The organism is Pseudomonas sp. FW215-R2 (genome assembly GCF_058789255.1).
Genome location: NZ_JBYTBO010000024.1, coordinates 1 through 57,671 on the forward strand (window position 1 = coordinate 1; position 57,671 = coordinate 57,671).

At 58.8% G+C, this 57,671-nt stretch carries 47 protein-coding genes and 1 pseudogene (1 of these 48 running past the window's edge); 18 read left to right on the forward strand and 30 right to left on the reverse strand.

Features of this window, described 5'->3' with window-relative positions:
• Positions 1–157 precede the first annotated feature (157 nt).
• The 3 genes from AC3WRD_RS25550 to AC3WRD_RS25560 all read left to right on the forward strand — a co-directional run bounded on the left by AC3WRD_RS25550 (position 158) and on the right by AC3WRD_RS25560 (position 2,369).
• Positions 158–817, forward strand: coding sequence for a gluzincin family metallopeptidase (locus AC3WRD_RS25550; RefSeq protein WP_102622323.1), 660 nt, complete (start codon positions 158–160; stop codon positions 815–817).
• A gap of 126 nt (positions 818–943) precedes the next feature.
• Positions 944–1,873: a hypothetical protein gene (locus AC3WRD_RS25555; protein WP_102622324.1), complete on the forward strand. Its 930-nt coding sequence runs from the start codon at positions 944–946 to the stop codon at positions 1,871–1,873.
• A 1-nt stretch (position 1,874) separates the two neighbouring features.
• Positions 1,875–2,369, forward strand: a complete 495-nt coding sequence (locus tag AC3WRD_RS25560) for a hypothetical protein (protein WP_102622325.1) — start codon at positions 1,875–1,877, stop codon at positions 2,367–2,369.
• 565 nt (positions 2,370–2,934) lie between these two features.
• Here AC3WRD_RS25560 and AC3WRD_RS25565 read toward each other — a convergent pair.
• The 5 genes from AC3WRD_RS25565 to AC3WRD_RS25585 form a co-directional block, all read right to left on the reverse strand.
• On the reverse strand, positions 2,935–4,395 hold the full coding sequence (locus AC3WRD_RS25565) for a DUF2971 domain-containing protein (protein ID WP_102622326.1): 1,461 nt from the start codon (positions 4,393–4,395) through the stop codon (positions 2,935–2,937).
• A 131-nt stretch (positions 4,396–4,526) separates the two neighbouring features.
• Complete coding sequence (locus AC3WRD_RS25570; RefSeq protein WP_102622327.1) at positions 4,527–5,246, reverse strand: putative periplasmic lipoprotein; 720 nt, start codon at positions 5,244–5,246, stop codon at positions 4,527–4,529.
• 108 nt (positions 5,247–5,354) lie between these two features.
• Complete coding sequence (locus tag AC3WRD_RS25575) at positions 5,355–5,723, reverse strand: DUF7079 family protein (RefSeq protein WP_173861411.1); 369 nt, start codon at positions 5,721–5,723, stop codon at positions 5,355–5,357.
• Entirely contained in the window at positions 5,708–6,490 is a 783-nt protein-coding gene (locus AC3WRD_RS25580) for a hypothetical protein (protein WP_102622328.1), read from the reverse strand. The genes AC3WRD_RS25575 and AC3WRD_RS25580 overlap by 16 nt, the downstream gene beginning before the upstream one ends.
• Before the next feature lie 10 nt (positions 6,491–6,500).
• On the reverse strand, positions 6,501–7,046 hold the full coding sequence (locus tag AC3WRD_RS25585; RefSeq protein WP_102622329.1) for a PAAR domain-containing protein: 546 nt from the start codon (positions 7,044–7,046) through the stop codon (positions 6,501–6,503).
• Between the two features lie 465 nt (positions 7,047–7,511).
• On the opposite strand from AC3WRD_RS25585, the gene AC3WRD_RS25590 reads away from it, so the two are divergent.
• A complete protein-coding gene (locus tag AC3WRD_RS25590; RefSeq protein WP_102622330.1) occupies positions 7,512–7,874 on the forward strand; it encodes a DUF6124 family protein in 363 nt (120 codons plus the stop codon).
• 211 nt (positions 7,875–8,085) lie between these two features.
• The gene (locus tag AC3WRD_RS25595) at positions 8,086–8,301 is read left to right on the forward strand and encodes a hypothetical protein (RefSeq protein ID WP_096822039.1); all 216 of its coding nucleotides are present in this window, start codon (positions 8,086–8,088) and stop codon (positions 8,299–8,301) included.
• 42 nt (positions 8,302–8,343) lie between these two features.
• Here the strand turns inward: AC3WRD_RS25595 and pseH are convergent, their stop codons facing one another.
• From pseH to AC3WRD_RS25630, 7 genes are all read right to left on the reverse strand, one after another.
• On the reverse strand, positions 8,344–8,895 hold the full coding sequence (gene pseH / locus AC3WRD_RS25600; RefSeq protein ID WP_102622331.1) for a UDP-4-amino-4,6-dideoxy-N-acetyl-beta-L-altrosamine N-acetyltransferase: 552 nt from the start codon (positions 8,893–8,895) through the stop codon (positions 8,344–8,346).
• A 246-nt stretch (positions 8,896–9,141) separates the two neighbouring features.
• Positions 9,142–9,927 carry a transporter substrate-binding domain-containing protein gene (locus AC3WRD_RS25605; RefSeq protein WP_173861401.1) on the reverse strand — a complete coding sequence of 262 codons (786 nt, stop codon included), beginning with the start codon at positions 9,925–9,927 and terminating at the stop codon, positions 9,142–9,144.
• Between the two features lie 59 nt (positions 9,928–9,986).
• Entirely contained in the window at positions 9,987–10,850 is an 864-nt protein-coding gene (copD, locus tag AC3WRD_RS25610; protein ID WP_102622333.1) for a copper homeostasis membrane protein CopD, read from the reverse strand.
• Positions 10,851–10,853: 3 nt separating this feature from the next.
• Complete coding sequence (gene copC, locus AC3WRD_RS25615) at positions 10,854–11,228, reverse strand: copper homeostasis periplasmic binding protein CopC (protein ID WP_102622334.1); 375 nt, start codon at positions 11,226–11,228, stop codon at positions 10,854–10,856.
• Between the two features lie 54 nt (positions 11,229–11,282).
• Positions 11,283–12,140: a copper resistance protein B gene (locus tag AC3WRD_RS25620; protein WP_102622335.1), complete on the reverse strand. Its 858-nt coding sequence runs from the start codon at positions 12,138–12,140 to the stop codon at positions 11,283–11,285.
• Positions 12,141–12,151: 11 nt separating this feature from the next.
• Positions 12,152–13,861 carry a copper resistance system multicopper oxidase gene (locus AC3WRD_RS25625; protein WP_102622336.1) on the reverse strand — a complete coding sequence of 570 codons (1,710 nt, stop codon included), beginning with the start codon at positions 13,859–13,861 and terminating at the stop codon, positions 12,152–12,154.
• Between the two features lie 84 nt (positions 13,862–13,945).
• Positions 13,946–14,593 carry an FMN-dependent NADH-azoreductase gene (locus AC3WRD_RS25630; protein WP_102622337.1) on the reverse strand — a complete coding sequence of 216 codons (648 nt, stop codon included), beginning with the start codon at positions 14,591–14,593 and terminating at the stop codon, positions 13,946–13,948.
• 101 nt (positions 14,594–14,694) lie between these two features.
• On the opposite strand from AC3WRD_RS25630, the gene AC3WRD_RS25635 reads away from it, so the two are divergent.
• Positions 14,695–15,549 (forward strand): LysR family transcriptional regulator, encoded by an 855-nt coding sequence (locus AC3WRD_RS25635; RefSeq protein ID WP_102622338.1) that lies wholly within the window; start codon positions 14,695–14,697, stop codon positions 15,547–15,549.
• Positions 15,550–15,555: 6 nt separating this feature from the next.
• On the opposite strand, the gene AC3WRD_RS25640 is transcribed toward AC3WRD_RS25635, so the two are convergent.
• Entirely contained in the window at positions 15,556–16,038 is a 483-nt protein-coding gene (locus AC3WRD_RS25640; protein WP_102622339.1) for a hypothetical protein, read from the reverse strand.
• A 169-nt stretch (positions 16,039–16,207) separates the two neighbouring features.
• On the opposite strand from AC3WRD_RS25640, the gene AC3WRD_RS25645 reads away from it, so the two are divergent.
• Together AC3WRD_RS25645 and AC3WRD_RS25650 are read left to right on the forward strand one after the other, a co-directional pair.
• Complete coding sequence (locus AC3WRD_RS25645) at positions 16,208–16,873, forward strand: ribonuclease T2 (RefSeq protein WP_096822029.1); 666 nt, start codon at positions 16,208–16,210, stop codon at positions 16,871–16,873.
• A gap of 152 nt (positions 16,874–17,025) precedes the next feature.
• Positions 17,026–17,487 carry a hypothetical protein gene (locus AC3WRD_RS25650; RefSeq protein ID WP_102622340.1) on the forward strand — a complete coding sequence of 154 codons (462 nt, stop codon included), beginning with the start codon at positions 17,026–17,028 and terminating at the stop codon, positions 17,485–17,487.
• A 123-nt stretch (positions 17,488–17,610) separates the two neighbouring features.
• Here the strand turns inward: AC3WRD_RS25650 and AC3WRD_RS25655 are convergent, their stop codons facing one another.
• Positions 17,611–17,901, reverse strand: coding sequence for a hypothetical protein (locus tag AC3WRD_RS25655; RefSeq protein WP_102622341.1), 291 nt, complete (start codon positions 17,899–17,901; stop codon positions 17,611–17,613).
• Between the two features lie 17 nt (positions 17,902–17,918).
• A pseudogene (locus tag AC3WRD_RS25660) lies at positions 17,919–18,071 on the reverse strand (PAAR domain-containing protein); the annotation flags it as partial.
• 213 nt (positions 18,072–18,284) lie between these two features.
• Here AC3WRD_RS25660 and AC3WRD_RS25665 point away from each other — a divergent pair.
• The gene (locus tag AC3WRD_RS25665) at positions 18,285–19,856 is read left to right on the forward strand and encodes a sensor domain-containing diguanylate cyclase (RefSeq protein WP_096822027.1); all 1,572 of its coding nucleotides are present in this window, start codon (positions 18,285–18,287) and stop codon (positions 19,854–19,856) included.
• A gap of 70 nt (positions 19,857–19,926) precedes the next feature.
• On the opposite strand, the gene AC3WRD_RS25670 is transcribed toward AC3WRD_RS25665, so the two are convergent.
• The 3 genes from AC3WRD_RS25670 to AC3WRD_RS25680 form a co-directional block, all read right to left on the reverse strand.
• Positions 19,927–22,356: a TonB-dependent receptor gene (locus AC3WRD_RS25670; RefSeq protein WP_102622342.1), complete on the reverse strand. Its 2,430-nt coding sequence runs from the start codon at positions 22,354–22,356 to the stop codon at positions 19,927–19,929.
• 99 nt (positions 22,357–22,455) lie between these two features.
• Entirely contained in the window at positions 22,456–23,415 is a 960-nt protein-coding gene (locus tag AC3WRD_RS25675; protein ID WP_102622343.1) for a FecR domain-containing protein, read from the reverse strand.
• A complete protein-coding gene (locus tag AC3WRD_RS25680) occupies positions 23,415–23,921 on the reverse strand; it encodes a sigma-70 family RNA polymerase sigma factor (protein ID WP_102622344.1) in 507 nt (168 codons plus the stop codon). The genes AC3WRD_RS25675 and AC3WRD_RS25680 overlap by 1 nt, the downstream gene beginning before the upstream one ends.
• 252 nt (positions 23,922–24,173) lie before the next feature.
• Between AC3WRD_RS25680 and AC3WRD_RS25685 the strand changes: the two genes are divergently transcribed.
• Positions 24,174–24,614: a carboxymuconolactone decarboxylase family protein gene (locus AC3WRD_RS25685; RefSeq protein ID WP_096822023.1), complete on the forward strand. Its 441-nt coding sequence runs from the start codon at positions 24,174–24,176 to the stop codon at positions 24,612–24,614.
• A 4-nt stretch (positions 24,615–24,618) separates the two neighbouring features.
• Here the strand turns inward: AC3WRD_RS25685 and AC3WRD_RS25690 are convergent, their stop codons facing one another.
• The 3 genes from AC3WRD_RS25690 to AC3WRD_RS25700 all read right to left on the reverse strand — a co-directional run bounded on the left by AC3WRD_RS25690 (position 24,619) and on the right by AC3WRD_RS25700 (position 28,203).
• A complete protein-coding gene (locus AC3WRD_RS25690) occupies positions 24,619–26,211 on the reverse strand; it encodes a DHA2 family efflux MFS transporter permease subunit (RefSeq protein ID WP_096822022.1) in 1,593 nt (530 codons plus the stop codon).
• Positions 26,208–27,329, reverse strand: coding sequence for an HlyD family secretion protein (locus tag AC3WRD_RS25695; protein ID WP_096822021.1), 1,122 nt, complete (start codon positions 27,327–27,329; stop codon positions 26,208–26,210). Before AC3WRD_RS25695 ends, AC3WRD_RS25690 begins: the two co-directional genes overlap by 4 nt.
• Positions 27,330–27,438: 109 nt before the next feature.
• Positions 27,439–28,203, reverse strand: coding sequence for an AraC family transcriptional regulator (locus AC3WRD_RS25700; protein ID WP_102622345.1), 765 nt, complete (start codon positions 28,201–28,203; stop codon positions 27,439–27,441).
• A gap of 97 nt (positions 28,204–28,300) precedes the next feature.
• On the opposite strand from AC3WRD_RS25700, the gene AC3WRD_RS25705 reads away from it, so the two are divergent.
• From AC3WRD_RS25705 to AC3WRD_RS25715, 3 genes are all read left to right on the forward strand, one after another.
• Positions 28,301–29,434 (forward strand): MFS transporter, encoded by a 1,134-nt coding sequence (locus AC3WRD_RS25705; protein ID WP_102622346.1) that lies wholly within the window; start codon positions 28,301–28,303, stop codon positions 29,432–29,434.
• A gap of 105 nt (positions 29,435–29,539) precedes the next feature.
• Positions 29,540–31,267: a ShlB/FhaC/HecB family hemolysin secretion/activation protein gene (locus AC3WRD_RS25710; RefSeq protein WP_102622347.1), complete on the forward strand. Its 1,728-nt coding sequence runs from the start codon at positions 29,540–29,542 to the stop codon at positions 31,265–31,267.
• A 94-nt stretch (positions 31,268–31,361) separates the two neighbouring features.
• Positions 31,362–35,831, forward strand: coding sequence for a hemagglutinin repeat-containing protein (locus tag AC3WRD_RS25715; protein WP_102622348.1), 4,470 nt, complete (start codon positions 31,362–31,364; stop codon positions 35,829–35,831).
• 60 nt (positions 35,832–35,891) lie between these two features.
• Here the strand turns inward: AC3WRD_RS25715 and AC3WRD_RS25720 are convergent, their stop codons facing one another.
• A complete protein-coding gene (locus AC3WRD_RS25720) occupies positions 35,892–39,770 on the reverse strand; it encodes a non-ribosomal peptide synthetase (protein WP_102622349.1) in 3,879 nt (1,292 codons plus the stop codon).
• 377 nt (positions 39,771–40,147) lie between these two features.
• Between AC3WRD_RS25720 and AC3WRD_RS25725 the strand changes: the two genes are divergently transcribed.
• Positions 40,148–40,876, forward strand: a complete 729-nt coding sequence (locus tag AC3WRD_RS25725) for a class II aldolase and adducin N-terminal domain-containing protein (protein WP_102622350.1) — start codon at positions 40,148–40,150, stop codon at positions 40,874–40,876.
• Between the two features lies 1 nt (position 40,877).
• Here AC3WRD_RS25725 and AC3WRD_RS25730 read toward each other — a convergent pair whose 3' ends face one another.
• From AC3WRD_RS25730 to AC3WRD_RS25740, 3 genes are read right to left on the reverse strand one after another with little or no spacing between them, the layout of a single operon-like run.
• A complete protein-coding gene (locus tag AC3WRD_RS25730; RefSeq protein WP_102622367.1) occupies positions 40,878–41,912 on the reverse strand; it encodes a GlxA family transcriptional regulator in 1,035 nt (344 codons plus the stop codon).
• Positions 41,913–41,925: 13 nt separating this feature from the next.
• The gene (locus AC3WRD_RS25735) at positions 41,926–43,587 is read right to left on the reverse strand and encodes a choline dehydrogenase (RefSeq protein ID WP_102622351.1); all 1,662 of its coding nucleotides are present in this window, start codon (positions 43,585–43,587) and stop codon (positions 41,926–41,928) included.
• A 39-nt stretch (positions 43,588–43,626) separates the two neighbouring features.
• A complete protein-coding gene (locus AC3WRD_RS25740; protein ID WP_102622352.1) occupies positions 43,627–44,796 on the reverse strand; it encodes an aromatic ring-hydroxylating oxygenase subunit alpha in 1,170 nt (389 codons plus the stop codon).
• Between the two features lie 200 nt (positions 44,797–44,996).
• On the opposite strand from AC3WRD_RS25740, the gene AC3WRD_RS25745 reads away from it, so the two are divergent.
• Positions 44,997–45,752, forward strand: coding sequence for a class I SAM-dependent methyltransferase (locus AC3WRD_RS25745; RefSeq protein ID WP_102622353.1), 756 nt, complete (start codon positions 44,997–44,999; stop codon positions 45,750–45,752).
• Here the strand turns inward: AC3WRD_RS25745 and AC3WRD_RS25750 are convergent.
• A complete protein-coding gene (locus tag AC3WRD_RS25750; protein ID WP_256580661.1) occupies positions 45,707–47,584 on the reverse strand; it encodes a putative bifunctional diguanylate cyclase/phosphodiesterase in 1,878 nt (625 codons plus the stop codon). The two genes, AC3WRD_RS25745 and AC3WRD_RS25750, sit on opposite strands and share 46 nt — an antisense overlap.
• 66 nt (positions 47,585–47,650) lie before the next feature.
• Positions 47,651–48,499, reverse strand: coding sequence for a Tar ligand binding domain-containing protein (locus AC3WRD_RS25755; protein WP_256580662.1), 849 nt, complete (start codon positions 48,497–48,499; stop codon positions 47,651–47,653).
• Positions 48,500–49,110: 611 nt separating this feature from the next.
• Here AC3WRD_RS25755 and AC3WRD_RS25760 point away from each other — a divergent pair.
• The 3 genes from AC3WRD_RS25760 to AC3WRD_RS25770 all read left to right on the forward strand — a co-directional run bounded on the left by AC3WRD_RS25760 (position 49,111) and on the right by AC3WRD_RS25770 (position 53,157).
• Positions 49,111–49,611 (forward strand): sigma-70 family RNA polymerase sigma factor, encoded by a 501-nt coding sequence (locus tag AC3WRD_RS25760; RefSeq protein WP_045121794.1) that lies wholly within the window; start codon positions 49,111–49,113, stop codon positions 49,609–49,611.
• Between the two features lie 40 nt (positions 49,612–49,651).
• Positions 49,652–50,635: a FecR family protein gene (locus AC3WRD_RS25765; protein WP_102622354.1), complete on the forward strand. Its 984-nt coding sequence runs from the start codon at positions 49,652–49,654 to the stop codon at positions 50,633–50,635.
• Positions 50,636–50,733: 98 nt separating this feature from the next.
• Positions 50,734–53,157: a TonB-dependent siderophore receptor gene (locus AC3WRD_RS25770; protein ID WP_102622355.1), complete on the forward strand. Its 2,424-nt coding sequence runs from the start codon at positions 50,734–50,736 to the stop codon at positions 53,155–53,157.
• A 42-nt stretch (positions 53,158–53,199) separates the two neighbouring features.
• On the opposite strand, the gene AC3WRD_RS25775 is transcribed toward AC3WRD_RS25770, so the two are convergent.
• The 3 genes from AC3WRD_RS25775 to AC3WRD_RS25785 form a co-directional block, all read right to left on the reverse strand.
• Entirely contained in the window at positions 53,200–54,351 is a 1,152-nt protein-coding gene (locus AC3WRD_RS25775) for an MFS transporter (protein WP_102622356.1), read from the reverse strand.
• Positions 54,352–54,493: 142 nt separating this feature from the next.
• Positions 54,494–55,825, reverse strand: a complete 1,332-nt coding sequence (locus AC3WRD_RS25780; RefSeq protein WP_102622357.1) for a T6SS immunity protein Tli4 family protein — start codon at positions 55,823–55,825, stop codon at positions 54,494–54,496.
• Positions 55,825–57,671: the 3' portion of a hypothetical protein gene (locus AC3WRD_RS25785; protein ID WP_102622358.1), read on the reverse strand. Its footprint extends 1,555 nt past the window's final position; only the last 1,847 of its 3,402 coding nucleotides appear in the window; the start codon falls outside the window, past its right edge; it ends in the stop codon at positions 55,825–55,827. Before AC3WRD_RS25785 ends, AC3WRD_RS25780 begins: the two co-directional genes overlap by 1 nt.

A 57,671-nucleotide genomic window follows, 5' to 3' on the forward strand; every position in this document is an offset into this window, starting at 1 on the left:
CGGTGTGGCTGGGAGGTGGGGGAGTTTATCAGGAATGACCGCTTGGGCTCAGTGATATCCGGCGGAAATACAACCTCATCAAGTGTGGGATTAGGCGAGACAGCCACGAAATGGGCTGATAGCATCGGGCTATCAATAAGAGTGAGGAAGGGATCCCATGCTGAAGAAAATCGCGTCATCCATTCTCGTCGCCGGCGCCCTGCTTGCCTCCGCCCAAGGGGCTTTCGCCGAAGAAAAGCTGTTCAAGAACTACGTCTACCAAACCCCACTCGCAAATTTCACCGAAGCTGCCGGTTACTACGACTGCTCCGAAGATGTCGGCGGAACCGCAAGGTGTATCGACGGTGTGGATTTCCTGGAAGAGAAATTCACCGTCGCGCTGATCTTTTCCGGTGACAAGCTGATGATGGTTTCACTCATCAGCCCGTTTGATCAGAACCTGTACGTCAAAGCCATCGCGGGGCTTTCCAAATCATTCACGCTGGTTTCCATGAGCGATGAAAAGTCCATCCTGGATATGTTCGATACCGCGAGAAAGTCGAGAAGCACTGAAGAGCTGACGACGAAGATTTCCAATTTTGAACAGGTTGGTCTGGCGTCTGGGAATCTGACTTACACGTTTCTCGAAGGGCTGAATGCTAAAGGGCAAACCAATGCTGTGAGTGCGTTGGCTGCTGCGCCGGAGAACATTCGGTCCGCTGAGTTGGTGATGGCGGGGCAGGGTGCTGATTCGGGGATGATTATTCGGTTTACGTTTCCGCGGTTAGAGGCGAATAAGATTTTGGCTGAGGCTAAGAAACCTGTTGAGTCGTTCTAATAAGTTGGTTGATTGTTTCGTAGCATGCTGAGTGATAAGAAAGAGCGGATTGATCTATTTGTGAGGGTAAAAGGTAAATAAATCCGCCTAATTTTTCGAAGTTTAAACGTCATGGAGGATCGTGTTGTGAAAGGTATTAAGCCATTTTTGGTGTTGAGATACTCGCTTATCGAAAATAAGCAGGGTGCTCTTGTACCATCGCCCTTACCTAAACCCAAGGGATCTGTTGTGGTGGCAGCCCTACAGGACGATGGTCGTGAGTTCGTAAAAAACAAAGTTCGTTATAGTTTTGTGGGATTTGCATATGCTGAGCCCATTGCTAGCGAGTTTCCTAAAAACAGATTTCTAGTAGGAAAAACGGCAAAACATAAGTTAACTAAGGTTGGTGATAAGGTTCCTGGTGATATAGTTGCGCACGACGCTGATGATTGGGTTCCAGTTATTACCGTGGTTGATACTGTGGATCAGTATATTTTTGTTCAGCATGATTGGCGATTTGGTACGGATGAGCAAATTGCAAACGCCATTCAAGCGGGGCTTAAAGACCCAGTTTTGAATGAATTTAATTACTCAATATTTATTGAGCCTAAAACCGTTCGGGGTGAATTTTGGAACGTGATTGGGTCTCATAGGAAGATTTTCGAGATTGAGCTTGAGCTAATTTCTCCAAATATATTAGAGACTAATATAAAAGCCCGTGATGCACTCAAAGCGATGAAGGAACTTTTTGGTCAGGATGAGGTAAAGATTTCGCTGAGCAACGAGTTTGGAGATCTCAAGGTTCCGGCTTCCCCTGTAGAGGACTACATAGACTATATTGAGGAGGGGGAAGGTAAATGGAGTGTCACAACTGAGGGTGATCATAATGGCAGGAAAATCCATAGGAGCACATCTGCCATTGTGAAAATTGATCTGAATGTTCCTTCTGATGATGTGGTAATGCAAGAGGGTCAACTAGAACTTGAGACTGGACAGCCTGCGCCGGGTCGCTCTGTTCACGATGCTCGAATGGTGGCTGACGTGTATTCTGCTATAGGTGATTTGTTGAGGCGTTAACATGGTTCGCCTACTGTTCGTTTTTATTACATCGTTCAGTCTCTGTTACCTGTCGTTGTGGGGGACGAAGGGGGAGGCGAGCCCATTATTTAGCAATGTAAATCCAGTGCTATTCGTTTTGGGTGCGCTATTTGGAGCTCTTTCGTTGGCATTTTTTAACTATGTCGAAGGCGTTTTAAAGGATATACCTAAAAAGCTGAAACAGCAAAAACCAAAGGCTTTTATAATGGTTGTTGAAGCGTTAACAGATTTAAAACACGAAGTTATCATCAATGTTGTTTTGGTTGTTGTTTTTTTGATGGTTGCTTTTGTAGTTGGTGCAGTAAGTGAAATGCCTTTTATGCAGAGCGTAGAGCCTTTGAACTATTTGATGTGGGCAGCATTGTCGGTTCGTGGCGCCTGTCTTATTAGCGTTCTTGTGGTGATGTGCGTACAGTTGGCGGGTTTTGTGACGGCAAATAAGTTGCGGGCGGAAGTTTCTATGAGTGGTGAGTAGTTTTATGCGATTTTTCGGTCTCATGAAAAGCTAGACTTGTATTCTGCTTTGCTCGTGTTGATGTTGTATCGCTCTTTTAATTCATTTGGTCGGTGAAACCATTAAATTATATTTCAAGCGCTTTTTGAATGTCGGACCAGGGAGGAAGGAGGGGCGATCTTTATGATTTCTAGGCGGTGAATCGATCTGGGTCTTTATTTCGATCTATGAATTTTTATCTAGAAAGGGTACGGGTTTATTTTTATTGTGATTTATTCACCATTTTGGGCGATAAATAAATTTGTCCCCATTATTACGCAAGACAACGGTGGGTGGTGACATGCAGGAACGCATTAAAGGTTTACGCCAAAGTGTGGCGAGAGTCAGTCAGCGTATGCTGGCATCCAAGACCTGGAGGGTCAACGTGCTGCAGGTGGTATGCGATCTGCTAGATCTGGTGGAGCAGATGATTGGCCAACTGGCCAGACATATTCATAGTCCAACTCTGTCCACTACTAACGCTGAAGCATTCACCGCAACGGAATCTTCAGCCTCTATACTAGCGGCGAGGCTGAAGTCGATAACATTACTCTGATTTTATTGACAAGGATTTGGATGTGTCTGCTTCCCGCTTGATGCCAACTTTTATTAGGTTTAGTTGGTCGTAGGTAATTGCTTTGGACGTTTCGTCGTATCTTGCTTGGTAAAAGTTGAATTCTGATCTGTCGAGCTCTTTACATAGTTCATGAACTCTCAGAATTATTTTTGTCTTGTCGTTCAGTGTTGTTTTTATTCCGAATATTATGCCTTCAAGACAATTGAATTCGTATTTGAATTTTCGGCGTTCCATGTTTGAAAGATCTGTTGCGTTCGGCGCCATTACTATTCGCCATTCTTGCTCCCTATCCCAAGCTTTTAGTTTAACCGTTACAGAGTGATAGAAGTTTTCCCAGTAATCTTTACGCCACTTCTCTTCATCTTCTAAAACGTTTTCCGCGCAAATACTGGTCTCCCCTGTCGTAGAGTAATACCAGTCGTTAAGCTGGGGAGCGGTAAGTCTTCCAAGCGACCTAAAAAAGTCAACACGCACGAAATTTTTGTCGTAAGAAACCTTATGGAGTTTGTGCTTTATAAAGCTCATTTCCACTCCGTTTGCGCCGTAACCTACTGGTGTATTCAGCTTTATAGAAGGATTTTCATCGTTATTGTCAACTTTGAATTTCAAGCAAACGTCTTGATGGTTTCCACCATAAGTGCCCCATATCGATGAGTCAGCACACCCCTCCATGAAACAAGCTGTATACCAGTTAGGGTAAACCAGTTTCTCAAGCTCTTTACAGAAAGCTTCGGGATACTCATATCTTATAAATGTCCATGCGGGATTTTCCGAAGATTTGCTTGCATTACATTTTCTTAATATTTGGATTTCATTTGAGATTTCCCGGATGGCTTTAAATAGAGCGCTTAAGATCTCGTCTTGTGCGCCCAAGGTTGGAATCTTCTCTAACATGCTTTCTATGTAACCAAGATGATCTTGGCGTTCTTTAATAAGAGGAGCAGGATTGCCATCGAAGAGCTTCAACTCATGGAAGATCTCAAATACTGTTGCGAGAGCAGATGAATGGATGAGATTCAAGTGGCTCACAAGTTCATGCTGGTGAATGTCTCTGTCCGAACTAAAGAAGTCTATATATTTGGAGATGGCCGGCTCCGATACTAGGCGCTCATAGACTTTTCTATTTATTTCGTTAGCTTTGGAGGAAAGGTCTCGCTGGCTGGTAAAAATCTCTATGGAGTTATCTAGTTGCTCTTCAATAGGGCTAGCAGAATGCCGCAGGCAATTATCAACTAAGCAACTAACGTAGTGTCTAATAAGGGAGCCCCATACGACTCTATCTCCGGAGAAAATAAGATCCTTGTAACCTTCTAGCGGATCATTGAGCTGAACGGGGTCAGCAAAATAAATATATTGGCTATCCAGTTCCCCCGATTGCCCATCTTCGTTAAGAAGTCTTGACACGGGACGAAAGCGATATATTGTATCCAATCCATTTTCCTCGACGACTGTTTAACTAATAACGCACTGTGTGAATAAGGAAAAAAGAGGAAGAAAGGGGACAAATTTATTTGTTTTCGACCTCCTGTATTCAATTCGTCCCTGCTCTCATTCTCTCAGCTTCAGTTTGGCATTGTTTGTTTTTTGCCATTGATGAAAATGTAAGTGTCTGGTACCCATTCAAATTTCATTTTTTTTGTATCGGAAGCAGCCAGCTTCTTATCGGCAGCCTGAAATTGGTTGTAATCCATTGTCCCGCTATAGATGTACGTTTGACCTGGGTCGATTTGGATGTCGTTGGTGAGGCCAATTCTTTTTATAGGGTCGCCGAACATGTCGCTCAGTACGACTGTTCCCTTTACGCCAGATAGGGCCTCAGTTGTATTGTTGTGTAGAGCAATTTCAATTGAAAAATATTCACTGTATTGCTTGTTTTTATAGTCGGCGGGATTCAGTTTAAGTTTAAGAAGAGACGCTGTAAGCGTTCCGTTCATTTCTTTCAGTGCCACAAGCTGTTGCTGTTTTACTTGCTCGGCCAAGGCTTTTTGTTTTTCCACTTCGGCAGCTTTGGCTTCGATCCAGGCCTGTTGTGTTTTCAGAGCATCACCCAGTGTTGAGTCTGCAACAACTTTGCTACCGCCAAATGTGCTGGCCACCACTTGCCGGGCAGCATAGCCACCAAACAGTTTTCTATCGTTTTCATCGAGTTTGCCGACAGCTTCCATTAGCCCTTTGTCCTCTGACCATTTACTGATATCTGCAGGCAGTTTGGTTTGCTTTGGGTCAGAACAACCGGCGAGTAGCAAGCATGCAAGAAAAGTTGCGATGATTTTTCCCTTCATGTATCAGTCCTTAAGATAATTATGTTTTTACTTGGTTGTGTGTTCGCTTACGAGTATAGCTCAAGAAAAAAAGGGTGATGCAATCGGTGCAGTCGCGACGCTTTGTTATTAGCTTATGTTTTGATACTGTTTTTCTATTTCTGTCCAGATGTATTTGTATCTGCTCTTCAGCCATTCCACCAATAAGGCGTTGGCTTTTCTTTTGAACCAGCTGTTCTCTTTTGCTCCCAGCATTTTTTCAATGTCATCTTCCAATTCCTGCCTGTTGAAACAAAGCCATATGGTTGGAAGTGTGCTTTCAAGGTTTGAGTGGCAAACAGGTGCCACCTCCTCAAAGAGTATGCGCTTCACTTCATCTCGATCGAGTTCTCTTGTCCTTCGTGCAATCGCAGCATAGTCGACCTCGTTATCAACAAAAGCATCGGACAATGCCCAGCGCACATCCGCTCTTTGCTGCTTTGTCACAGAACTTCCCATTTGGAAAATTCCTCCAGTTCTTCATCAAAGGTGTCGGCTACTGCGCTGCCAGCAATTCCTCCCACAATACTTCCCGCCAGAACGATTGCCACAGCGCAAGCTAGGGCGCCAGGGCCGCAAAATGCAGAGACGCCCAAGCCAGCCAATCCCCCGCCAGCGGCGCCGCCACCGATAATAATGCCTTGTCGGGCCGTTTCCTTCACTTTGTTGTCTGCGTTCATGATTTCATATACGGCGAAAGTCGCAGTTACCAACAGGCCGACCTTTCCCATTATTCTTAATTTTTGAGTTCCCTTGCTTACCGGGGCGTTATCACGGCCTGCTGAATCCAGAATCTCGTAATAGACTTTGCTCTTTTGTTCAGGGGTCAGTTTGCTGTATTCGACGTTTGCCGTTTTTAATGCGTATTTGTCCAGTGTGTCTTGTAATGTCGGAGGCAGTCGTTTCTTGCGCTCAGCGAAAGCCACACCTTGTGCGGAGGTGAATTTTCGATGCTCAACCAAGATCCTGTTTCGCATTTCTTGGCAAAACGCTGCTCCTTCTTGGGCGCTGAGCCTTCCTGCGGCGACTTCGGCTTTTGTTTCCAATGACATGCGCTTGATGTTGCTCATGTAGTTGCTGCGTACTTTTGCATCCGATATGGCATCTAAAGAAAATCTTGTGGCGGCCCCTTCCATACCTGCAATCGCCATATCCAAAGGCGAGTTTTCGAGTTCGTGTGCTTTCTGAACAACGTAGCTTCCTGTTACGAGCAATGGTTCAGTCATGAAACAATCCTTATTTCAATGATGCATTGAATAACGTATCGAAGATTGAGCCGGCCGTTGATTCTTCTTGAGGGCCGAACTCTAGTTTTTGGCAGACCTTTCCACGGATGTTGGAAAATTTCACAGTGTTGGTGATATCAAAACTTCCGGATTGGGTAGAACCATCTTCGAAATGTGCAATGCAGTTCATGCCCAGATAAGACTCAGAACCGGGAATGGTGAAGCTGATCCATCCTGGATGAATGGTCATCGGGGTAGGCGGCGTAAACGGCGCAGGTGTATGTGAGTCGCCGATAATCACCGTTCCCGATCCACCGATCACAACATCTCCATGTGAACCCACGGTGCCGACCAACGCGGCATTTTTGCCGTTGATGAATACGGTGCCGGATACGGCGGAGGCCAGTGCGCTGCCGCAGGTGCAGGTGTCGCCCATTCGGGCGGCGGCAAGTCCGTCGAAGAACACGTCGGGGGATCCGGAGGCAATGGCTTTGGGGCCGTGTCCGGGCATGGGGCAACTGGTGGGATCGGTGAGGCGTGCGGCGGGCTTTGCCATGTGTGACTCCCTGTCATCGGATTAGCTGGGACCGACTGTATCAGACTTGCTTTTGTGGGTGTCTGACGGCGACGTGCTCAGGGTCGGTCATCAATCTAAACAGCAAAATCTGCGTGTGTTTAAACGAAGCTCTCTGACACGACTTTGGCCCTACACAACCTTGCGCCACCCCCTACACCTAAGACAGAATCCGCCGGCTTGTGCGTCTAGGCCGTGGCTTTTATCGTTCTCGGGTCACTGAAAACCAGTGGCCGGGTTTGGTAGCCCGCTTCGTGTCTAGATTCATGGCGTCACCGTGTTCAGCCCTTTTTCGGGGCTCGGATTTCATGGTGGTCATGCGTGGGGCCCATTCGTGGGCGCCGGGTTCTAGTGCGACCGGTCTACCAACCCGCGTATGGCCGCCACCCAACGTTTGGTAGCGAAGGGTGATGGCTCCTTTTGGTAATCGCGCTAGAGGATTTATCCATGATCAAACCAACACCCAACCCACCAGAAACCGATCCGGTTTCACCTTATCAATTCCCAGATTCCAGAACCCTCAACGAAGCCGCCGAACGCGCCCTCGACCATTACCTCACCCCGCAACAACGCATCATGGGCAGTCACCACAAGCACGACCCCATGTTCCTGGCCAACTCGGCTTACGACAGTGAATCGCTATTGGCCAACGCCAGCGAGTCCCTCAGCTCCATCGCCGAAATGCTCAACAACTTTGCCGCCATCCTGGAACCCGGCCACCGCAAAACCGCGCTGGGTATCGCGCAAGTGGTGATGGTCGCGGGGCTGGCTGTGAATCAGGCGTTGGATAACGTCGAAATCAAGACGTAATCGACAGCCCTTCCGTGGCGAAAACGTTGGTTGTTGTCACGGAAGGGCAGTCAGAGCTCCCGGGTAAGGGGCCGGTCTGGTCATCCCACGGACGGCCCGCCTGAACCCAAGCTGTCAAACACGAAAGTTTCATCTTCCCACCCCACGCAAGCGCCTACGATGCAGGCATAAGGTCGTGCTATTTCGCGTTTGATCCCAGGGGAGCCCCACCATGCGTGCCAATGTCGTCAAAGTGCTGTTGATCGCTGCAGCTGTCTCGGTATTGAGTGCCTGTTCGGGCTCCGGTGGGTTGACCACCACCAGTTGTTTTTCTTCGGATTGCCAATCGCCGGAAGGGCGCGCCAGCGCCAATACGCTGAAGTTCGGCGGCACCGGTATTGGTGCCAGTCTCAACCAGTACAGCTCCGGCATGTTGCATGACGATTGAATAGAAAAGGGCGCCCATCGCGGGCGCCCTTTTTCGTATGGCCTAGATCGCGCCGATGCGCTCGACAACCCGCTGCAATGCCGGTCGTTTGGAAAGCCACTCATCTTTGGTAATCCCCAGCAGCACCACGTCAATCCGCTCACCATCCTTGAGGATGTTCTGCCGTCTGACGCCCTCCAGCTCAAATCCGAACTTCTGATGCATTTTCACCACCGCCGGATTGCTCGCCAGCACTTCGCAATTGAGCTTTTCCAGCCCCGCTTCGGCAAATGCGTAATCCAGCATCCAGAACTCGACCACGCTGCCCAGGCCTTTGCCTTGTAGTTGAACGTCGAGGTAAAACGCCCAATCAGCCGTCTTCTGTACGGTGTTGATTGCATTGAGTGAAACAACGCCAACCGCGCGCTCATCCTTGAGCACGACAAACACTTGCTGGCGCGAATTGCCTTTGAGGGACGTCAGCCAGTTTGCATGTTCCTGGTCGCTGATTTCGTGGGAGGTGTACATGTATTTGCGCACGTCTTCCTGGTTTCGAAGGGTGCGCACGTGGGCCTGGATGGCGGGGTTGGCCTCGGTGAGGGGGACGAACTGCATGGTGCTTTCCTTGTCTCGCGGGCGCCTGAGCTGAACCCGCGGGGTCGATCGTTGATGTTTCAGGTTGTGTTCCCGGGCAGGCGCGCGGGAGGGGTGGGATTTGGGGGTATCGTTTTTTCCAGAGCAATCGCGAAATAAACACCAAATGTTTCAAGGCGTTATTGAACGGCGTCAGTGTTTTGCTCATAAAAAAGGGCGCCTATGGAGGCGCCCTTTTTTCGTTTTACGTATTTCGTCCTGAAAGACTCACTGCGGCCCTGCCAGCCATTCGCCAATAACCTTCTGATACTTCCCGGTCACCTTGCTCAGGTGCAGCCACTGATCGACATACAGCTTCCAGCTCATGTCATCACGTGGCAGCAAATAGGCCTTTTCCCCGTACTGCATGAACTGCTCCGGGTTGACCGCGCAGAGACCGGGTTTCTGTTTCTGTTGATACCGCGCTTCGGAGGCGTCGGTGATCATCACGTCAGCCTTGTTGTCGAGCAGTTGTTCGAAGATCGTCACGTTGTCGTGCAAGGCCAGTTGGGCCTTGGGCAGGAAGGCGTGGACGAAGGCTTCGTTGGTGCCGCCAGCGGGTTCGACCAGGCGCACGTTCGGCTGGTTGATCTGGTCGATGGTCTGGTACTTGGACTGGTCGGCGCAACGCACCAGCGGGATCTTGCCGTCGACGTCGAGGGTGTTGCTGAAGTAGGCCTTTTTCTGCCGCTCCAGCGTTACCGAAATGCCGCCCATGCCGATGTCGCACTTGCCGGCCTGCATGTCCGGCATCAGGGTTTTCCACGTGGTCTGCACCCATTCGATCTTCACGCCGAGACTGTCGGCCAAGGATTGCGCCATGGCGATGTCGATGCCTTCGAAACCGCCGTCTGCGCGCTTGAAGGTGTAGGGTTTGTAGTCGCCGGTGGTGCAGACGCGCAACTGGCCTTGTTGCTGGATGGTGTCCAGGTGTGAGACTGGCTCTTGCGCATGGGCGGTGCTGGCCAGCGCCAGCAAACCGCAGAGGATCGTCGTGTTTTTTCGAATTGTCATGGAGATCGGGCTTGTGCAGTGGGAGTGCGGGCCAGTGTAGTGAAAGGGTTTGCCGGGTGTCATCCCGCGTCCGGCCCGAGCGTTCCCAGCCATGCCACCAACCCTACAATCAACAGCGCAATAACCAGCTCAAATAACACGCTGCGGCGTAGAGCATTGGCCGCCACCTGATGCTGCCCCGCGCGCAGCGATTGCTCCAGCAACGGGCCGAGGTGAAAGCGGTTCAGCGCCGCTAAAACCAGCATGCCGGCAAACAGCACAACCTTGATCGCCAGCAGCATCCCGTAGGTGCGGAGCAAGACATCGTCCAGTGTCGGGCCGACGATGAACAGGTAATTCAGTACGCCGCTCACGGAAAGGATGAGCACAATCGCCGCGCCCACGCCTTCGAAACGTTTGACGGCATCGGCCAGCGAACGAATTCGCGCTTCGCTGAACAGAGCGTCGAGCCGTGACATCAAGATCAACGCCAGCATGGCGCCCATCCATGCACCCGCCGCGAGCAGGTGCTGGATGTCGCTGAGCAGATGCCAGGCGTTATCCATCGCGCCGTGCCCGCTCCAGGCCAGAGAGGCGAGGGCGAGGGCGCCGGCTATCGACGCCAGCCACACACCCGGCCAGATCATCACGACGATCAGCGCAATCATCCGCACCGCCCACGCCAGCCCGACATCGGTTTCAAACAGCATCATTTGCAGATGCGGCCACAGCGCCGCGAATTCCGTTTCGCCGCTCATGGCGCGGGTCATCAGCACCAGTCCGGCGACCGACAGCAATGCCCCGATCAACGCCATCCCGCGCAGCATCGGCCGACACCGCAGCATCGCGTCAACGTTGTAAAACCCAAACAACGCCACCCCGAACAACAGCAGCAAATCCACGTACAACGCCATCCGCAGGAGGATGTTGATCAGGTCGGCCATCGGTCACTTCACTTTGAACGTGACGTTGCCGGTGATCGGGTGAGTGTCCGACGACACCGCGCGCCATTCGACCTTGTAGGTGCCGGCCGGCAAAGGCGAGAGCGGGGTGACAAGCATGGTTTTCGGATCGCTGCCGGCGCTGACTTTGGCCTTCATCGGCATCGGCGAGTGGGCCATGCCGGGCATTTCGGTCATCACCAGTTTGGCGCCAGAGAACTGGGTCATCAGGTTCTCCGAGAAGCGCAGTTCGATTTTCTCCGGTGGTGCGCCGTCCGCGCCTTCGGCCGGGGTCGACGACAGCAGTTTCGGGTGGGCCTGAGCCAGGGAGCTCAAGAGCAATCCGGTGGCGAGGATGAAGGTTGTTTTGATCATGCGCATGCGAGGCCTCTTACCGCTCTTCGGCGGTGGTTTTCAGGGGTGGATGAAACGGATTCAGAACCACAGCCGTACGCCGAGGACGAGTCGCGCTTCGCTGCGATCCTCGCCTTCTTCCCGTGCGTAATCGGCGGTGTTGCCGTAGGTGCGGTTCCAGGTCACGCCGATGTATGGCGCGAATTCGCGGCGGATTTCATAGCGCAAGCGCAACCCGGCTTCGGTGTTCGAGAGACCGGAGCCGAGGCCGCGTTGCGGGTCGTTTTTGCCATAGACGTTGAGTTCGGCGGTCGGCTGCAGGATCAGGCGATTGGTCAGCAGGATGTCGTAGTCGCCCTCCAGCCGTACGGCGCTCTGGCCGTTTTCGCCGATGAACGCCGTGGCTTCGGCTTCGAAGTTGTACAGCGCCATGCCTTGCAGACCGAACGCGGCCCAGGTTTGCGGGGCGCCGGGTTTGAAGTCCTGGCGCACGCCGCTGACCACGTCCCACCACGGCGAAATCGCGTGGCCCCACAGCGCCTGGATCTCCGCGTCTTCGGTCTTGCCGTTGCTGCGTTCGCCCTCGGAGCGCAGCCAGAGGCGATCGATGTCGCCGCCGATCCAGCCGGACAAATCCCAGGCCAGGGTGCTGGCGTCGTCGCCGTTCTGCCATTCGAGTTTGTCGGCGAGGAAGTAAGTGTTGATCGCGCTGTCGTGCACCTGGTGGCCACCGTGACTGGTGAACACGGCGGCGCGGTCGGCGTCGGTCAGCGTCGGGATCGGCGTGCGGCTTTCAGTTGGCGCGGCGGGCTGCATCATGCCGTCGTCCATGCTTTGCATATCGCCCATCTGGCTGTGGTCCATGCCCTGCATGTCGCTGGCGGCAAACGCCGAGGCCATCGACAGGAGTGACAACGAAAACACGGCAAATCGAGTCATGGTCGGCGTCCTCATTCTTCCACCCGCACTTCACGAAACATACCCATTTCCATGTGATAAAGCAGATGACAGTGAAAGGCCCAGCGGCCCAGCGCATCGGCGGTCACGCGATAGCTGCGGCGCGTGCCGGGGGGCATGTCGATGGTGTGTTTGCGCACCTGGAAGTCGCCGTTTTCGTCTTCCAGATCGCTCCACATGCCGTGCAGGTGGATGGGGTGGGTCATCATCGTGTCGTTGACCAGCACCAGGCGGATGCGCTCGCCGTACTTCAAACGCAGGGGCTCGGCGTCGGAGAACTTGATGCCGTTGAACGACCAGGCGAATTTCTCCATGTGGCCGGTGAGGTGCAGTTCGATCGTGCGGGCAGGTTCGCGGCCGTCGGGGTCTTCGAAGGTGCTGCGCAGGTCGGCGTAGGTCAGTACGCGGCGCCCGTTGTTGCGCAGGCCGAGGCCGGGGTCGTCGAGTTTCGGGGCGGTGGTCATGGCTTGCATGTCCACCAATGGGTTGTCTTTTTCGCTGTCGGGGTGCGACTGCATCGGGCCCATGTTCATGCTGGCGTGGTCCATGCCGCTCATGTCCATCGAGCCGTGATCCATGCCGCCCATGCCCATGCCCATGTCGTCCATGGTCACCAGCGGGCGCGGGTCCAGCGCCGGCACCGGGGTCGACAACCCGGCGCGGGCGGCGAGGGTGCCACGGGCGTAGCCGGTGCGGTCCATGGCCTGGGCGAACAGGGTGTAGGCGTCGGCAGCGGGCTCGACGATCACGTCATAGGTTTCGGCCACGGCGATGCGCAACTCGTCGACGGTCACCGGTTTGACGTGCAAGCCATCGGCGGCGACCACGGTCATTTTCAAGCCGGGAATGCGCACGTCGAAGTAAGTCATGGCCGAACCGTTGATCAGCCGCAGACGCAGCTTTTCACCGGGGCGGAACAGCCCCGTCCAGTTGGAGTCGGGCGCGTGGCCGTTCATCAGGAAGGTGTACGTGGCGCCGCTGACATCGGCGATGTCGGTGGGATTCATCTTCATCTGCGCCCACATCGTGCGATCAGCGACGGTGGCGCCCCAGCCTTTTTCGCCGACGTCATGGATGAAATCGCCGACGGTGCGCTTGTGGAAGTTGTAGTAGTCGGACTGCTTTTTCAGGGTTTTCATCAGGCCGGCCGGGTCTTCGTCGGTCCAGTCGCTGAGCATCACCACATGCTCGCGATCGTAGTGGAACGGCTCCGGCTCCCGGGCGTCGATCACCAGCGGCCCATAGACGCCGGCCTGCTCCTGCAACCCGGAATGGCTGTGATACCAGTAGGTGCCGTGCTGGCGAACCGTGAATTGATAGACGTACACGCCACCCGGTTCGATGCCGTGAAAACTCAGGCCCGGCACGCCGTCCATGTTGGCCGGCAGCAGAATCCCGTGCCAGTGGATCGACGTGGTGTCCTTGAGCCGGTTGCGCACCCGCAGGGTCACGGTGTCGCCTTCGCGCCAGCGCAGCAGCGGGCCGGGCACGCCACCGTTGATGGTCATCGCGGTGCGCGGCTGGCCGGTGAAGTTGACCGGGGTTTCGCCGATGAACAGTTCGAAGTCTGTACCGCTGAGCTCATTTACCTGGCCGGGGCTGTTCAACGCCCAGACCGGCGTACGCCACAGACCGAGGCCGCCGAGCAGACCGCCGGCGGCCAGGCCTTTGACAAAGGTGCGTCTTGAGGTGGTGGAAGGCATGCGCTGGAAGTCCCCGTTTGACGAATGACGGGGAGGCTAACCAGCGCCGGCTTTCAGTTGGCTGAGGCGCGGATTACAGTTGTGTCAGGTTCGGCGGGCGAGGTTGTCCGCCAGGTCTCGTGCCTGTTGCGATGCGGCGAACCGTGAATCGCGATCCACCTCATCACCGAAGATCGTTTTCTCGACGATCAGCGCATGCACATCGCTGACGCCGATGAACTCCAGCCACGCTTCCATGTACGGTTTCTGAAAGTCGAAACGCTCGGCCGGCGTGATCGACTGCGCGGAAAAATCCATCCCCCGCGCATAGGCCACGACGGCTTTCTTGCCTTGCAGCAAACCTCGCAACCCGCGCTCCGGATCGAAGCTGAAGAGGATGTCTTTCTGCGACACCAGGTCGATGAAGTGCTTGAGCTTGTAGGGAATGCTGAAATTCCACAGCGGCACCGAGAACACCAGCACATCGGCCCCGCGCAGGTGGGCGGCGAGGTCTTCGAGGGTCTGCCAGGCCGATTGTTGCGACGGCGTCAGCGGCGTTCCACTCAGGCCTGCGTATTTGGCGTTCATCGCGTCCTCGTCGAACTCCGGCAGGTGCAGGCTCCATAAATCGAGCGTGCGAACCTGGGTCTGCGGATCATTTTGCAGATAGCGCTCAATGAAACGGTGCGCCACTTCAATGGACGCGGAGCGCTGTTTGCGGGGTGAGCATTCGATGTGCAGGAGGGTGGTCACGGTGAGCCTCGACATTCGGGTAGGGAAGGCGAGGCATTGCAACATAGCTGGCTTCTCACTATAAATCGTAAATAAATCGGCCATTGATCACGTATTCAACTATGTTCGACGCCCTGTTGTTGAAGACCTTTGTCACCGTTGTCGACGAGGACGGCTTCAGCCGTGCCGCCGAAAAACTGCACCTGACCCAATCGGCGGTCAGCGGTCATCTGAGACGGCTGGAAGAGCAGATCGGCAAACCGTTGCTCAAACGCACGACCCGCTCCCAGCAATTGACGGCGGATGGCGAGCGCTTGATCGCCTATGCGCGCACGATTCTGGCGCTGAATCGTGACGCCTGGGCACAGCTCACGCGCACGCCGTTTCAGGGAAGGGTGCGGATTGGCGTGTCGGAGGATTTTGTCGAGCCAAGGTTGTTGCGGGCACTGCAGGACTGCGCGGCGCAGCATCCGGGCATGGAGATCGATGTGCAGGTCAACATTCCCGGTACGTTGTTGAACCAGATGAAGCAGGGCAATCTGGAGTTGGTCATCGGGTCGCTGTGCGAGACCCGAGAGCCGGGGTTGTTGCTGTGGCAGGAACCGCTGGTGTGGGCGTGGTCGGCGCAACCGGTCACCCAATTGCCGACGCCGTTGCCGCTGGCGCTGTTCCCCGAGCCCTGTCCATATCGCGAAGCCGCGTTGACCCGCCTGGCCCAGGCCGGCATTGCCCAGCGCACCGCGATGCTCTGCACCAGCACCGCTGGCTTGCGTGCCGCGGCGTTGGCCGGGTTCGCGGTGGCGCCGATGGCCGCCAGCCAGTTGGGGCAGGGCCTGGCGGCGCTCGGTGTGGAGCTGGGTTTGCCGACGCTGCCGGACGCGGAGTTTCGCCTGTTCACGGCGAGTCATGCCGATCCACAGATGATCGAAGCGGTTTCCCGGGTGATCGTCGACTATTGCTCGGCGCGACGGGAGTGAAGCGTCCTACAACCCGAGACCTTCCTGAACCACCTGCAGCAGGTTGTTTTCCGTCAGGGCAATCGCATCCAGTTGTTGCCCGGTCTCGATCGTCTGCAACCACCAATGACTCTCGCCGTGTTCGTCGACGGTCCGCAGCAGGGAAGTGTCCCTGCCCGGCAGGACGATCTGCACGCGACCGGCACCGTCCTCGGTGAAACGCGCGATGGGATCAAAGGTCAGGCTGTGATGGTTGGCCTCGATGATCAATTGGTCGATGGCGTAGTCGTGCGTCTCGCCTTCCGGCGAACTTTCGCAAACATGGGTAGGATTTCGCCGAATCTTCAGTCCCACCTCGGTGACCGGTTGCAACCAGCCCTCGATGCGGTGATACAGGTCGTAGACCACCGCCGGCCAGCAATCGATTTCCAGTTCGGCGCAGGTGATGTCGTCCGCGTGGGTGTGCCGGGTTTGCTTGAGCTTCGCGGCGAGTTCGTCTGCTTTACTCATTTCGGGATCCCTGTTTTTGGTGTCTGCTTATTAATCGTAGACCTTTCAACGTAGTACAGCTTTGCCTTGCGTCATGCGCTTGCAATACTGGCATGACTCAATCAGCCCCTGACCACTTGACGGTCAGATCACAAAAACCATGGACGCCAGCGTCCCAAGGAACGGGAAGATGAAAAAGCTTTTTACAATTATGGCGCTGATTGCGCTGACGGTCGGTAGCATTGGCCTGAGTTCGGCGCGTCAGTCGCATGCCAACAAGGCACCCACGGAATCAGTGGCGGGGGTGTTCGATTACTACCTGCTGACGCTGTCCTGGTCGCCGACGTTCTGTCTGACTCACAAGGACGATCCTCAGTGCACCGGCAAGGGCTACGGTTTTGTCCTGCATGGCCTGTGGCCGCAATACGCCAAGGGCGGCTGGCCGGAATCCTGCCCGCCGCTGACCAACCTGTCGGCCGCCGAAACCGCCAAGGGCCTGACGCTGTTCCCGACGAAGAAACTCCTCGATCACGAATGGAGCAAGCACGGTACCTGCAGCGGTCTCGGGGCAATGGGCTATTTCGACGAAGCGGATAAAGCCGTGGCGGCGGTGACAATCCCGCAAGAGCTGCAACCGTTCAGCAACTCTTATTACTTCGAAGCGCAAGAAATCGCCGACCTGTTCCGCAAGAGCAATCCGGGCATCCCGGCAGACGGCATTGCCGTGATCTGCAGCGGCCCGGAACTCTCGGAAGTGCGGGTGTGCATGGGCAAGGACCTGCAATTCGGTGCCTGCGGCAAGGGCGTGAAAACCCAGTGCCGGGCAGGGGATATCCGGGTTCCGCCGTCGCGCTGACCTGAGCGGTAACCGACCACAAAAACAGGCGCCTTTTCAGGCGCCTGTTTTTTTATGTTTACACGACAGGGCTTATGTCATCCGAGGATACGCCGATACCGTACAGCGGCACGGAAGCACCACTGACTCCATAGAAGGCAAGAAACTGAACAATGTTTGAATATATCTGGCGCAGCATCAATTCCCCAGGCTACTTCCCCAACGTACTGGATTGGATGATCCATATTCTCCTCAACCCGCTCATGGTGATGATGTGCCTGATGGCCGGAGCGCTGACCGGCAAATGGTGGAGAGCCATCCCCTACGGCAGCCTCACGTGTTATGTGGTGTTTCTGAGCCGGTCGTCATTTTATCGGTGGGGAAGCATTTTTCCCTCAGCCGGTCTGCCTGCGCTGTTCATTGATGGCGCACTGTTGGCCCTTCTCGGCTTTTATTTGAACGGTGTACTCAGAACTCGCTCGGAAGCTAAACCCGAAGGCCATTGGTTGCGCTGGCTTTATAAAAACCTGAAGGTCGTCATGCAGATACTCGTGGTGATGTTCTGGGCACTCGTGGTGCTGTTTGTCGTGGCCTTTACCGTCTCGGTTGCTACCCAACCGTCACTGGTGAACTGACTCACCTCCTGCTAGCCAGCGGCTGTACGAAAAATCGCCGAGTGTCGATCAGGCAGTTTTCGTACATAGCCCAGGCCGGTCGCCGGCGAGCCTCTGCATTAACACAGACAGGCCTTCCCTGTTTCAACGACGTTTACATTCTTCAAGCTCTTGCTGGCTGGCTAACTGAGTAGAGATACCAAGTCGATACCAGCAGTAGTCCATGACTTGAGTTCTCTCTTCATCATTGAGTTCGGACAGTTTTTTATCGTCTGACTCGTACGCGAAGATGTTCACGAATCTCAACTTGAGCGTCGGGTGCTTTTTGATGAAAAAAACTTTCTCTGGATACGCATCTTCCAATTTTTTGTAGTAACCCACAAAAAAGAGTGCTGAGGTCAATGCTGCTAGTGCGAGGACGATCAGTAATCTCATGAGGCCGGTGGCCGTAGCAGTGCAATGCCACTGGAACAGGTATCACCTTGGCGTGCAGCCGCCAAGCCATCGAAAAATACGTCCGGAGAGCCAGTCGCTATCGCATTGGTCCCGTGTCCGGGGAGTGGGCATGTGCTGGGATCGGTAAGACGGGCGGCAGGCTTTGCCATCATTTGACTCCTGTCATCACGTTTGTGGGGGAGAACTGTATCAAAGAAAAATAAATTACATCGCAGGTCATCCATTTCCGCTGCGCGCCGATATCAACGGGGTCGGGATTGTCTCGGTGGCACTTGGTTGCCCCGCACTATCCGGTGGGCTACGCTCACAAAAAACAAGGGTTTCGGGCCTTTGCCCCTGTCGTACCTGCCCAGGACACGCTTTTGCCTATCCCCATTCACGATCCGCATCAGGCCCCCGGCGGCACACTCAAGCGTTTGCCGCTGCGCAAGGCGGCGGTGCTGTTCATCGTTGCGGTGTGTCTGTGTCTGTCCGGTCTGCTGTATTTGCAGATCGAGCAGTCGCGCCGGCAGGATCTGGCGAATGCGCAGATGTCCTCGGCCAACCTGACCCGGGCGATGGCGCAGCAGGCCGAAGACACCTTTCTGGCCGCTGATCTGGTGATGACCAGCCTGGTCGACTGGATTCAGGAAGACGGCTATGGCGCGGCGCAGAAGCCGCGTTTGCAGAGAACCTTCGCGCGCCGGGTGCAGCAACTGGAGCAGTTGCACGGCATGTTCCTGTTCGATCGCGAAGGGCAGTGGGTGATCACCTCATTCCCTGATCTGCCGCGAGGCAACGGCGTGGCGGATCGCGAGTACTTCAAGTTTCACCAGCAGAACGTGTCGGCCGTGGCGCACATCGGCCCGGCGATCCGCAGCCGTGAAAACGGTGATTGGATTATCCCGATCTCCAAACGGGTCAACGACCGCGCCGGAAATTTCCAGGGCGTGTTGCTGGCCGGCATCAAGATGTCGTACTTCGACCGGTTCTTCAAAAGCTTCAGCCTGGATGACAACGGCACCATGTTCCTCGGACTGACCGACGGCACTTTGCTTGCGCGCCGGCCGTTCGACGATGCGTTGATCGGTACCTCGCTGGCCAAGGGCGAGATCTATCAGACGCTGCTCCCCAATGCCTCCGCCGGTACGGCGATGATCGATTCTGTGGTCGATGGGGTCACACGACTTTACGGTTATCGGCAGCTCGAAAGTTATCCGCTGGTGGTGTCTGCCTCTTCCTCGCGGGACACGATTCTCAAGGGCTGGCATGACCGCGCTTTCCAGTCCAGCGTCATCGTGGCGCTGGTGATGCTTGGGGTTGGGCTGTTTGGCTGGGTGTTCATCCATCAGGTGCGTGACGGCGAGCGGATCGAGAAAAACCTGCTCAAGGCCCAGCGGGCGCTGGAGCTGATTGCCACTCACGACAGTCTGACCGGGCTGGCCAACCGGCGCCTGTTCGAGCAATCGCTGGAGATTGAATTCGCTCGGGGCGCCCGGCAGTCGAGTCCGGTCAGCCTGATCATGCTCGATATCGATTTCTTCAAGCGCTACAACGATGCCTACGGCCATGTGGCCGGCGATCATTGCCTGACCCAGGTCGCTCTGGTGGTGAAGAACTGCTGCCAGCGCAAATCCGATCTGGCGGTGCGCTACGGCGGCGAAGAGTTTGCGGTGCTGTTGCCGGACACCGACATCAACGGCGCGCTGGCGATTGCCGGGCAGATCCGCCGCAGCGTCATGGACAAACACATCACCCACAGCGGCTCGCCCACCGGTTATCTCACCGTGAGTCTGGGCTGCTATTCGTTCATTCCGCTCGGCAACGACAGCCCGGAATTGTTCATCCAGCGTGCCGATGCGGCGCTGTATCAAGCCAAGAACGCTGGTCGCAATCGCGCTGCGGTGTTGTCGATGGACGGCGGCATTGGTGAGTTGATGCGTTCGGACCGCTGATCGCCAACATAAAAAAGAGCAGGCCACGGCCTGCTCTTTTTCGTTGGGGCGGCGGATGAAGTGCCGCGACTCAGAAGTCCACAGTCGCCGAGACTTTCAGCGTGCGCGGCGTGCCCTGGGTCAGGTAGCCGCCGTTGGCCGAGGCCCAGTAGGCTTCGTTGGCGACGTTTTCCAGATTGGCTCGCAGGGTGATCTGTTTTTCGTCCAGTTTGAAGGCGTAGCGCGAGCCGAGGTCGAAGCGGGTCCACGCCGGAATGCTCTGGGTGTTGGCCGCGTTCAGGTACTGTCCGCCGGTGCGCAACATTCGGGCGCTGAGGGCGGCGCCTTCGAGGCCCGGAATGTCCCAGTCGGCACCGAGGTTGAATTGAAAGCGCGGCACCCCGACGGCGCGGTTGCCGTCATTCACGCCGTTGGCGCTGCCTTCGAGCTCCGTCTTCATCAATGTCGCGCCGCTGAGCAGGCGCAGGCCGTCGAGCGGTTCGCCATAGACGTTGAGTTCCACGCCTTTGTTGGTCTGCTGGCCGTCGACCCGGAAGATCCCGTCCTGGGTGTAACTCGACGGCTGTTCGATGCGGTAGACGCCGAGGCTGGCGCCGTAGCTGCCCATGTCCAGGCGCACGCCGGCCTCGACCTGTTTGCTGCGCACCGGGGCGAAGGTTTCGTCGCGGTTGATCGCGGTGGTCGGCGGCGTCGGGCCCTTGGCCAGGCCTTCGATGCGGTTGGCGTAGAACGACACGTGTTCCCAGGGTTTGATCACCAGGCCGTAGACCGGGGTGGTGATCGATTCGTCATAACTTGACGTGCGTGCCCCGGTGACGGTGCTCCAGCCGTCGACTTTCAGTGTCTGACGGCGCACGCCGAGGGTCAGCAGGATGCGGTCATCGACGAAGCCGAGAGTGTCGGAAATCGCCTCGCTGCGCAGGGTGTTCTTGCCGGTGATGCGCGGGTCGTTGATGTCGCTGGCAAACGAGGTGGCGGGCGGGCGCGGCTTGTCGGTGACGTTGTACAGGTTGGTGCTGTAGCGTGCGGCGCTGCCGATGGTTTCGTAGGCCGAGCGCTGCTCGCCCCAGATGCCGGCCCAACCGAGGTTCAACTGATGGGTAACGGGACCGGTGTCGAAGCGACCGTTGAGCCCGGCCATGGCGCTTTGGTTGTCTTCGTCGTGGGGCGAATAGAGCATGCCGCCACGGGCGTTGCCGTTGAGGTCGGTGACGGTCAGCGACGAGTACACCCCGTTTTCCCGGGTGTGTTTGGCACCACCGGACACATAGGCGGTCCAGTTGTCGTTGAGGTCATATTCGGCGCGGGCCATGCCGAAGGTGTCTTCGAGTTGCGAATAGCTCCAGCGCTGGGCGTAGCTGGCGTTGGCGTCCGGCACCTTGGGAGCTTTTGTCAGGCTCGAATCGACATAGATCACCGAGCGCCCCTGATTGATCACCTGCTTCTGATAACCGAAGTCGGTCGAGACCCGCAGGCATTCACCGCGATAGTCCAGGCCGACGCTGAACAGCGACGAGCGCTGGTCTTCGTCATCGACGGCGGTGTCACCTTCGCGCTGCATCAGGTTGACCCGCGCACCGAAGCGGTTGTCTTCGCCAAAACGCTGGCCCAGATCCAGATGCCCGCCGACCCGACCGTCAGCGCTGTAGTCGAGGGTGACGCTGCGCGTTGGCGTGTCCATGGCGCGTTTGGGTTGCAGGTTGATCCCGCCCCCAATGCCGCTGCCGCTCGGAGTCACGCCGTTGACGAACGCGTTCGGGCCCTTGAACAGTTCCACCCGATCCAGCGCTTCGACGGCGATGATCTGCCTTGGCAGCACGCCATAGAGGCCGTTATAGGAAATGTCATCGGAGGCCAGCGGCAGACCGCGGATCATGAACATCTGCGAGAAGTTGCCGAAGCCGTTGGACTGGCGCACCGAGGCATCGTTGAGCAGCACATCGCCGACGGTTTGCGCCTGTTGATCGGCCATGGTCTTGGCGGTGTAACTGGTGACGCTGAACGGCAGGTCGTTGACTTCCTGGTTGCCGAGCATGCCGACCTGCGCGCGGCGGGCGACCTGTTCGCCGCCGTAGGTGTTGCCGCTGTCGTCGCGCAAGGCACTGACATTGGTGGCGCCCAATTCCAGTGCGCCGTCCGCCGCGACTTTCGGGGCTACCGTGTAACCGTTGTGGCCGGTGCTGATCAGCTCGAAACCGCTGCCTTCCAGCAAGCGGGCAAAACCGCTCTGGGCGGTGTAACTGCCTTGCAGGCCGGGGCTCTGGCGATTGCCCAGTTGCGCCGGATCGAACGACAACGGCACGCCGACGCTGACCGCAAATTGCGCCAGCACATGGCTGAGCAGGCCGGGGCCGATGTTGACACTTTGGCTGGCGCTTTCGCGGGTGCTGTCGGCGGCGTGGCCGAGGGTCGGCAGCAGCGCGCCGAAGGCCAGGGCAAGGCTCAGGTTCAGGGCCTTGAGCGGGAAAGTGGCGGGGCGGGACGTGGGCAATGCGGTCATTCGGCGATCCTGTCGAGCGCGTGGAATTAAAAGGTCTATCCACTCACCGAACGAGACGCGAAAAGGTATCAGTGAACATCGAAAATAATTTCACCGGGTTCAGACACGGGGTTCGACCGACAGCCAATAGCGGGTCAGGCTGTTGATGTTCAGCGGCAGGGTGTCGCTGAGCAGACGCAGACTGGCGTCGGTGTCGCGCAGGGAAAATGCCCCGGACACGCGCATCGCCGCGACGTCCGGATGACAGCGCAAGACGCCCCGACGATAGCGGCTCAGTTCGCCGAGCAATTCGTCCAGGCGCATGTTGCTGGCCAGCAGCATGCCTTTGTCCCAGGCCAGGCTCGCGGTGTCGAAGGTTTCGGCGCTGTCGAAGCCGTTCAGTTTGAAGCGCTGGCGCTCGCCGGCCTTGAGCATTGCGTTTTGCTTGAGCAGTTCCGGGGTGATTTGTACTTGCCCCTCCAGCACCGACACCAGGCTGCGCGACCCCTCGGTGCGCACGCAGAACCGAGTGCCGAACGCACGGGCCACGCCTTGTGGGGTTTCGACCATGAACGGGCGGGCCGCGGCATCGCTGGCGGTGTTGATCAGTACTTCGCCGTTGAGCAGCAGGACCCGGCGCTCGACCGGGCTGAAAGCGATGTTCACGGCGCTGTCGGTGTTGAGCAGCAACTGAGTGCCGTCCGGCAGTTGCAGCGTTTTTTGCTCGCCGACGGCGGTGCGCTGATCGGCGGTCCATTGCTGCCAGGGCACATGTTGCGAGGCGATGCCCAGTGGTCCCGCCATCAACAGCAGGCCGAGGCGGGTGAGCGTCTGACGACGGCTGAGGCCTTCTTTGCGCGAAGCCCGTTGCAAGGTCTGGATCGCCACATTCGCCGGCACACTGCGTAAATCCCCCAGCAGCGCTTCGGCCCGCAGCCAGGCCTGGGCGTGTTCGGCGCTGCGGCTGCGCCATTGGGCGATGGCCTGATGATCCGACGGCGAGGCGCTGCCCGAATGCAACTGCACCAGCCAGTCGGCGGCTTCACCGAGAATCTGCGGATTGATCATCGACGAACTCATCAGGCGACACTCAGGCAGGCAATGAACGCGGCGCGCATGTGGCGTTTGACGGTGATCAGCGAAACACTCAGGCGCGTGGCGATCTGCGCGTAGGTCAGGCCTTCGATCTGCGACAGCAGGAAAGTGTCGCGGGTCTGCGCCGGCAACTCGCGCAGCAACGCTTCGATGCGCCACAGGGTTTCGAGAATCAGATAGAGGGTCTCCGGCGACGGCACCTCGTCGGCGGGGAGGCTGGCGATGGTTTCAAGGTAGGCGCGCTCGATGTCCTGACGGCGCCAGCGGTCGATCACCAGACCTTTGGCAATGTGCGTCAACAGCGCCCGGGGTTCGCTGCCCAGCGGTTTGATCACCTGGCGGGTGAGCAGGCGCAGGAACGTATCGTGCGCCAGGTCGGCCGCATCGCAGCGATTGTCCAGCTTGCGCTGCAACCAGCCCTGCAGCCACCCGTGGTGTTCGCTGTAGAGCGTCTGGACTTGCTGATTCAAGGGCTGATCGAGGGACGACATGAAGGGCAGATACTCGTTTCGGGCGTCCGTTGCCTGGTTGCAATGTAGAGGTGCAATCGAGAGTGCGAAAAGTGTGCAATTAAGAATTGATCGCATTCTAGTGGCACGGAACGAGCGCTGGCAATTGCCCCCCGACACTTTCTTTTCTGACGCCAACCAAGTGGCCTACTCGTCTTCCGGGAGATTGGCTATTTGCCTGACCCGCCCCCGGGACTAACGTAGCCACACATTCACTCGCCCCGGAGAACCACCATGAAACCTCGTGCCGATTTCTACACCGCTTCCCCAGACGCCCTGAAAGCGATGATCGCCCTGGAAACCGCCGTCTCGAAACTGCCGCTGGAAAAGACCCTGATCGAACTGGTCAAGCTGCGCGCCTCGCAAATCAATGGCTGTGCGTTCTGCATCGACATGCACACCACTGACGCGATCAAGGGCGGCGAAACCCCACGTCGATTGTTCGCCGTGACGGCCTGGCGCGAAGCCCCGTTCTTCACCGACCGTGAGCGCGCCGCGCTGCTGTGGACCGAATCCCTGACCCAACTGAGCCTGACCCACGCCCCGGACGAAGATTACGAAGCGGTCGCTGCCCAGTTTTCGCCGAAAGAAATGGTCGACCTGACCGTGGCGATCAGCACCATCAACAGCTGGAACCGTCTGGCCGTGGGCTTTCGCAAAACCCCACAAGCCTGATCGGTCAATGTGCATCAGCACTCGGCGCGGCCGGTGGTTGCACCTTGCGCATCAAGGGCACCATCGCCGTGGCGATCACGAAGCACACCATGATCATCAGGAACGTGTCGCCATAGGTTTGGGTCTGCGCCTCGCGGTAGGTCAGCAGCCATAACTGATGCAGGCCGGCGGTGATGCCGACGTCACCGCTCTGACCCAGTGCGGCGAAGTTGCCGCCGACCTGGGCCAGCCACTGATTCAACGCTTCGTTACTGCTGTTCAGATGCTCCGCCAACCGCGTGAAGTGCAGGTTGGTGCGGTCGTTGAGAATGGTCGCGCACGCCGCAATCCCGATCGCACCGCCCAGGTTGCGCATCAGGTTGAACAGGCCCGAGGCGTGTTTCAACCGCGCCGGGGCCAGCCCGCCAAGCGTCAGCGTTACGGCCGGCGGCACCGCCAGTTGCTGGGCAATCCCGCGCAGGGCTTGCGGCAGCATCAATTGCCCGGCACCCCAATCGTGGGTGATCGGACTGAATTCCCACATCGACAACGCAAACAACGCCAGGCCCGCCATCATGATCCAGCGCAGATCGATGCGATTGGCCAGAAAGGCGTACAGCGGAATCGCCATGATCTGGAACACCCCGGTGGAAAAAACCGCCAGACCAATGTCCAGCGCACCGTAGCCACGCACCCGGCCAAGAAACAGCGGCGTCAGGTAAATCGTCGCGAACAGGCCGATCCCGGTGACAAAGGAAAAGAAGCAGCCGAGGGCGAAATTGCGATCCTTGAGCGCGCGCAGGTCGACGATCGGATTGGCCACGTGCAGCGTGCGGCCAACGAACGCCACACCGGCCAGGGCGCTGATCCACGCGGTGGTCAGGATGGTCTGGTCGCTGAACCAGTTCCAGCGCGGGCCTTCTTCGAGGGTGTATTCCAGGCAGCCGAGAAACAGCGCCAGAAACACCATGCTCAGATAGTCCGCGCCCTTGAGCAGCGACAGTTCCGGCTGATCGATCTTGACCAGCATCGGCACCGCCACGGCGACGAAAATCCCCGGCACCAGGTTGATGTAGAACAGCCAGTGCCAGGACGAAATGTCGGTGATCCAGCCACCAATCACCGGGCCCAATGTCGGCGCCAGCGAGGCCACTGCACCGATGGTCGCAGCGGCGATCACCCGTTGTTTGCCGGTGAAGAAAAAGAACGCCGTGGTGAACACCAACGGAATCATCGAGCCGCCGAGAAACCCTTGCAGCGCCCGAAAGGCGATCATGCTCTGGATGTTCCAGGCCGCGCCGCACAACAGGCTGGCGAGGGTAAAACCGACTGCCGAGGCGCAGAACAACCAGCGGGTCGAGAACACCCGCGACAGCCAACCCGACAGCGGGATCACGATGATCTCGGCGATCAGGTAACTGGTTTGTACCCAAGCCGTTTCATCGGTGCCGGCGGACAACCCGCCGCCGATATCCCGCAGCGAGGCCGAGACGATCTGAATGTCCAGCAACGCGATGAACATGCCGATGCACATGGTGGCGAAGGCGAACACTTTGGTTGCCGTCGCCATCTCGGCGGCATTGAACGGCTGCGCAGGGACGGCGAGGGCGCGGCTCATGGCGCGCTGGCCACAGCGGTGGTTTCAGGTTGGGCACGGGTGTCGACTTCAGCCGTCACCGACAGGCCCGGACGCAGGTGGCCGAGCACGCCGTCGGCGGGGTCGAGCAGGATCCGCACCGGCACACGCTGGACGATCTTGGTGAAGTTGCCCGTGGCGTTTTCCGGCGGCAGCACGCTGAACTGCGAACCGGTGGCGGGGGCGAGGCTGTCGAGGCGACCGTGGAATTCCTGACCGGACAACACGTCTGCACGGATGCTCACGCGCTGGCCGGGTTTCATCCGCGCCAACTGGTCTTCCTTGAAATTGGCATCGACCCACAGACCGCTGGCCGGCACCACCGACAATTGTTGCGAACCGGCCTGAGCGTAAGCGCCGACCCGCGCGCGGCGGTTGCCGATCACGCCGTCGACCGGGGCGCGCAGTTCGGTGTAACCAAGGTTGAGTTGCGCCAGATCACGCTCGGCCCGGGCTTGCTGGAGGGCGGCGCGGGCCTGTTGTTTCTGGGTTTCGATCACGGTGAGTTGGCGTTGCGCAGCCAGCAGTTCGGCCTGGGCCTTGGCGCTCAAGGCTTGCGCGGTCTTGAAGGTGGCGTCGGCCCGTTGCGCACTTTCCACCGAGACTGCATTGGTGGTCACCAGGCGTTTGTAGCGTGCGTTGTCGTCCCGGGAACGGGCGGTTTCGGCACCGGCAGCATCGATGCCGGCGCGGGCCTGACCGATCACCGCTTGTTGCAGTTGTTCGGTGGCGTCGAGGTTGGCCAGCAGCGCTTCTTCAGCGGCGACGGCGCCTTCGGCCTTGGCCAGATTGGCGCGATAGTCGCGGGCGTCGAGGCGGATCAGCACGTCGCCGGCCTTCACCGGCTGGTTGTCGCTGACCAACACTTCCTCGATGTAACCGGCGACTTTCGGCCCGATCACCGTGACGTCACCGCCAATGTAGGCATCGTCGGTCTCTTCGAGAAATCGACCGGCACCCCACCAATGCGCGGCGTACAACCCGGCGAACACCAGCGCGGCCAGACCCGCAGTGGGCAACAGCAGGCGTTTGAGCAGGGGAGGTTTGGAAGCGCTGACCGGAACGGCGAGATCGGGTTCAACGGTGGGCATGCTGGTCATGGCGTAATACCTGCGGCTGATACCGGCAAAAACGGGTTGTTATTACGGCTGTAATATGACGCAGGTAATATTTTGTGGCAAATGATTTTTGCTGCCGGTCGTCGTTTGCTTATCGCAGCCAGGTGCCGGGCGTCGTGCCGGTCATGGTCTTGAAGAACGCAATGAATGCGCTGTCGCTGGCGAAACCCAGTTCAAACGCGCAATAGCCGAGGTTGCGCCCGGTAGCGAGCAATTCCATGGCGCGCATCAATCGCCATTGCTGGCGCCATTGTTGATAGCTCATGCCGGTTTCGCGCTGGAAGATCCGGCCGATGGTGCGGCTGCTGGCGCCGATCTGTTGCTCCAGCACTTGCAGCTCCGGTGGCAGTTGTTCGGGGCGTGCAAGCAGAGGCGCCAGGCGTTTGTCTTGCGGCAATGGCAAAAGCATCGGCTGCTGCGCCGCGTCACGGATTTCACTCAGGCACAGCCCCAGCAGATGGACGAATTTGCCCTGCTGCCAATCGGTGGCGAACTCGGCCATCGCCATCGGTTCCAGCACGGCGCGCAGCAGCGGGCTGACCTCGATCACGCAGACTTGTTGCGGCAGCTCGCGACACAACTCGGGCGTCAGGTAGATGGAGCGGTAGTCGACGCTTTGCTGCATCACCGCGCGATGCGTGACGCCACCGGGAATCCACGCCGCCCGCGACGGCGGCAGCAGACACAGCTGCTGTGCCAGCGTGATGCGCGTGCAGCCCTGTCGGGTGTAGAGCAGTTGCCCGCGCTGATGCCGATGCAGGCCGGAGTCGTGATCGCCGAGGGTAGAGGCGATGCCGATTACCGGCGCCGGGAAGCGATCCGGGTCAAAACGGTCGTGGGCTTCGAGCCAGGCCATGGGTTGTCCGATTTCAACGATAAATTGTCAGGGTTTGGATAATACGTCAGTCGCGACTTTTTAAACTCCTCGGCGTTTTTGTTGAGGAGTCATGGTGATGAACCCTGGAAAGTTTTTGATGTTGGCGATTGCGCTGCTGATGTTTCCGCAGATCGCCCAGACCCTGTTCAGCCCGGCGCTGGGGGATATCGGCCGTGCATTTGATGTTGGCCCGCAAGCGGCGGCGCAAACCCTGTCGGTGTACTTCCTGGCTTTCGCGTTTGGTGTGGTGACGTGGGGACGAGTGTGCGACCGGATCGGCCGGCGGCCCTCGATGCTCGCCGGTCTGGCGATTTATGCGGTTGCCTGCGTACTGGGCTTGAGCGTGCGCAGTTTCAACGGCTTGTTGATGGCCCAGGCGCTGGCGGCATTTGGCGCCGCCGTCGGCTCGGTGGTGACCCAGACGCTGTTGCGTGACCGCTATCGCGGGAGCGAACTGGCCCAGGTGTTTTCTCTGGTGGGCATGGCGCTGGCGGCCAGCCCGGCCATCGGTCTGTTCAGCGGCGCGAGCCTGGTTCAGGGCTTCGGTTATCGCGGGGTGCTCGCTGCGCTGTTGCTGCTGGCTTCGATCTTGTGGATCTGGAGTTGGCGCAACCTGCCGGAAACCCGTCCGTCGCAACTCACCTCCGTTGGCCTGTTCGCAACCATGGGCGACATGTTGCGCGATCCCGGTATCTGGCGTTCGACACTGTGGATCGCATCGTTCAACGTCGCGTTGTTCAGCTATTACAGCCTCGGGCCTTTTCAGTTCGAACGTCTCGGCTTGAGCGGCGAGTGGTTCGGCTACAGCGGCGTGATGCTCGCATTGGCCTCAGGGTTTGGAGCATGGCTTAACAAAAAATTGCTGCAGATCGGTTGCCGTCCGCTGCAGTTGATTCGTCTGGCAGCGCTTGCCGGTTTGCTCGGTGGCATCGGTGTGTGGCTGCTAGAAGCGCATGTCTGGTTCGTGCTGCCGATGCTGCTGGTGGTACTGGCGTTCGGCATGGCGATCCCGAACATTCTGGGCGCAGCGCTGAGCAATTACACCGATCGTTTGGGCACCGCCGGCGCATTGCTGGGGCTGTTTTATTACCTGCTGATCGGTGCGGGATTGATGTTGGCAGCGTGGTCTCAGGCCCTCGGGGAAACCCTGATGATCTGCAACTTGCTCGCGTTATCGCTGGCGATTCGCGCTAAAAAGGCATTTGTTTAAGAAATGTAAGCAATGTAGGAAGCGTCTTGCAATTGTGTAGGAAGGCTCTGACTATCACTGCAATTGATGGGATGGCATTAAGCCATTTGATTGCAAGGATGTTGAGTGCCGTATTCGATTCGCGCTGTTACCCGTTGTAGTTTCCTGCCTCGCCCGCTGTTGTCGGCCTTGTTGTTGAGTGTGTGTGCGCCCAGCGTTCTCGCCGCCGAAGCTCCAGCCCCGGGCCAGGAAGTGCTGCGCCAGCAACAACTGCAACAGCGCGATCTGCAACAACTGCAACTCGAACAGCGCAAGCGGCAACTGGAGCGCGGTGCGTTCGGCCCGGCGCCTGCCACCCCGGCCATTGCTGAATCGATCAAACCCGACGAACGCTGCTGGCCCCTGAGCGGCACGCGCATCGGCGGCGTCACGCTGATCGATAAGGACAAGCTCAACGCCCGGATCAAACCGCTGTTGGCACCGTGCATGGGTGTCGGCCAGATCAACCATTTGCTGGCGACCATCACCGCGCTCTACGTGGAGAAGGGCTACATCGCCAGCCGGCCGTACCTGAGCAGTGCGCCGGCAGCGGGCCAGTCGCTGGATATCCTGATCGACGAAGGCTACATCGAATCCATCGAACTGGCCGACCAGAGCCTGCCGGTGTCTCTCGGCGGTGCATTCCCGGGCATGCTTGGCAAGTCGCTGAACCTGCGGGATCTGGAGCAGGGGCTGGATCAGTTGAATCGTCTGCGCTCGCTCGATCTGACCGCCGACATTGCTCCTGGCAGCCAGCCCGGCGCGTCAAAAATCATCTTGCGTTCGCGTACTTCGGGGCAGTCGCGCTGGGCACTCGGGGCCGGTTTCGACAACCTCGGCAGCGTCAGCACCGGCCGCGATCGCGACACGCTCAGCCTGACGCTCGACAGTCCGCTCGAACTCAACGACCTGTTGAGCCTCAGTGCCAGCGACACGCTCAATCAGGGCGACCGCTACAGCCGCAACGCCAGCCTCTATTACGCGATCCCCTACGGTTATTGGACGTTCAGCACCTTTGCCAGCCACGCCGAATATCGCGCGCCGTTCAAACTCAGCGCGGCGACCCTGCACAGCACCGGCATCACCGATCAGCTCAGCCTGCGCGCCGACCGCGTGTTGTGGCGCGACCAGAGCCATCAGCTCAGCGCCAACCTGCAACTGGCGCACAAGGACGTCGACAGCTACCTGGAAAACGTCCGCCTCGGTATCCAGAGCCCGACCCTGACCGTGGCCGAGGCCGGGCTCAATCTGTTCTGGCTCGATCGCGCGGTGTGGAACCTGGATTTCAACTACGCCCAGGGCCTGCGCTGGCTGGGTGCCGATGACGATGCCGATCATCAGGTCAAGAACCTGCCCAAAGCACAGTTTCGCAAGTACCGCGCCGGCCTCAGCCAGTGGCGCAACGGCCAGCTCGGCGCGCAAGCCTGGCAATGGCAGAGCCAACTGAACGTGCAGTACAGCCCGGATCCGTTGCCGGCGATCGAACAACTGCTCGGCACCGACGATTCCGCCGTGCGCGGTTATCGGGTCAGCAGCGCGTCCGGCGCCAGCGGTGCGATCTGGCGCAATACCTTGCGCCTGCCGCTGCGCAGTGATTTTCCCGTGCAGCTCACCCCGCGAATCGGACTCGACCACGGCTGGATCAAGGCCGACCACGGCGCCTCGGTTCAACGCCTGAGCGGCGCCAGCATCGGCCTCAACCTGGGCTGGAAAAACCTGCAAGTGGATGTCGATTACCAACGCAGCCTCAACACCCCGACCGGTCTGCACAGCGAGCCTGAAACCTGGCTGATGCGGGTCGGATTACAGATATGAACGTCAGTGAACAACAGCCATCGGACCTGAGCGCGACAGCCGTGGCCTTCTACTCAACGCGCAACGTGATGCCGCACTACATGGAGAGTTTTTTATGCCAATGAATACCTTTGCGTTTCATCTTTCCCCACGGGGCAAACTGCGCTGGGCCATCGCCAGCCTGTTCCTGGTCGCTCATCTGCCGGGCGCCATGGCCGGCGGTGTGGTGGTCGCACCCGGCCCCGGCGGCACCGCGCAACTGCAAACCCAGGGCGGCGTCCCGATCGTCAACATCGTCGCGCCGAACGGCTCGGGCCTGTCGCACAACCAGTTCCTCGACTACAACGTCGACCGTCAGGGACTGGTGCTGAACAACGCCTTGCAGGCCGGGCAATCGCAGCTCGCCGGGCAACTGGCGGCCAACCCGCAATTGCAGGGCCAGGCCGCGAGCGTGATCCTCAACGAAGTGATCAGCCGCAACCCGTCGGCCATCAACGGCGCCCAGGAAATCTTCGGTCGCGCCGCCGACTACGTGCTCGCCAACCCGAACGGCATTTCGGTGAACGGCGGCAGTTTCATCAACACGCCGAACGCCAATCTGGTGGTCGGCCGTCCCGAGCTGAACGACGGCAAGCTGCAAGCCCTGAGCACCCGCGATGCCAGCGGCCAGCTGCAGATTCAGGGCGGCGGGCTGCGCAATGGCGAAGGCTCGATCAACCTGATCGCACCACGCATCGACAGCCAGGGTGCGATCACTGCACGTGATCAACTGAACCTCACTGTCGGACGCAATCAGATCGACTACGCCAGCGGCCAGGTGAAAGCCGTGGACCCGGCGGGCAACACCACCGATCAGCGGATCGACGCCAGCCTGTTCGGCGCGATGCAGGCCGGGCGCATCAACATCGTCAGCACCGCCGAAGGCGCGGGTGTGAAGGTCGGGGCTGTGCAAGTCGCCGGGCGTGACGGCGTACAGATTCGTTCGGCTGGCGACTTGAGCGTCAGCGGCCAGGCGATCCCGGACAGCCTCGATGTGACCCGCGCCGGCATCCGCAGCAGCCAGGGCGACGTCGGCCTGCACAGCGGCAAGGACCTGACGCTGGCCGCCACCGACGTCAGCGGTCGTGACGTGAAGGTCGATGCCAAGCGCAATCTGACCCTGACCACCGTCGAGAGCCGCAAGCTCCAGGAACAGCGTGAGAACTGGAACAACAGCACCATCGGCATCACCTGGGAAACCTACGAGCGCACCAAGACTGACAGCGATTCGCGCCAGCACGGCAGCCAGATCGTCGCCAGCCGCGACGCGCAGCTGTCGTCCGGCAAAGACACCGAACTGAAAGCCGCCAAGGTCGAAGCGAAGAACAACCTCAGCGTGCAAAGCGGCGGCGACCTGCGTTTGACCGCCGCCACTGAAAGCCACACCCAGACCGATCAGGGCAAGCACCGCAAGCACCTGTGGAAAGCCGATTGGGACAGCAGCAGCGAAGAGCAGCGCAGCGTCACCAGCCAGTTGAAAGGCGGCAACATCGCCCTGCAAACCGCCGCACTGTTGCGCTCCGAAGGCGCCGAACTGAACAGCGCCGGCGATCTGCAACTGGCCGGCAAACAAGTGGAAATCACCACCGCGACCCGCACCAACCGCAGCAGCGACAACCGCTATTCCGGTGATCTGGTCGGCGGCGGTTTCTTCGGCAAGACCGGCGACGCCGACAAGGGCCAGACCCAGCATCAGGGCAGCAAGATCAACGCGGCCGGCAAACTGGTGGTCAAGGCAGACGACGTGCGCATCAGCGGTAGCCAGGTGCGCGGCGGCCAGGACGCCAGCGTGATCAGCGACAACGGTTCGCTGACCATCGACGGCGTGCAGGACACCTCGCACAGCAACAACCACGACAAGGACAGCAAGTTCTTCGGCATCACCAAGGACGAGTCCCGGCAGAACAGCAAGGACAGCACCACGGTGCGCAGCGAGCTGGTGTCGGACAGCAACCTCAAGCTCAAAAGCGCCAAGGACATCGAAGTCGCCGGCTCCACGGTCAAGGCCGGCGGTTCGCTGACGGCGGATGCGGCGGGTGATGTGAATGTGCATTCGACGCAGAACACCCACGACAGCAGCAACAGCACGCAGACTCGTGGTTTTGACGCTTACGCCAAGGAGCAGACGGCGGAGCAATATCGCGCCGGCGTGCATTACGAAGACAAGGCGCAAACCGTCACTGCCAACGACGTCACGCAGCAGGGTTCCAGCCTCAGCGGCGGCACTGTGCAAGTGAAGGCGGGCGGCGATGTGACGCTCAAGGGCGCTGAGGTGAAATCCACCGCCGGCGACACCACCCTGAGTGGCAAGAACGTTTCGTTGCTGGCCGAGCAGGACAGCCACAATACTTCGACCGAGACCCGCAGCACCGGCGGCGGTTTCTACTACACCGGCGGCCTCGACCGCGCGGGCAGCGGCGTGGATTTCTCGCACAGCACTTCGCAAGACACCACCGGCAAAACCACTGCGCAAACTACCGGTGTGCAGAGCAGCGGCAGCCTGAACATCAACGCTGACAAACTCGTCACCGAGGGTGCGCAACTCAAGTCTGGCAACGGTCTGAACGTCGCCGCCAACGAAGTGGACAACCGTGCTGCCAGCAACACCGAGAGCAGCACCCACAAGGAGAGCAACTGGTCGGCAGACATCGGCGCCAACGTCGAGTACAAAGACATCGCCCGGCCGATTGCCGGCGCGGTGAAAGACGTGCTCGACGGCAAAGTGCCGGACAAGGACGCACTGGCCAATCTCGGTCAGCCGAACGTCGGTATCGACGTGGCGGTCGGTCATGCCAGCGCGGATAAAACCGAGCAGAGCAGCAACGCCGTGGTCAGCCAGTTCGACGGCAAGACCGTGGACGTTAAGGTCGGCGGCACGCTGCACGACCAGGGCACCCAGTACAACGCCAGCGCCGGCAAAGTGAACATCAGCGCTGAGAAACTGGTGGCCGATGCCGCGAACAACACCCGCAGCAGCACCGAAAATTCGGTGGATGCCAAGGTCGATGTGCGTGTCTACACCAAGACCGGTGAAGACGTGAACGTGGCCGGCAGCGGCGCGGGCGGCAGCAGCCAGTCGAGCAAGAACAGCGCCACGGCGGTGGTCGGTGGTTACGCTGGCAATCAGGGCGTGAACATCAATGTCGCCCGCGACGCACAGTTCGAAGGCAGCCGTTTCGACGGCGGCCAGGGCGGTGTCAGCGTCAAGACCGGCGGTGATCTGGCCCTGAATCAGGCCAACGACCGTCAGAGCAGCGACAGCTCCAGCCTGCGTGGCAACGGCTCGCTGACCGTCGGCACCTTGCCGGGCACCGACGGCACCAATGTCGATCTCGGCGCCGGGTTCCAGCTCGATCACAAAGGCAACCAGACCACCGACACCCAGGCGCATGTCGCCAGCATCAGCGGCAACGGCCCGGTGCAATTGAGCAGCGGCGGTAATCAGGTTCAACAAGGCACGAAGATCGACAGCGTCGGCAACATCGACCTGAAGGCCGACGGCAAGCTCGACCTGCAAGCGGCCACCGACACGCACGTCGCCACCGGCAGCAATCTCGGTGGTGGCCTGAAGGCGGGCGGCAGCAAAACCAGCAGCGAGAAGAGCCGTGATCAGGGCGGCAACCTCAGCGGCAACTTCAACATCGGTCGGGTCAACGAGAACACGCAGACCCTCACCGGTGGTCAGCTCAACAGCCAGAACGGCATTGCGCTTAGCGGCGACTCGGTGCGCCTGCAAGGCACTCAGGTCAGCGCGCCAAACGTCAACATCGACGCGCAGAAGGGCGGCTTCGTTCAGGAGTCCGCACAGTCCAGCGACAACCGCAACAACTGGAACGTTGCGCTGAACGCCGGCGGCAATCTGAGCAAAAGTACGCCTACCGCCGCCGATGAAAAAGTCAGCAGCGATCACGGCTTCAATGCCGGGGCCAAAGTCGGCGTGGACTACCTGCAAGGCACCACCCAGCAGAACAGTCAGATCAAGGCTGACACTGTGGTGCTGAACAGCGCGGGCGATGCGAGCCTGAGCGGTGCGCGGATCGATGCGCGCAATGTCAGCGGCAAAGTGGCCGGTGATCTGACGGTCGAAAGCCGTCAGGACACCAGCACTCATGCCAAGGTCGATGTGGATCTGGGCCTGACCGCCAAGAAGACGCCCGCAGATGACAAAGGCAAACTGGCCGGCACCGACTACAAGCCAACGCTGAAAGTCGACGGCGAATACGCGCACAAGGACAGCGTGAAACAGGCTTCCGGTATCAGCGGCAGCCAGGGTGTGAACCTCACTGTCGGCGGCGCTACGCAACTGACCGGCGCGCGGATTTCCGCCACCGGGGGCAACGTCGATCTGGGTGGTTCGAAGGTCAGCAGCAGCGACCTGAGCAACCGCGACTACGGCGTGAAAGCCGGGTTGGATCTGCCGCACAAAACCGAAGAAAACGCACCGAAGGTTTCCCTTGAAAACGGTAACCTGAAAGTCGGCCCGGTGACCTTGAGCGGTCACCTGGACAGCCAGTCCCTGCAAGCGGGGATCGACGAAAGAGGTTGATTCGTCGGCAATAAAAAAGGTGGGAGACCGGTAACGGGCTCCCACCTTTTTTTGTAGCGGTTAAACCGCGGTCAGCGTTTGAACGGTCTGCCGCTTGAGCAGTTCCTCCACAAAGCGTTTGCCGAATTGCTCCAGGTACTGACGCTGCAAAAGGCACTCGTGGGGGGCTTCGACGTCATGCCGGATCAGCTCGCCGCTGATGTACGGCGACCACAGCGACGGCTGCTGTTCATCCTGACGCAGGATGTCTGCGGTGGCACGGATGAACAACATATCGCCCCGGTACTGTTCGTACTGCGTCCTGCCCAACAACTCCAGCATCCGCTTCGAATCGTCGACCAGACGGCTCAGGAACTCGTCGCCGATCTGCCGGCTGCCGAGCACTTCTTCCATCGCACTTTTCAGGCCTTTGAGGCCGGCTCGCGGCGTGCCGACGATGGCGCGGGTCATACGGCTGATGATCATCGCATCGTCGAGTTTCAGCGAGGCCGGGCCACCCTGCAGCGGATAGCTGTCGAACATGCACAGGAAGCTCACCTCACGTCCCCGGGCCTGCAACATCGCCGCCATGCGCAACGCCAGGTTGCCGCCCACCGACCAGCCGGCCAGTTGATACGGCCCCTCGGGATACAGCTCGGTGATGCGTTGCAGGTATTCCTCGGCCAGTTCATCCAGCGACTCGATCACCCGTGTCGGATCGCGCAGGATCGGCGATTGCAGCGCGTACAGCGGTTGATCCTCGGGCAGGTACGGCAAAAGTCCTGCGTAGGGCCAGGCAATCCCGCCGCCGGGGTGGATGCAGAACAGCGGCGGCCGCTTGCCTTCGGTGCGCAGCGCCAGCACGGCATCGAACGGATCGCTGGCACCGGTGTTGTGTTGCAGGCGTCGGGCCAGTTGTCGCGGGGTCGGTCCTGCGAGGAAGTCGGCGATGCCCAGCGCGATGCCGAACTGTTCCTTGATCCGGCTGACCAGTTGCAACCCGAGCAACGAATGCCCGCCGAGGTCGAAGAAACTCTGGTTGGCAAACACTTCGCTGCAGCCCAGCGCTTCGGCGAACAGGTTGCACATCGTGGCTTCTTCCGGGGTCTGCGCAGGCGACAGTTCGGCTGCGTCCTGCCGCGTCGGCGCGGGCAGGCGATCGACAGCCAGTTTGCCGTTGGGGGTCAACGGGAATTCGGCCACGCGCATGATCACGCTCGGCACCATGTGCTGCGGCAGGTGCCGGCCAAGCGCCTGTTTCAGTTGCTGGCTGTCGAGGCTTTCATCCTTGCTTGCCACGTAGCCGACGATGGCCGGGCCGTGGGCCAGTTCCCGCAGCATGACCGTGGCGTCATCGACACCGGCGCAACCGAGCAGGACGTTCTTGATCTCGTCCAGCTCGATGCGCAGACCGCGCAGCTTGATCTGGTTGTCCTGTCGGCCTAGGTAGTGAATGCGCCCGGCATGATCGAAAAACACCCGGTCGCCCGCGCGGTACATGGTGTCTTGCGCGTCGAGCAGGTCGGCGACAAAGCCCTTGGCCGTGAGGTCGGGACGATTGCGATAGCCCCGCGCGACGCCCGGCCCACCAATGAACAGATCGCCCCAGGCCCCCGGCGGCAACAAGCGCTGGCGGTTGTCGACCACGTACAGACGGGTGTTGGCGGTGGCCGGTCCGATGGACAGATCACCGGCGCCGTAGCAGGCGTTGATCGAGGTGGCGAAGGAGGTTTCCGTCGGGCCGTAAACGTTGAGCAGGCGGCAATGGGAGAAACGCGCCAGCAGCGCCGGGGTGCACGGCTCGCCGCCAAGCATGAGCACGGTGTCCTGAGGGAAGTCCTCGGTCTGATGACAGGCCAGCAGGCTCGGAGTCATCACCAGCAAATCGATGGATTCACGCTTGACCAGTTGCGCCAGGGCCCGGCCGGGAGCACTGGTGACTTTGTCGGTGATCACCAGTTCGGCACCGGCCAACAGGGTCATCATGATTTCCAGCACCGACATGTCGAAACCGGCGGCGATGAATTGCAGCACCCGCGCGCCGGGCTGCAACTGCGCGGCGTCGATGGCGGTCCGAGCGATCGGCACCAGATTGCGCTGGGTGACTTCCACGCCCTTGGGCTTGCCGGTGGAGCCGGAGGTGTAGATCAGGTAGCCCGGCAGCCCAGCTTCGAACGGCGCCAACGGCTCGTTGGCCGGCGGCAGTTGCGCCAGGAACTCGGTGTTCAGCCACAGCTGTTTGTCGGCGGCGATCTCGACTTTGAGCTGACTGCCGGGGGCGACGATCACCACCGCCGGATCGGCATCGCTGAAGATGTGTTCGATCCGTGCCTCGGGCAGGTCCGGGTCCACCGGTACATAGCAGGCACCGAGTTTGAACAGGGCCACGGCGGCCACCGCCCATTCGAGGCTGCGGGAGAACATCACCACCACGCAGTCACCGGCCTGCACACCGCGTTCGCGCAAATGCGCGGCCAGTCGGGTGGCCTCGTCATCGAGGCGTGCATAGCTCAGGTGTCGCCCACCCTGGCTCAGCGCCGGGCGCTGGGCATGTTCGCGGACGGACTCGGCGAAGGCCTCGGCGAATACCGGCAACGGCGCATCGCTTTGCGGGTGCGAGTAGAGACGCTGCTGTTCGTCGGGCAGAAACAGATCGTAGTCGGCCGCCAGGGTTTCGGGCGCTGTGGCGAAACGTTCGAACAGCGCGGTCAGGCGTTGGTAATGCAGCTCCAGCGCTTCAGGGGAATACAGGTCGGCGTTGGCATTGAAGCCGATCTCCAACCGGCCATCGGCGTGACGGTCGAAGATGTCGATGCCAAAATGATCCGCCGGTCCGTTGGCGACGTTCTGCAGGGTGGTTTCGCACCCGGTAAACCCCGGCCCCTGATCGTAGGCGACGATGTTCAGCAGGGTGTTGAACAGCGGCTTGTTGCCGCGCTCGGCGTGCAGGTCGCGGATCATGCTTTCGCTGCGGTAGCTCTGGTGCAACAAGTGATGGCGCAGTTGCCGCTGAAGGTTGGCCGCCACCGTCAGCACCGTGCTCTCGGCGTTGAACGACAGGTGCAGCGGCAGGATGTTGGCGACCATCGATGGCACGTTGCGCAGGGCCTTGAGCTGACGTGCCGCCACTGGCATGCCGAGCGCCAGTTCGTCTTGCCCGGTCATGCGCTGCAAGTAAGTCGCGCACAGTGCCAGCAGGATGCTCGACAGCCGCAGTTGGTGTTCGCTGGCGGCGGCGCGCAGGCGTTGCAGGGTTCTGCCGCCGAACACTTTGCGCAGGCGATTGAGCCGGATCAGCGGCGCATCGCCCGGCACCAGTTGGGTCGGCTCGGGCATCTTCAGGCAGTACTGGCGCCAGTAGGTGCGATCCTTGTTGTGCATCTCGCTGAGGCGATATTCCTCCTGCGCCTCGAACACGCTCGACAACGGCGCCAGCGTCAACGGTTCGACCCCTTCGCCGCGACTGAGGGCGTTGTAGTGGGCAGTGATGTTGCCGAACAGAATTCCGTGGCCGAACCCGTCCACCACCAGGTGCGAGGCCAGTTCAATCATGCGGTGGTGGTGGGGTGCGAGGCGGATCAGCACGTAACGGATCAACGGGCCGTGTTGCAGGTCCATGTCGGTTTGCAACAGGTGGTCGAGCACCTGGCGCCAGGCGGCTTCGGGGTCAGGCTGGTCGCTGACGTCCAGATGCTCGAAGGCCTTGGCTGGCAGAGTATCGATGGGCTGGATGTACTGGGCGAAGGTGCCGGTCTGCGGGTCGGTCCTGAAGGTGGCGCGCAGGGTGTCGGTTTGGCGGAACTGCGCGCCGATGGCGGCTTCGAGCCAGGTCAGGTTCAGCTCGCCGCGCAGTTCGATGACATCGCACAGATGGTAGTTGAGGTTGCTGTGGTTCTGGCTGATGGCCAGGCAGACTTCCTGCTGTGCCGTGGAAAGCGGGCACGAGTGTACGTCACGCATAAGAGTCATCCTTTCTTCCGTTGCGTCGGGTTTTTGGCAGGCAATACCGTGCCCATTCCGGTTGGCGCGAAAGCGACAGGTCCGGAATCGACGGCAAGCGCCGTTTTCAGTTTTTCAGGGGTGCGCCAGGTGTGTCAGGCGGGGCTGGAACCGTTGCATGACGCCAATCCTTGGCGGTGTTTCTTGTTGTGAGGTTGAAGCATTTGGTAACACTTCGCGGGGTAACGTAGGCGCATAAAACAGCCCTGTCAATTAACTGATTTGTGACTTTTGCCAGGTCTTCAAAAAACGGCAGCCATTGTCGCTTACCGTCAAGCACGGGCTTTTCAGGCGTCTACAGTGGACGAAAACCCCTGCCTGCCGGGAGCGCCCGAGCCATGAACGACAGTATCCCGACCCTGAGAATCCAGCTGGCCTGCGCCCTGCGCTGGGCCACGCGACTGAACCTGCACGAGTCCATCGCCAATCATTTCAGCGTGGCGACGTCACCGGACGGCCGCGAGTTTCTGATCAACCCTTACGGCAAACACTTCTCGCGGATTCGCGCCAGAGATCTGCTGCTGCTCGATGCCGACGATCCGGCCAGTCTCGACCGCCCGGACGCCCCGGACATCACCGCCTGGGCCTTGCACAGCGCCTTGCACCGCAACCAGCCCCAGGCCCGCTGCATCCTCCACACCCACAGCAAATACGCGACGACGCTGGCCTGTCTGAAGGACTCGCGGCTGCCACCGATCGAGCAGAACAGCATGCGGTTTTTCGAGCGGGTGGCGATCGATGACGGCTTTGACGGCATGGGGCTTGGGGAAGAGGCGGAGCGGGTGAGTCGGTTGCTCGGCGACAAGCCGATCCTGCTGATGGGCAATCATGGATTGCTGGTCGCGGCGCCGAGCGTGGCTCAGGCGTTCGATGATCTGTATTACTACGAGCGGGCTTGCGAGGTGTACATCACCGCGTTGGCCACCGGGCGTGAGTTGCGTGTGGCCAGCGATGAAGTGGCGCGCAAGACGTGTCGGCAGTGGCTGGATTATCCGGGGTTTGCCGATAAGCATTTTGCGGCATTGATGAACATCCTCGATGAGGAAGAGCCGGCTTACCGGCAGTGACTCACTTCTGCGGCAGGTGCGCCTTGCTCAACGGCTGGCGCATCACCGGCGCGCTCCACGCCTGGCGCCGATCTTCGCTTGGCGGGCAGCCAAACCGCGCACGGTAAGTGCGGGAGAAATGCTCCAGCGATCCAAACCCCGAGCACGCCGCCACCTGGGCCACGCTCATCTGCGTCTGTTGCAGCAGGTTGTGCGCCCGGGCCAGACGCAGGGTGATGTAGTACTTGAGCGGCGAGAGCCCGGTCTGATGCTTGAACTGGCGCTCCAGTTGCCGTCGCGACAGGCCGACTTCGCTGGCAATTGCTTCGCAGTCCAGCGGTTCTTCCAGAGCCTTTTCCATCAACTGCACAGCGCGGCGGATCTTGCTGCCGTACATCCCGCTGTTGCCCAGACCACCGTCGAGCTGATTGTCCGCCGGCGCGCGCATCTGGCCCATCAACAGGTGCAGGCCGATTTCCCGGGCCAGGTCCGCATCCAAGCGCTGGCCGATCCAGCCCAGCAGCATGTCGAGAATGGTGGTGGCGCCCGCGCAGGTCAGGCGCTGGCGTTCGAGGGTGTAGAGCTGCGGTCGGGCGCGGACCTTGGGGTAACTCTCCTGAAAACCCTGCAGGTTGTCCCAATGCACCGCCGCTTCGTAGCCGTCGAGCACGCCGGCAGCGGCCAGCAGTTCGGTCCCGGTTTCCACGCCGATCAACACCGAACCGAACAGCGCCTGCTTGCGCAACCAGCTCTTGAGCGCCGGGTTGCGACTGTGTTGATGCACCTCGAAGCTGGCCAGCACCACGCAGGCGTCGAAGGCCTGCTCAGTGTTCAAGCCAGCTTCGGCGATGCTTACCAGACCGTTGCTGGCGGTTACCGGGCCGGGCTGCAAGGACAACAGCGTCCACTCGAACAGCGTGCGCTGGCTCAGCCAGTTGGCGATGGCCAGCGGTTCCAGCACCGCCGCCAGCCCGAAGTTGGAAAACGCCGGCAACAACAGCACCGCCACTCGCAGCGGTGCGCCGTTTTGCAGTACAGCTTCAGCGGATCGGGTCATCACCATCTCGGCTTCATCGTTGTCCGGTCTGCCAGTGCGGGTTGATCCACACCGGTACATCGAGGGCTGGCAACGGCGCGAGGTTGCGGATCAGGTCGCTGGCCTTTTCCGCGATCATCACCGTCGGTGCGTTGGTGTTGCCGCTGACGATCACCGGCATGATCGACGCATCTACCACCCGCAAACCGTCGAGGCCGTGCACTCGCAGTTGTGGATCGACCACCGCTTCAGGGTCGCCCGCCGGCCCCATCTTGCAGGTGCCGCTGGCATGGTAGCCGGTTTCCGTGACCTGCCGCGCCCAGGCGTCGAGCTCGGCGTCGGTCTGCACTGAACGTCCCGGTACCATTTCTTCACCTTTGAACGGGGCCATCGCCGGTTGGTCGAGGATTTCGCGCACCAGTCGTGCGCCGGCGCGCATGTCGGCACGGTCCTGTGCGGTCTTCAGGTAGTTGAACAAGATCCTCGGCGGCCGCCGCGGTTCGGCGCTGTGCAACGTCACGCTGCCCAGGCTGGTGGGGCGCATCAGGTCGATGTGGATCTGGAACGCGTGGGTCGGCACCAGCTCGACGCTGCCCGGTTGCACCGCCAGCGGCATGAAGGTCAGTTGCAGATCCGGGTGCTCGACGCCGGCCCGGGAACGCAGGAACGCGCCGGCCTCGAAATGATTGCTTGCCGCCAGGCCATCGTGACGGACGAACCAGCGCGCACCGATCCACCATTTGCCCGGCGCGGTGGTCCAGCGATACAGCGACACCGGTTGCTTGCAGCGAAATTGCACCACGGCATCCGGGTGGTCGTTGAGGCGTTTGCCGACGCCCGGCAGGTCGTGCACGACGCTGATCCCGAGGTCACGCAACTCTGCCGCCGGACCCACGCCCGAGAGCATCAGCAACTGCGGCGAGTTGATCGCCCCGGCGGTCAGCAGCACTTCACGACGGGCGCGAACGGTGCAGGTTTCGCCGCTCTGTTCGTAATCGATGCCGACGGCCCGCCGGCCCTCGAACAGAATGCGCAACACCAGCGCATCGGTGATCACCCGCACATTGCCCCGTGCCAAGGCTTCGCTGAGATAACCGCGCGAAGTGCTCCAGCGCCGACCGTGGCGCGTGGTGCGATCCACCGGGCCGAAGGCTTCCTGCCGATAGCCGTTCAAGTCCTCGCTGACGCCATAACCGGCCTCGGCACCGGCCGCGATAAACGCTGCGCACAACGGTGTTTCGACATCGCCGGGAGTGACGTGCAAATGGCCGCTGGCGCCGCGATAGTCATCACCGCCGTCGGCGTGAGTCTGTGCACGCTTGAAGTACGGCAGCACTTCGCGATAACTCCAGCCGGTGCAGCCCTGTTCGGCCCAGCCGTCGTAATCCCGGGCATGGCCGCGGATGTAGACCATGCCGTTGATCGACGATGAACCGCCGAGCGTGCGGCCTCTTGGCGTGCCGATCCGCCGGCCGTCGAGGTAAGGCTCTGGCTCCGACTGATAGCGCCAGTTGTAGCGCGACCCGCCCACCACAAGGCCCACGGCGGACGGCATGTCGATCGTCCAGCTCTTGTCCTCGGGGCCGGCTTCCAGCAGCAGGATGCGTACGTTCGGGTCTTCGCTCAGGCGATTGGCCAACACGCAACCGGCCGAGCCGGCGCCCACGATCAGGTAATCAAACCCGGTTTCGTCCATGGTTTGCTCCGTTCTGACGAATGACGAGGGAAGGGCGGATCAGTCCACGGTGTGGCCGTGAATACCGTTGAACACCAAGCGATGAAAGTGATGCACCAGATGCTCGCTTTCATTGCTGAGCTGGGCGTCGATCATGTAGCGGCCCTGGTCGTAGCCGAGCGAGCGCAGGCCTTTTTGCACCGAGATGTTCAGGGCGATGTCTTCGGGGCCGAGGTCTTCGTTCATCCACTTCATGCACGCGGTGCTGACAGCAGCGGTCTCGGGGTTGCTGGAGTAGTAACCGAAGCGCAGCAGCGAGCGTTCGGCATCCAGCGGAATCATGATGAACGAGCCGAGAAACTCGGAGAACGGGAAGGTGTAGAAGGTGTTGTTCGGCCACATGCCGATGTTGAAAAAGCATTCCTGCGGATTCAGCTCGCTTTTCAGCGGCACGCCATAGGCCTCGGTCGCCGACAGATTGGCCGGTGCAGCATAGGTCCACCAGTTGTCGCGTTTGATCAACTGGTAACCCTTGAAGTCGATCAGTCGGGCGAGGTCGATGTGGCACGGGCCGGACAGCTTGAAGTGATAGCCCTCGATGGAATTGTCCATGATCACCTTCCAGTTGGCCGGCACGATCACGTCCTGTTCCTCGATCAGGCGCATGTCGGTCAGGTCTGGAAACACCCGGCGCATTTCTTCGTCCGCGCCGGGGAACAGATCCCGCAGCGACGGCGCATTCGGGTCGAGGTTGAAGTAGATGAAACCGCCGAGTTCTTCGGTGCGCACCTGCGGAATGTTGAACTGCGCCAGCTCGAAATTCTTCATCCGCTCACAACGCGGCGCACCGCGCAGGCTGCCGTCCATCTCGTAGCACCACGAGTGATAGGCGCAGCGCACCACGCCGCCGGTGGTACCACGCCGTTCTTCCAGCAAGCGATTGCCGCGATGCTGGCAGACGTTGTGAAAACCGTGGATCTGCCCCTGCCGATTCTTCGCCACCACCACGCTCTGGTCGAACAGGTCGGTAACCACGAACTGCCCCGGTTCGGCGAACTCACTGACATGCCCGGCGACATGCCAGGCCTTCATGAAAATGTTGTCGCGCTCGGCACGAAACAGGCTGTCGTCGTAGAAATAGCGCGAGGGCAGGGTGAAGGCCTGCTCCGGATCCTGCTGATCCCAAGCGTCGACCGGACTGTGCTGCTTGCGGGTCTGGAAACTGTGCATGAGGCGATCTCCACGGTAGCGGGCCGCTCGGGGCGGCGTGTTGTTGTGGGATCTAATCTAGGGCGCGGGACGGGGGTGGGGTTGATGGATTGCGACCAGTTGATGGGTGGAATGATCAATCCCATGCTGTACCGGGGAGGCCTTGACAGCCCTGCGATAATCAAACTTCACCGCGATCATGATGCAGAGGAGGGTTTTCCATGGACAATCAAGCACTCAAGGCCTTGTTCGACCAGCAGTCCGCTGTCTATGACAAACAGTGGAGCGGGATGGCGCCCATTCGTGATGCGCTGTACCTGCTGCTGGATTCGGTGTTCGCGGGCCTGCCGGAAAATGCCCGGATACTCTGTGTTGGCGTGGGTACCGGTGTGGAAATTGCGCACCTGGCCCAGCGGTTTCCCGGCTGGCAATTCACGGCAGTCGACCCTTCTGGCGCCATGCTCGATGTCTGCCGCCAAAGAGCGACGGAGGGCGGTTTCCTTGCCCGTTGCCGTTTTCACGAGGGCTATCTCGATACGCTGACGGATGAATCGGGTTACGACGGCGCGACCTGTTTTCTGGTGTCGCAGTTTTTGCTCGAACCACAGGTTCGTATCGACTTTTTCCATGAGATCGCCCGTCGTCTGGTGCCGGGCGGGGTCCTGGCGAATGCGGATCTCGCCTCTGACACCGCATCACCAGTCTACGAGGCATTGCTGCGTCACTGGATGACGCTGATGGCATCGGCCCAGGTGCCCGCACAAATGCTCGAACGAGCACGTGCCGCGTATGCCAGCGATGTGGCGATTCTGCCAGCGCCGCAAGTCGCCGGTCTGATCGAGTCGGCGGGGTTCGAGGCGCCGGTCCAGTTCTTTCAGGCTGGCTTGATGCATGGGTGGTTCTGCCCGCGCAAGGCCCGGATCGATGCGAGTCAGAGCGTTGGAGGCCTCTCACGGACCCATTTCGCCAAATCCTGAGGGGGCAAAGGACGAGCGATGCAATAGCCTTGTGCGATCTGGTACCCCAGGCCGCGAAGAATTTCCAGCTGCGCATCGTTTTCAACACCTTCGGCGACGATGTTCAAATGCAGGCTCTTGCAGATCCCGGCAATCGACTGGGCCAATGTCCGGGCACTGGCGCTGTCTTCGATATCGTCGATGAAGCTCTTGTCCAGCTTGATGGTGTTGACGGGCAGGCGCAGCAGGTAGCTCAAGCTGGAATAACCGGTGCCAAAGTCGTCGATGGACAAGCTGACACCGGATTGCCGGACTTCGGTAATGACCGATATGACAGTGTCGGTGGCGTCCAGTATGAAGTCTTCAGTGACCTCCAGTGTCAGGCAGGAGGGCAGGAGCCGATACTTTTCCAGCAGCGTTTCAATGAGTTCAACAATGGCTCTGTCGCGAAAGGCGACGGGGAAGATATTGACCGACATATGAGGCACTTCGAGCCCGGAATCGCGCCATTGCGCCATTTGCCGACAGGCTTCGGTAAGTACCCATTGATTGAGTCCGGGCATCATTCCCGCGTCGCGCACCAACGGGATGAATCGACCGGGAGGAATATCGCCAAGCTCGGGATGACACCAGCGGGCCAGCGCCTCGACACCAAAGAGCTGGTTGTTATCGAGGATTATCTGGGGTTGGTAATGCAGCGCCAGCTGGTTGGACTCCAGGGCACTCTTGAGTGCCATGCTGAGTGTCAGTTCGTCATCGGCTGAATCGCTGATCACTGGATCGAATACTTCAATGGCCTGGCGTCCTGCGGACTTGGCTTTGTACATCGCCTGATCGGCGTGCAAAAGCAAGGAATGAATGTCGTTACCGTGGTCTGGATAAATACCAATGCCAATACTGGCGGACGGTGTGATTTTTACATCGTCCAACATCACGGGTTCCGACAGTTTGTTGATCATTCTTTCTGAAAAGGCAATGGCTTGTTCAGTATTGGAGGGGGACAGAATAACGACGAATTCATCTCCCGAAAGACGGCTGACAAAATCATTTCCCCGCACAGAGCTCTGAAGCCTGTTGGCTATTTCGGACAGAAGCGAATCCCCGGCGGCATGCCCGAGGGAATCGTTGATCTGCTTGAACTTATTGATGTCGATGAACAGAACTGCCATGGATGATTGTGACCGCTGCGCATTCGCGATCATCGTGTTTGCTTTCATCATCAACAGTCGTCGATTGGGCAACGTCGTCAGGCTGTCATAGTAGGCCAGTCGTTCGATATCGTTGATGAAGCTGTCCCTCTCGAGGGCGAGGGCGCAAAGCTTCAGGCTGGTTTCAAGCAGTCTGTGGTGCTGGACAGCCGGGAGGTGGTTCTCGCGGTAATAAAGCGTGAATGTGCCTAAAGTACGTCCGTTGTTGGAGCGAATGGTGTTAACCCAGCCAGCCGTGAAACCGAATGATTGCGAGAGCTGATGATCGACGCATTCGCCATTGTCCGACGCAGGGTCAGTGAAGTTCAGCATGATGCTTTTTTTCACGTCCATCTTTTTCAGGATGGATCTTTCAGCGAGGCTTTCCAGCGACTGAATCAATCCCGCCGGCAGGTTGAACTCCGCTACCAGTGGAAGGCAACCCTGCTCGTCGAACTGCCTTATTGAAATACCGATTTCAGGTGCAATTCGGCCAATCTCCTGGCAAATCAATTTCATGACGTCGGGAAGCGATTCTTCACGGGCCATGGCACTGAGTACCTTGAACTGCAACTCATCATTCATCTTGGCCTCGGTGATGTCAGTCACGATTGCCACTACGTCCTGTTGGACACCTTGTGGATCGAGCACCGGATTGGCGATCACGCGTACCCACAGAGGATTCTTCGATTTGTTGTAAACCAGTAATTCAGTGGTATGGCTTTTTCCGCTCTAGATACTGTTCCTGAAAGACAGGACCGCTTCCGGATCGGTATGCCGGCCATAAAAAACTTCATCCGGCCTCTTGCCCACCAGGTCGTCTGTTTCATAACCCAGCATGCGCACGAATCCCTCGTTTACATAAGTAATCATCCTGTTCGGATCGGTGACGATAATTGCACTGTCAGTTCGATTTACGGCAATTTTAAGAAGTCGGCTTTTCTCAACCTTTTTTATGATGTAGAGCAGGAAGAATGTAGTTGCCAATACCAGTAGAAGTATCATTGCGGCGGCAGCGATATATATCTTGAAACGATCACCCATGGACTGAAGTGAAGTCTGGCTGATGCTGTTTCCGTACTTGATGAAGTTTTTCTGTTCCACCAGGAACTGCTCTTGGATGTCCTGTACCGGCTGGGCAAGAGCCCATTGCACATCGCCAGCCCCGGTGTACCGGACCAATCGATTGAGCACGTCCACATAACGTGAATACACGTCTTTTAATGCCTGTACACGGATGTGATTTTCTTCATCAACCCTTGTACTTGTCAGAAAACGGTCGAAAGATTCATTCGCCAGTGTCAACTCCGTGCGGGCGTGTTGCACCATTTCATGTGGAATTGTGTTGAACAGTACGATGCGGGTGTTGGCGCGCGACAGCGAGAGTCGCGCTTCCATCAAGTGTTGAACGGTTTCTGCTACAGCATCGACTTGATCGACGGCAACACTGGAAAGATTGCCGATGCTCGACTGGTTGCTGGTCACCAACCAAAAGCTGAGGACTAAAGTTGCACATTGGAATACCAGTGCAGTGGTCAGGATCGTTCTCAAGCCATGAGGCGGTGCAAACTTGCGCAGCAAATAATCCTCCTCTGTCGCAGACAGATAGGGAAAGGTTGGAAAAAACGAGCAGTCGGGCAGAAAGTGTCTGGCCGGTCGTTCAGGGTTGTGGCGAAGGAAGTTGTTTTTCGGGGTTGTGCCGGATGACGTCAAGACGAGAAGCAGCAGGATGTGGCATGTTTTTCAGATTCAAGAGTTCGTCAAGCTGTCAGGGTTGGTGGCTACGAGCCATTAAGGTGGCGTAGCTTATAAGAAATGCGGGTTGGAATGAAATGGAGGAAGCGTTGCAACGAAGAGAATTTTTTCTTCTGTTATTGGCTGACTGGTCAGGAAAGTTAATAAAAAAGCTTTAGCGTTAGATGCTTATAAAAGTCTGTCAGACAATCAGTCATTAAGGCTTTCAAGCGGCTGTTATTGTCGACCATTATTCATGGAAGTGATTATCTGTCGGGCTCTGTTGTGAACGCTGATGCCGGATCGAGCGCGATCACCCAGGCCTATGAAAACCCGTGGTGCCAAATCGGGCGCGTGTTTACATTTCTTGAGTGCCTGCGGTCGGTATCCCGAGTAATGCATTGCTTCGGCTTAATAGGAAGCATTACTATTCACGCCCCTTTCCCCAGCACGCCGCAATGATCCCCATGCTGCCCCGCAGACCCGGCTTTCTCGAGCATTACGAAGAGTTGATCGGCACCTGGACCCGCCGCCTGCGCAATCGCTCGCAGGCCGAGGATCTGGCGCACGACACCTTTGTGCGGGTGCTCGAGTCCGATTCGTCGGCGGTGCAGCAACCCCGGGCGTATTTGCACCAGACGGCGCGCAACATCGCGGTGGACGGCTATCGGCGTGAGGACCGGCGGGGTGCCATGGAGTCGGAGGCGATCGATCTCAGTGAGTCGCCGACCGGTGACCCGGAGCATTACATGCATGCGATCCAGCTGGCCGATTCCATCGAACGGGCGCTCACCGAATTGCCGGTCAACTGTCGGCGGATTTTCGTCTGGCAGAAGATCGAAGGCCTGACTCAGGCGGAAATCGCCGAACGCCTGGGCCTGTCCAAGAACATGGTGGAAAAGTATATGATCCGCACCCTGCGGCATCTGCGTGATCGCCTGGACGGGGCGCAATCATGAGCCGCGGCGTCTTTTCATCCCCAGCCAAACAGGACATTCCATGATGGATACTCGTGATTGCGCGTGCGGGCAAACAACGGTGCGCGATGACGCGGCACGCTGGTTTGTGCGTTTGCAGGAACCAGCCGTCGATGCCGAACAATACCGGCGCTTCGACGCCTGGCTGAACGAACATCCGCAGCACCGTGACGAATTCCAGTTGCTCCAAGGCCTGTGGACGGCGGCGGATCTGCTGCCGGCGCCACGGCTCAAGGCTCTGTGCGAAACCCCGCCAGCGCGTCGCGAACGCCGTCCGCTGTTGCGTTATGCCGTGGCGGCCAGTGTGGTCGCGGTGGCCCTTGGGCTCGGTCTGTTCAGTGGCTTGAATCACCCGGCGGGTTACCGCGCCGAATTCGCCACGGCGCTGGGCGAGCGTCGCCATGTGGCATTGCCGGACGGCTCGGTGATCGACCTCAACAGCCGCAGCCGCTTGCAGGTACGTTTCGAGAAGGATCGGCGGCTCATCGAGTTGACCGAAGGCGAAGCGATGTTCAGCGTCGAGCACGATACCTCGCGCCCGTTCGTGGTCGAGGCCGGCAGCGGCAAGGTCACGGTCACCGGCACCCGCTTCGATGTGCGCCGCGACGTGACCCAGACCCGGGTCGCGGTGGAGCAGGGCACCGTCAAGGTGCAGGGGCGTAATGCGCCGGACAACGAGTTCATCAACCTGACGGCCGGCCTCGGTACCCATGTCGATGCCCACGGTGTGGTGGCCCAGGCCTATGCGGTCAACCCGGCGGAACTGACGGCGTGGCGCAGCGGCAAACTGGTGTTCAACAACGCCAGCCTCAGCGAAGTGGTTGAAGAGGTTTCCCGTTACCGCGACAAGCCGTTGACTGTCGCCAATCCGACGGTGGCCAATCTGCGCCTGACCAGCGTGTTCAAATCCGATAACACCGACGCCTTGCTCAAGGCCTTGCCGAGCATCCTTCCGGTGGCCGTGCGCACCCTCGCCGACGGCAGCCAGGAAATAATTTCAAAATAAAATTCAGGTTTTTTTCGAGTTCGTCGTCTTCCTGTTCAACTGCAACTGGTTTGCATTAACAGCCGCACACTCTTGCGATCCACAGGACTACGTACGACGTGAAAAACACCACTGCCAACAACAAAAAATCCTCTTGGTTGCCGCTGGCGCTCGCGCTGGCGGTCAACGCTGCGATGCCGATGGCATTTGCGGCCGACGCCATTCATATCCGCGCGCAGCCACTGGGCCAGGCGCTGAGCGAACTGGGTCAGCAAACCTCGCTGCAGGTGTTTTTCAGCCCGGATCTGGTTGCCGGCAAGCAGGCCCCGGCCGTCGATGGCAACCTCTCGCCGGAGGACGCACTGCGCCAGTTGCTGCAAGGCAGCGGCCTGAACTATCAGATCAATGAAGGCTCGGTGACCCTGTCGCCGGCACCGACCGCAGCCGCCAATGGCCCGTTGGAACTGGGCGTGACCGACATCAAAGTGGTCGGTGACTGGCTCGGCGACGCCGATGCCGCCGTGGTGCAGAACCACCCGGGCGCGCGGACGGTGATCCGTCGTGAAGCGATGGTCGAGCAGGGCGCGATGAACGTCAGCGACGTCCTCAAACGTGTACCGGGCGTGCAGGTGCAGGACTCCAACGGCACCGGCGGCAGCGATATTTCGCTGAACGTCGGCGTGCGTGGCCTGACTTCGCGTCTGTCGCCGCGCTCCACCGTGCTGATCGACGGCGTACCGGCGGCGTTCGCGCCGTACGGTCAGCCACAACTGTCGATGGCGCCGATTTCCTCCGGCAACCTCGACAGCATCGACGTCGTGCGCGGCGCCGGTTCTGTGCGTTATGGGCCACAGAACGTCGGCGGGGTGATCAACTTCGTGACCCGTGCCATCCCGGAAAAAGCCACCGGTGAAATCGGCACGACCCTGGAAACCACCCGCTACGGCGGCTGGAAACACATCGACACCGCATTCCTCGGCGGCACGGCCGACAACGGCATGGGCGTGGCGCTGTTGTATTCGGGCGTCAACGGCAACGGTTACCGCGAGCGCAACAATGGCAACGACATCGACGACGTGCTGCTCAAGACCCATTGGGCACCGACCGATCAGGACGATTTCAGCCTCAATTTCCACTACTACGACGCCAGTGCCGACATGCCCGGCGGCCTGACGCAGAAGCAGTACGACGACAAACCGTATGACTCGGTGCGCGACTACGACAACTTCAGCGGCCGCCGCAAGGACGTGTCGTTCAAGTGGATCCGCCAGATCGACGAGCGCACCCAGGCTGAAGTGCTGACCTATTACACCGACAGCTTCCGTGGCAGCACCATCGCCGCCCGCGACCAGAAAACCCTGAGCTCGTACCCGCGCTCCTACTACACGCTGGGCATCGAGCCACGCGTCTCGCGGGTATTCGATGTCGGCCCGACCACTCAGGAAGTCAGCGTCGGTTATCGCTACCTGAAAGAGGCGATGCACGAGCAATCGAGCCGTCTGGCGCTGGTCAACAATGTGCCGGTGGTCACCCCGTCGTCCGACGGCCATGTGTTCCAGGACCGTACCGGTGGCACCGAGGCCAACTCGGTCTACGTCGACAACAAGATCGACGTCGGTAACTGGACCATCACCCCGGGCATTCGCTTCGAGCACATCAGCACCGACTGGCACGACCGCGCCGTTCTCGACACCGCCGGCAAACGCGTGCCGGAGAAAAACCGCAGCATCGAGAGCAACGAGCCGCTGCCGGCACTGAGCGTGATGTATCACTTGTCGGATGCGTGGAAGCTGTTTGCCAACTACGAAACCTCGTTCGGTAGCCTGCAGTATTTCCAGCTCGGTCAGGGCGGTTCGGGTGATCAGACCGCCAATGGTCTGGAGCCTGAAAAAGCCAAGACCTACGAGATCGGCACCCGCTACAACGATGACGTGTGGGGCGGTGAAGTGACGCTGTTCTACATCGACTTCGATGACGAACTGCAATACATCAGCAACGACGTGGGCTGGACCAACCTCGGCGCTACCAAGCACCAGGGCATCGAGGCTTCGGTGCACTACGACATGGCTGCGCTGGATCCGCGTCTCGATGGCCTGACCGCCAACGCCGGTTTCACTTACACCCGCGCCACCTACGAAGGCGAGATTCCGGGCTTCAAGGGCCGCGACCTGCCGTTCTACTCGCGTCAGGTGGCAACCGTCGGCCTGCGTTACGACATCAACCGCTGGACCTACAACATCGACGGTTTCGCCCAGTCCAAACAGCGCTCGCCGGGCACCGGCGTGAATGCCGACGGCAGTTTCAGCAACAACTACATCACCGAAGGCACGGCGGACGGGCAGTACGGCGATATTCCGGGTTACATGACCTGGAACGTGCGCGGCGGCTATGACTTCGGTGCGCAGCTGTCGAACCTGAAGCTCGGCGCCGGGGTAAAAAACATCTTCGACAAGCAGTACTTCACCCGCTCCAGCGACAACAACTCGGGGATGTATGTCGGCGCGCCGCGTACGTTCTTCGTGCAGGCCAGCGTCGGATTCTGACGCTGTATGGCTCGTTCCCACGCTGAGTGGGAACGAGCTGGCTCAGACCTTCAGCGCTTTCCCGCCAATCGCCACCGCCACCAGCAGCGCTGCCATCAACCCGAAGGCAAAACTCAGGCTGCTGGCATGGGCGACAAACCCGATCACCGCTGGCCCCGCCAGAATTCCTGCATAACCCAGCGTGGTGATCGCCGGTACCGCGATGCTTTCCGGCATCACCGTTTGCTTGCCCACCGCCGTGTACAGCACCGGCACAATGTTCGAGCAGCCGGCGCCGACCAGTGCATAACCCAACAGCGCGGCCTCCCAGCTCGGGGCGAACGTTGCCAGAAACAATCCCGCCGCTGCCAGCAGACCGCCAAACAGAATGATCCGGGTTGCGCCCAGTGCGCGAACGATCCGGTCGCCGGTCAATCGACCTGCGGTCATTGTCAGTGCGAACGCTGCGTAACCCAGCCCTGCATACGCTGTATCGATCCCGCGTTCCTGCGCCAGAAACACCGCGCTCCAGTCCAGCGCTGCGCCTTCGGTGAGAAAGACGATGAAGCACATCCCGCCGATGAACAGCACGATGCCGTGAGGCACTGCGAATGCCGGCCCCGAGCTTTCACTGCCGTAAGGCAGCATGTGCGACACAGCCTTGAACAGCGCCGCGATCAACACCACGATCACCACAAGCATCGCCGCCAATGGCGACAACCCAAGGCCGAGCAGGGCGCTGACACCCGCCGCACCAACGATCCCGCCGAGGCTGAACAGGCCGTGAAAGCCCGACATCATGTTCTTGCCGCTGGCCCGCTCGACGATCACCGCTTGCAGGTTCACCGTCGAATCCACCGTACCCAATCCGGCGCCGAACATGAACAGCGTGGCGATCAACGCCGGGATCGACGACACCGTCGCCAGCAACGGCAATGCCGCGCAGATCAACAAGGTGCCGCCGGTGGCCACGCGCCGACAGCCGAACCGCGTGGCCAGAATCCCTGCCAGCGGCATCGCCAGAATCGAGCCCACGCCAAGGCACAGCAACAACAGCCCCAACGTCCCTTCATCGAGCCCGGCCCGTGCCTTGGCATACGGCACCAGCGGCGCCCACGCGGCGATGCCGAGCCCGGCGATGAAGAAGGCGATGCGCGTGGACATCTGTTGCAGGCGTCCGGGGGCGAGGGGAGGCGGGGTGTTGATGGCAGTCATGAAACGTCCTTGGTCTTGCGGTCAATGGCGTAATGCAGGGCAACATCCTTGCATATCAGTCCATGGGCCGCGACCTTGAGTTCCTGGAGCGGGTGGTTTTACTCGGCGTGATTGGCAGTCCCTTGCAGACAAGGGACTTCGATCAGTTTGTGGCGGTCATACCCGCACCGGATTGCAGTCGAAAGCTTTTCAGTGTGTTCAGGAAGTCTTCCTTGGTCTGTTCAAACGATGTGGTCTGGGTTGAAGAGTAATTCTCGACCTTCAACACCATACTCGGTTCGTACCCTTTGTTAGCGAGGCCGGCAGTCATCACGAATCGCTCGGATCCGGCGCCTTCAGGGTCCTTGAAGGACTTGCCGCCCATGATGCCGGTGCGGGTACCGATCTGAACCGATGTCGGGCCGAACGTCTGGATGGCGCCGGCGGCCGGGAACGGGTTGCCTTGAATGGGCGAGGCCAGTACCGGCAACAGGTTCAACGCTTTTCCGATGTCGTCACTCAAACTCAGGCTGTAGAGCGTGTCCGGGGTGTTTGTCGGGTGCCAGGCCATGGTGATCGAGTAGTGGGGCTTGCCATCATCGGCAATAAAACCGAAGGGCAGGCAGAATCCGCTTTCCTTGGGGATTTCAAACTCGGCGCGCGTGCGAAAGCGCGAGAGCACGTCACGGGCGGCGGGCAGCAGTTTTTCGAACGAGCTTCTGTGTTCGGAGTAGTCGCTTTGCTGGCCGAATGCAAAACGATAGACGCGCTCGTCACGCCACAACAGGACTATGAGTTTGTCGGGGTAGCGAGCGCCGTAGGCGTCCGGCATGCCGAAGTCGAAGGCGGACTGCTCGGCGTAGAGTTCGTCTGTGGGGTAGGTGTCGAATTCTTTTTTGTAGGCTTCCAGCTCGATCTCGAATTTTTCGTAGGGGCGGTTTTCTCTTTTGAATTGGCTTATAAAGTCTGGAAGTACGACGAGCTCGGTGCTTATTTTTCTTACTCTGTCTATTTTTTCTCGGAGTTCGAATCTTTCATTTTGTAGTGACTTGTATAGGGCCGGGTTGGAGCGCGACAAATCTCCTGTCATTGTTTCTGATATTTTGTCGATTCTACTTTTTAAAACACGTTCTTTAGCTTCTCTTATGTCTGGGTGGTGCCTGCCGACTAGATCGTTGAAGGTTTCTATATTTGTTTTTGGGCTGACTTCTATAGTGACAAGCCCGTAGGCGTCATTTGTGGGGTCACTGCCGTAACTGAGCTGTTTGTCAGCTAGTCTGATGTCCGGTGAATAGTTAGGGAAGTTGATGCCGTCGGTATAAGTCCACTGGTCGTTAAGCAGGTGCCATGTTATTTCTGGCTTTATATCAAACAAAGAACGCCCCAGGCATTCGGTTTTTGTTTGATTTTTTATGCTATGGGTTTCTGCTTGTGTAGTTTGGATTGATAACAAAAGGCAGCTGGAAAAAATTAAAATTAATTGAGTGGGGTGCATTAGGAGTTTTCCGTGACTCGATCATTAGTTAAAGCTGCGATAGCTTTGTAATCACTGTCCTGTTTGTTGGGCTGTATTTGAGCAAGGATAGTCAAATTGAATTCGGAATCATTATTTTCGTCTTTTGTCCAGTTGACGGGAAGTGCCGTAATAAACCCGAGGATTTCTCCAGGCATTCCGCTGGGTGTGTATTTCTTCCAGAATTCAGCCTCGAATGGCATTGGTTTTTCTTTTTTACCAGTTGAATAGCTCGTATTTGCTTCTTGCTTTTTGAGTGCTTTTTTCCAAGTCGGCCAGATTGACATATTGTCGCTAGGGATAAAAGGGAAGGCCTCTTTGTATGCGTCAGAGTTTATTTGTGCCTGCTCTTGAATCGCCTTCCAAGTTCCCGGTGATGCAGGCTCATTGATCAGGCTGCCCAACAGCGTAGCGGGCCGGACTTTGACGTTTTTATCGGTGACGTCAAGAGCAAATAGCTTGCTCCAGAGTTTGCTTCGAAGCGCCTTGATCTCAGGACAGACTGGATGTTGCTTTTTGCCGTTCACTGGTGCAGGCGTCGAAACGGTGCCTGACACGATCACAGCCAATTCGGAATCTCGATCACCCAGTTGGCTACGATCATTGATGTTTGCACTGCCAAGTATTGCCACACGATCATCTGCAATCAGCAATTTACTGTGTACGTAAATTTGTTCCGTCACTGGCCGATCAAGACTTTCCCAAGAGCGGAGGTTCAACAAAGTCAAATAGCGGGTCCACTTCATCGTTTCAAAAACTCGAAGTTTTTTATTTTCACCGGAAGGGACCTCCACGCCAGTCTTGGCCTGCTCCTCCGTTCTGCCTCTATCCATTTGCTCCTTGATCGCCATCGCCCGCTGCACCCGTTTTATCAAACTCTGCTCACCCAGCGAAATACTCTGCATCGTCAAGTGAACCTGCGTCATCAGGTTGATCGCGTTGAGCGGACCTTCAGGGTGGACGGGAAGCACCATGTAGACGTGAAAGTTTTCGCCCATTTCAATCGCGCGTACAATCCGGTCGGCCAGTGCTTCGCACAGCGGGTTTATCAATGCTTTTTGTGGCGTCTGGAAGAGCTTCAAGCCTTCGACGGTCGCCTGATTGCTCAGCACCTGCATGATGCCTTGGGTAAAGGCTTCGGCTTCCTTGTTTCGTATCATCTCCGCCAAAGCGAAATAATCGATTTTGTGCAGTTTTTTGGGATCTTTATCGACCTCGTCCAGCCGCAGGCGTTTTTTATAGGTTTCATAGCCCGGCAACCCGGAGATGCTCATCAGGCTTTGCATCGGCCCATCGATGACCGTAGGCGCTGCCTTGTTGTCCTTGCCATAAGCACTCTGAAAAAACTGGTTTTCAATGTAGATGAAATGCTGGGCCCCGGAGATCGCCTGCAACATGGCCTGCATGCAGTTCGCCTGAACGCCCGTCGGTGATGAGGCAGGACTGGTTGCGCCTGATTTTCTGGCGCCCTGGCGCTCTTCGTTTTGCAGATGCAGCGGGGCACTTCGCAGAACCTGCATGCTGATGTTTCCCTTGGGTGCGACAGGTTCAGGTTGAGCAAGGTAGCGCGCCTTGAACGGAACCGGTTCCAGTTTTTTGTCGGCAAACTTCAGGAGGCCGATCAGCGCGCTTGGCATCTTCTGCACCTTGCCGTCGAAGCGTGCCTGCAAACTGTTCCAGCGATCGATGAAGTTGCGTGACAGGTCAAAAACAGAGCTGCCCTCCAGACGCATGTGCACGTCGTGCCAGGGCATGCGCGGTTGTTTCGCGCTGTCGAGCATCATCCCCCCGCGCGGCAGCAAACGGGTCGCGGGATCCGCCAGGAAAG

Excerpts from the sequence above, each read along its gene's own strand:
- AC3WRD_RS25620 (WP_102622335.1), bottom strand. The coding sequence starts at position 12,140 with ATGACTCGATTTGCCGTGTTTTCGTTGTCACTCCTGTCGATGGCCTCG.
- AC3WRD_RS25675 (WP_102622343.1), bottom strand. The coding sequence starts at position 23,415 with ATGAGTTCGTCGATGATCAATCCGCAGATTCTCGGTGAAGCCGCCGAC.
- AC3WRD_RS25640 (WP_102622339.1), bottom strand. The coding sequence starts at position 16,038 with ATGAGTAAAGCAGACGAACTCGCCGCGAAGCTCAAGCAAACCCGGCAC.
- AC3WRD_RS25585 (WP_102622329.1), bottom strand. The coding sequence starts at position 7,046 with ATGGCAAAGCCCGCCGCACGCCTCACCGATCCCACCAGTTGCCCCATG.
- AC3WRD_RS25605 (WP_173861401.1), bottom strand. The coding sequence starts at position 9,927 with ATGACAATTCGAAAAAACACGACGATCCTCTGCGGTTTGCTGGCGCTG.
- AC3WRD_RS25680 (WP_102622344.1), bottom strand. The coding sequence starts at position 23,921 with ATGTCGTCCCTCGATCAGCCCTTGAATCAGCAAGTCCAGACGCTCTAC.
- AC3WRD_RS25735 (WP_102622351.1), bottom strand. The coding sequence starts at position 43,587 with ATGGACGAAACCGGGTTTGATTACCTGATCGTGGGCGCCGGCTCGGCC.
- AC3WRD_RS25685 (WP_096822023.1), top strand. The coding sequence starts at position 24,174 with ATGAAACCTCGTGCCGATTTCTACACCGCTTCCCCAGACGCCCTGAAA.
- AC3WRD_RS25550 (WP_102622323.1), top strand. The coding sequence starts at position 158 with ATGCTGAAGAAAATCGCGTCATCCATTCTCGTCGCCGGCGCCCTGCTT.
- AC3WRD_RS25775 (WP_102622356.1), bottom strand. The coding sequence starts at position 54,351 with ATGACTGCCATCAACACCCCGCCTCCCCTCGCCCCCGGACGCCTGCAA.
- AC3WRD_RS25760 (WP_045121794.1), top strand. The coding sequence starts at position 49,111 with ATGATCCCCATGCTGCCCCGCAGACCCGGCTTTCTCGAGCATTACGAA.
- AC3WRD_RS25745 (WP_102622353.1), top strand. The coding sequence starts at position 44,997 with ATGGACAATCAAGCACTCAAGGCCTTGTTCGACCAGCAGTCCGCTGTC.
- AC3WRD_RS25625 (WP_102622336.1), bottom strand. The coding sequence starts at position 13,861 with ATGCCTTCCACCACCTCAAGACGCACCTTTGTCAAAGGCCTGGCCGCC.
- copD (WP_102622333.1), bottom strand. The coding sequence starts at position 10,850 with ATGGCCGACCTGATCAACATCCTCCTGCGGATGGCGTTGTACGTGGAT.
- AC3WRD_RS25695 (WP_096822021.1), bottom strand. The coding sequence starts at position 27,329 with ATGACCAGCATGCCCACCGTTGAACCCGATCTCGCCGTTCCGGTCAGC.
- AC3WRD_RS25780 (WP_102622357.1), bottom strand. The coding sequence starts at position 55,825 with ATGCACCCCACTCAATTAATTTTAATTTTTTCCAGCTGCCTTTTGTTA.
- AC3WRD_RS25655 (WP_102622341.1), bottom strand. The coding sequence starts at position 17,901 with ATGAGATTACTGATCGTCCTCGCACTAGCAGCATTGACCTCAGCACTC.
- AC3WRD_RS25575 (WP_173861411.1), bottom strand. The coding sequence starts at position 5,723 with ATGGGAAGTTCTGTGACAAAGCAGCAAAGAGCGGATGTGCGCTGGGCA.
- AC3WRD_RS25720 (WP_102622349.1), bottom strand. The coding sequence starts at position 39,770 with ATGCGTGACGTACACTCGTGCCCGCTTTCCACGGCACAGCAGGAAGTC.
- AC3WRD_RS25560 (WP_102622325.1), top strand. The coding sequence starts at position 1,875 with ATGGTTCGCCTACTGTTCGTTTTTATTACATCGTTCAGTCTCTGTTAC.
- pseH (WP_102622331.1), bottom strand. The coding sequence starts at position 8,895 with ATGCAGTTCGTCCCCCTCACCGAGGCCAACCCCGCCATCCAGGCCCAC.
- AC3WRD_RS25645 (WP_096822029.1), top strand. The coding sequence starts at position 16,208 with ATGAAAAAGCTTTTTACAATTATGGCGCTGATTGCGCTGACGGTCGGT.
- AC3WRD_RS25715 (WP_102622348.1), top strand. The coding sequence starts at position 31,362 with ATGCCAATGAATACCTTTGCGTTTCATCTTTCCCCACGGGGCAAACTG.
- AC3WRD_RS25705 (WP_102622346.1), top strand. The coding sequence starts at position 28,301 with ATGAACCCTGGAAAGTTTTTGATGTTGGCGATTGCGCTGCTGATGTTT.
- AC3WRD_RS25690 (WP_096822022.1), bottom strand. The coding sequence starts at position 26,211 with ATGAGCCGCGCCCTCGCCGTCCCTGCGCAGCCGTTCAATGCCGCCGAG.
- AC3WRD_RS25590 (WP_102622330.1), top strand. The coding sequence starts at position 7,512 with ATGATCAAACCAACACCCAACCCACCAGAAACCGATCCGGTTTCACCT.
- AC3WRD_RS25730 (WP_102622367.1), bottom strand. The coding sequence starts at position 41,912 with ATGACCCGATCCGCTGAAGCTGTACTGCAAAACGGCGCACCGCTGCGA.
- AC3WRD_RS25650 (WP_102622340.1), top strand. The coding sequence starts at position 17,026 with ATGTTTGAATATATCTGGCGCAGCATCAATTCCCCAGGCTACTTCCCC.
- AC3WRD_RS25670 (WP_102622342.1), bottom strand. The coding sequence starts at position 22,356 with ATGACCGCATTGCCCACGTCCCGCCCCGCCACTTTCCCGCTCAAGGCC.
- AC3WRD_RS25725 (WP_102622350.1), top strand. The coding sequence starts at position 40,148 with ATGAACGACAGTATCCCGACCCTGAGAATCCAGCTGGCCTGCGCCCTG.
- AC3WRD_RS25580 (WP_102622328.1), bottom strand. The coding sequence starts at position 6,490 with ATGACTGAACCATTGCTCGTAACAGGAAGCTACGTTGTTCAGAAAGCA.
- AC3WRD_RS25765 (WP_102622354.1), top strand. The coding sequence starts at position 49,652 with ATGATGGATACTCGTGATTGCGCGTGCGGGCAAACAACGGTGCGCGAT.
- copC (WP_102622334.1), bottom strand. The coding sequence starts at position 11,228 with ATGCGCATGATCAAAACAACCTTCATCCTCGCCACCGGATTGCTCTTG.
- AC3WRD_RS25635 (WP_102622338.1), top strand. The coding sequence starts at position 14,695 with ATGTTCGACGCCCTGTTGTTGAAGACCTTTGTCACCGTTGTCGACGAG.
- AC3WRD_RS25595 (WP_096822039.1), top strand. The coding sequence starts at position 8,086 with ATGCGTGCCAATGTCGTCAAAGTGCTGTTGATCGCTGCAGCTGTCTCG.
- AC3WRD_RS25570 (WP_102622327.1), bottom strand. The coding sequence starts at position 5,246 with ATGAAGGGAAAAATCATCGCAACTTTTCTTGCATGCTTGCTACTCGCC.
- AC3WRD_RS25700 (WP_102622345.1), bottom strand. The coding sequence starts at position 28,203 with ATGGCCTGGCTCGAAGCCCACGACCGTTTTGACCCGGATCGCTTCCCG.
- AC3WRD_RS25740 (WP_102622352.1), bottom strand. The coding sequence starts at position 44,796 with ATGCACAGTTTCCAGACCCGCAAGCAGCACAGTCCGGTCGACGCTTGG.